60 protein-coding genes and 2 pseudogenes (1 of these 62 only partly in view) are annotated in these 57,498 nt (G+C 30.3%); 51 read left to right on the top strand and 11 right to left on the bottom strand.

Annotated elements, in window-relative coordinates:
- Positions 1-49: 49 nt before the first annotated feature.
- Entirely contained in the window at positions 50-517 is a 468-nt protein-coding gene (locus AJ932_RS03320; RefSeq protein WP_070278879.1) for a hypothetical protein, read from the bottom strand.
- A gap of 85 nt (positions 518-602) precedes the next feature.
- Between AJ932_RS03320 and AJ932_RS03325 the strand changes: the two genes are divergently transcribed.
- From AJ932_RS03325 to AJ932_RS10765, 23 genes and pseudogenes are all read left to right on the top strand, one after another.
- Entirely contained in the window at positions 603-1,229 is a 627-nt protein-coding gene (locus AJ932_RS03325; RefSeq protein ID WP_070278877.1) for a hypothetical protein, read from the top strand.
- Positions 1,230-1,319: 90 nt separating this feature from the next.
- Positions 1,320-2,354: a DUF5309 family protein gene (locus tag AJ932_RS03330; RefSeq protein WP_070278875.1), complete on the top strand. Its 1,035-nt coding sequence runs from the start codon at positions 1,320-1,322 to the stop codon at positions 2,352-2,354.
- On the top strand, positions 2,354-2,758 hold the full coding sequence (locus AJ932_RS03335) for a hypothetical protein (RefSeq protein WP_070278873.1): 405 nt from the start codon (positions 2,354-2,356) through the stop codon (positions 2,756-2,758). The genes AJ932_RS03330 and AJ932_RS03335 overlap by 1 nt, the downstream gene beginning before the upstream one ends.
- On the top strand, positions 2,739-2,933 hold the full coding sequence (locus AJ932_RS03340; RefSeq protein ID WP_070278871.1) for a hypothetical protein: 195 nt from the start codon (positions 2,739-2,741) through the stop codon (positions 2,931-2,933). Before AJ932_RS03335 ends, AJ932_RS03340 begins: the two co-directional genes overlap by 20 nt.
- Before the next feature lie 2 nt (positions 2,934-2,935).
- Positions 2,936-4,597 carry a hypothetical protein gene (locus AJ932_RS03345; RefSeq protein ID WP_070278869.1) on the top strand — a complete coding sequence of 554 codons (1,662 nt, stop codon included), beginning with the start codon at positions 2,936-2,938 and terminating at the stop codon, positions 4,595-4,597.
- 3 nt (positions 4,598-4,600) lie between these two features.
- Positions 4,601-5,959 carry a coiled-coil domain-containing protein gene (locus AJ932_RS10760; protein WP_070278867.1) on the top strand — a complete coding sequence of 453 codons (1,359 nt, stop codon included), beginning with the start codon at positions 4,601-4,603 and terminating at the stop codon, positions 5,957-5,959.
- A gap of 9 nt (positions 5,960-5,968) precedes the next feature.
- Positions 5,969-6,625: a DUF4376 domain-containing protein gene (locus AJ932_RS03355; protein ID WP_070278865.1), complete on the top strand. Its 657-nt coding sequence runs from the start codon at positions 5,969-5,971 to the stop codon at positions 6,623-6,625.
- On the top strand, positions 6,625-6,852 hold the full coding sequence (locus tag AJ932_RS03360) for a hypothetical protein (RefSeq protein WP_052798802.1): 228 nt from the start codon (positions 6,625-6,627) through the stop codon (positions 6,850-6,852). The genes AJ932_RS03355 and AJ932_RS03360 overlap by 1 nt, the downstream gene beginning before the upstream one ends.
- A complete protein-coding gene (locus AJ932_RS03365) occupies positions 6,849-7,241 on the top strand; it encodes a hypothetical protein (protein WP_044778781.1) in 393 nt (130 codons plus the stop codon). The genes AJ932_RS03360 and AJ932_RS03365 overlap by 4 nt, the downstream gene beginning before the upstream one ends.
- Positions 7,241-7,705, top strand: a complete 465-nt coding sequence (locus AJ932_RS03370) for a hypothetical protein (protein WP_070278863.1) — start codon at positions 7,241-7,243, stop codon at positions 7,703-7,705. Before AJ932_RS03365 ends, AJ932_RS03370 begins: the two co-directional genes overlap by 1 nt.
- Positions 7,705-8,163, top strand: a complete 459-nt coding sequence (locus AJ932_RS03375) for a DUF5675 family protein (RefSeq protein WP_070278861.1) — start codon at positions 7,705-7,707, stop codon at positions 8,161-8,163. The genes AJ932_RS03370 and AJ932_RS03375 overlap by 1 nt, the downstream gene beginning before the upstream one ends.
- Before the next feature lie 230 nt (positions 8,164-8,393).
- Positions 8,394-8,813, top strand: a complete 420-nt coding sequence (locus AJ932_RS03380) for a DUF1374 domain-containing protein (protein ID WP_070278859.1) — start codon at positions 8,394-8,396, stop codon at positions 8,811-8,813.
- Positions 8,731-8,928, top strand: a complete 198-nt coding sequence (locus tag AJ932_RS10075) for a hypothetical protein (RefSeq protein ID WP_002796174.1) — start codon at positions 8,731-8,733, stop codon at positions 8,926-8,928. The genes AJ932_RS03380 and AJ932_RS10075 overlap by 83 nt, the downstream gene beginning before the upstream one ends.
- On the top strand, positions 8,921-9,412 hold the full coding sequence (locus AJ932_RS03385) for a hypothetical protein (RefSeq protein ID WP_002861686.1): 492 nt from the start codon (positions 8,921-8,923) through the stop codon (positions 9,410-9,412). The genes AJ932_RS10075 and AJ932_RS03385 overlap by 8 nt, the downstream gene beginning before the upstream one ends.
- Entirely contained in the window at positions 9,412-11,136 is a 1,725-nt protein-coding gene (locus tag AJ932_RS03390; protein WP_070278857.1) for a hypothetical protein, read from the top strand. Before AJ932_RS03385 ends, AJ932_RS03390 begins: the two co-directional genes overlap by 1 nt.
- Positions 11,137-11,252: 116 nt before the next feature.
- The gene (locus AJ932_RS03395) at positions 11,253-11,402 is read left to right on the top strand and encodes a hypothetical protein (protein WP_002857548.1); all 150 of its coding nucleotides are present in this window, start codon (positions 11,253-11,255) and stop codon (positions 11,400-11,402) included.
- 5 nt (positions 11,403-11,407) lie between these two features.
- A complete protein-coding gene (locus AJ932_RS03400; protein WP_002861225.1) occupies positions 11,408-12,109 on the top strand; it encodes a tRNA1(Val) (adenine(37)-N6)-methyltransferase in 702 nt (233 codons plus the stop codon).
- The gene (locus AJ932_RS03405; protein WP_002933038.1) at positions 12,099-12,473 is read left to right on the top strand and encodes a YkgJ family cysteine cluster protein; all 375 of its coding nucleotides are present in this window, start codon (positions 12,099-12,101) and stop codon (positions 12,471-12,473) included. Before AJ932_RS03400 ends, AJ932_RS03405 begins: the two co-directional genes overlap by 11 nt.
- Positions 12,446-13,723, top strand: a complete 1,278-nt coding sequence (locus AJ932_RS03410) for a tetratricopeptide repeat protein (protein ID WP_044779941.1) — start codon at positions 12,446-12,448, stop codon at positions 13,721-13,723. Before AJ932_RS03405 ends, AJ932_RS03410 begins: the two co-directional genes overlap by 28 nt.
- The gene (gene trpC / locus AJ932_RS03415) at positions 13,720-14,496 is read left to right on the top strand and encodes an indole-3-glycerol phosphate synthase TrpC (protein WP_070278855.1); all 777 of its coding nucleotides are present in this window, start codon (positions 13,720-13,722) and stop codon (positions 14,494-14,496) included. The genes AJ932_RS03410 and trpC overlap by 4 nt, the downstream gene beginning before the upstream one ends.
- A 9-nt stretch (positions 14,497-14,505) precedes the next feature.
- Positions 14,506-14,991 carry an HIT family protein gene (locus tag AJ932_RS03420; RefSeq protein WP_002861229.1) on the top strand — a complete coding sequence of 162 codons (486 nt, stop codon included), beginning with the start codon at positions 14,506-14,508 and terminating at the stop codon, positions 14,989-14,991.
- A complete protein-coding gene (gene mnmH, locus AJ932_RS03425; RefSeq protein WP_002861230.1) occupies positions 14,981-15,979 on the top strand; it encodes a tRNA 2-selenouridine(34) synthase MnmH in 999 nt (332 codons plus the stop codon). The genes AJ932_RS03420 and mnmH overlap by 11 nt, the downstream gene beginning before the upstream one ends.
- A 337-nt stretch (positions 15,980-16,316) precedes the next feature.
- Positions 16,317-17,484: pseudogene (locus AJ932_RS10765) on the top strand (ammonium transporter).
- Positions 17,485-17,550: 66 nt separating this feature from the next.
- Here AJ932_RS10765 and hemH read toward each other — a convergent pair.
- Genes hemH through AJ932_RS03450 form a run of 3 tightly spaced genes read right to left on the bottom strand, consistent with a single transcriptional unit; the run spans position 17,551 to position 20,409 of the window.
- On the bottom strand, positions 17,551-18,468 hold the full coding sequence (hemH, locus tag AJ932_RS03440) for a ferrochelatase (protein ID WP_002861236.1): 918 nt from the start codon (positions 18,466-18,468) through the stop codon (positions 17,551-17,553).
- Positions 18,465-19,331 (bottom strand): Gfo/Idh/MocA family protein, encoded by an 867-nt coding sequence (locus AJ932_RS03445; protein WP_002861237.1) that lies wholly within the window; start codon positions 19,329-19,331, stop codon positions 18,465-18,467. Before AJ932_RS03445 ends, hemH begins: the two co-directional genes overlap by 4 nt.
- A gap of 4 nt (positions 19,332-19,335) precedes the next feature.
- The gene (locus tag AJ932_RS03450) at positions 19,336-20,409 is read right to left on the bottom strand and encodes a DegT/DnrJ/EryC1/StrS family aminotransferase (RefSeq protein ID WP_044779940.1); all 1,074 of its coding nucleotides are present in this window, start codon (positions 20,407-20,409) and stop codon (positions 19,336-19,338) included.
- 115 nt (positions 20,410-20,524) lie between these two features.
- Between AJ932_RS03450 and alaS the strand changes: the two genes are divergently transcribed.
- Genes alaS through AJ932_RS03465 form a run of 3 tightly spaced genes read left to right on the top strand, consistent with a single transcriptional unit; the run spans position 20,525 to position 25,532 of the window.
- Positions 20,525-23,053, top strand: coding sequence for an alanine--tRNA ligase (gene alaS, locus AJ932_RS03455; RefSeq protein WP_070278853.1), 2,529 nt, complete (start codon positions 20,525-20,527; stop codon positions 23,051-23,053).
- Positions 23,053-23,604: a septum formation inhibitor Maf gene (maf, locus tag AJ932_RS03460; RefSeq protein ID WP_044779938.1), complete on the top strand. Its 552-nt coding sequence runs from the start codon at positions 23,053-23,055 to the stop codon at positions 23,602-23,604. The genes alaS and maf overlap by 1 nt, the downstream gene beginning before the upstream one ends.
- Positions 23,601-25,532 (top strand): penicillin-binding protein 1A, encoded by a 1,932-nt coding sequence (locus tag AJ932_RS03465; RefSeq protein ID WP_020837006.1) that lies wholly within the window; start codon positions 23,601-23,603, stop codon positions 25,530-25,532. Before maf ends, AJ932_RS03465 begins: the two co-directional genes overlap by 4 nt.
- A 27-nt stretch (positions 25,533-25,559) precedes the next feature.
- Here the strand turns inward: AJ932_RS03465 and AJ932_RS03470 are convergent, their stop codons facing one another.
- Positions 25,560-28,133, bottom strand: coding sequence for an ATP-dependent Clp protease ATP-binding subunit (locus AJ932_RS03470; RefSeq protein WP_070278851.1), 2,574 nt, complete (start codon positions 28,131-28,133; stop codon positions 25,560-25,562).
- 111 nt (positions 28,134-28,244) lie between these two features.
- Positions 28,245-28,535: a metal-sensing transcriptional repressor gene (locus AJ932_RS03475; RefSeq protein WP_002855280.1), complete on the bottom strand. Its 291-nt coding sequence runs from the start codon at positions 28,533-28,535 to the stop codon at positions 28,245-28,247.
- A 117-nt stretch (positions 28,536-28,652) separates the two neighbouring features.
- Between AJ932_RS03475 and AJ932_RS03480 the strand changes: the two genes are divergently transcribed.
- The 11 genes and pseudogenes from AJ932_RS03480 to AJ932_RS03530 all read left to right on the top strand — a co-directional run bounded on the left by AJ932_RS03480 (position 28,653) and on the right by AJ932_RS03530 (position 38,250).
- A complete protein-coding gene (locus AJ932_RS03480; RefSeq protein ID WP_074487233.1) occupies positions 28,653-29,987 on the top strand; it encodes a S41 family peptidase in 1,335 nt (444 codons plus the stop codon).
- A 1-nt stretch (position 29,988) separates the two neighbouring features.
- Complete coding sequence (gene purC / locus AJ932_RS03485; protein WP_002880951.1) at positions 29,989-30,699, top strand: phosphoribosylaminoimidazolesuccinocarboxamide synthase; 711 nt, start codon at positions 29,989-29,991, stop codon at positions 30,697-30,699.
- 8 nt (positions 30,700-30,707) lie between these two features.
- On the top strand, positions 30,708-30,953 hold the full coding sequence (purS, locus tag AJ932_RS03490; RefSeq protein ID WP_070278850.1) for a phosphoribosylformylglycinamidine synthase subunit PurS: 246 nt from the start codon (positions 30,708-30,710) through the stop codon (positions 30,951-30,953).
- Position 30,954: 1 nt separating this feature from the next.
- A pseudogene (purQ, locus tag AJ932_RS03495) lies at positions 30,955-31,627 on the top strand (phosphoribosylformylglycinamidine synthase I).
- Positions 31,599-32,795 carry an SH3 domain-containing protein gene (locus AJ932_RS03500; RefSeq protein ID WP_044779934.1) on the top strand — a complete coding sequence of 399 codons (1,197 nt, stop codon included), beginning with the start codon at positions 31,599-31,601 and terminating at the stop codon, positions 32,793-32,795. Before purQ ends, AJ932_RS03500 begins: the two are co-directional and overlap by 29 nt.
- Entirely contained in the window at positions 32,776-33,468 is a 693-nt protein-coding gene (locus tag AJ932_RS03505; RefSeq protein ID WP_044778765.1) for a lysophospholipid acyltransferase family protein, read from the top strand. Before AJ932_RS03500 ends, AJ932_RS03505 begins: the two co-directional genes overlap by 20 nt.
- Positions 33,462-33,830, top strand: a complete 369-nt coding sequence (gene crcB, locus AJ932_RS03510) for a fluoride efflux transporter CrcB (protein WP_002855143.1) — start codon at positions 33,462-33,464, stop codon at positions 33,828-33,830. The genes AJ932_RS03505 and crcB overlap by 7 nt, the downstream gene beginning before the upstream one ends.
- Positions 33,831-33,902: 72 nt before the next feature.
- Positions 33,903-35,729 (top strand): molecular chaperone HtpG, encoded by a 1,827-nt coding sequence (htpG, locus tag AJ932_RS03515; RefSeq protein WP_002921604.1) that lies wholly within the window; start codon positions 33,903-33,905, stop codon positions 35,727-35,729.
- Entirely contained in the window at positions 35,726-36,043 is a 318-nt protein-coding gene (locus AJ932_RS03520) for a rhodanese-like domain-containing protein (protein WP_002861250.1), read from the top strand. Before htpG ends, AJ932_RS03520 begins: the two co-directional genes overlap by 4 nt.
- Positions 36,043-36,477, top strand: coding sequence for a hypothetical protein (locus AJ932_RS03525; protein ID WP_070233415.1), 435 nt, complete (start codon positions 36,043-36,045; stop codon positions 36,475-36,477). The genes AJ932_RS03520 and AJ932_RS03525 overlap by 1 nt, the downstream gene beginning before the upstream one ends.
- Before the next feature lie 3 nt (positions 36,478-36,480).
- Positions 36,481-38,250 (top strand): Na/Pi cotransporter family protein, encoded by a 1,770-nt coding sequence (locus AJ932_RS03530; protein WP_070233416.1) that lies wholly within the window; start codon positions 36,481-36,483, stop codon positions 38,248-38,250.
- On the opposite strand, the gene AJ932_RS03535 is transcribed toward AJ932_RS03530, so the two are convergent.
- The 5 genes from AJ932_RS03535 to mltG form a co-directional block, all read right to left on the bottom strand.
- Positions 38,247-40,055, bottom strand: a complete 1,809-nt coding sequence (locus AJ932_RS03535; RefSeq protein WP_044794220.1) for a peptidoglycan D,D-transpeptidase FtsI family protein — start codon at positions 40,053-40,055, stop codon at positions 38,247-38,249. The genes AJ932_RS03530 and AJ932_RS03535 overlap by 4 nt on opposite strands.
- A gap of 6 nt (positions 40,056-40,061) precedes the next feature.
- Positions 40,062-40,358 carry a flagellar hook-basal body complex protein FliE gene (gene fliE / locus AJ932_RS03540; RefSeq protein WP_002856884.1) on the bottom strand — a complete coding sequence of 99 codons (297 nt, stop codon included), beginning with the start codon at positions 40,356-40,358 and terminating at the stop codon, positions 40,062-40,064.
- A 6-nt stretch (positions 40,359-40,364) separates the two neighbouring features.
- Positions 40,365-40,859, bottom strand: coding sequence for a flagellar basal body rod protein FlgC (gene flgC, locus AJ932_RS03545; RefSeq protein ID WP_002855235.1), 495 nt, complete (start codon positions 40,857-40,859; stop codon positions 40,365-40,367).
- 9 nt (positions 40,860-40,868) lie between these two features.
- A complete protein-coding gene (gene flgB / locus AJ932_RS03550) occupies positions 40,869-41,300 on the bottom strand; it encodes a flagellar basal body rod protein FlgB (RefSeq protein ID WP_002854879.1) in 432 nt (143 codons plus the stop codon).
- Between the two features lie 79 nt (positions 41,301-41,379).
- Positions 41,380-42,381 (bottom strand): endolytic transglycosylase MltG, encoded by a 1,002-nt coding sequence (gene mltG / locus AJ932_RS03555; protein ID WP_044778761.1) that lies wholly within the window; start codon positions 42,379-42,381, stop codon positions 41,380-41,382.
- On the opposite strand from mltG, the gene AJ932_RS03560 reads away from it, so the two are divergent.
- From AJ932_RS03560 to AJ932_RS03625, 14 genes are all read left to right on the top strand, one after another.
- Positions 42,296-44,866, top strand: a complete 2,571-nt coding sequence (locus AJ932_RS03560; protein ID WP_070276572.1) for a DUF3971 domain-containing protein — start codon at positions 42,296-42,298, stop codon at positions 44,864-44,866. The two genes, mltG and AJ932_RS03560, sit on opposite strands and share 86 nt — an antisense overlap.
- A gap of 115 nt (positions 44,867-44,981) precedes the next feature.
- Positions 44,982-47,186, top strand: coding sequence for an NADP-dependent isocitrate dehydrogenase (locus tag AJ932_RS03565; RefSeq protein ID WP_070278848.1), 2,205 nt, complete (start codon positions 44,982-44,984; stop codon positions 47,184-47,186).
- Positions 47,183-48,085 (top strand): malate dehydrogenase, encoded by a 903-nt coding sequence (locus AJ932_RS03570; RefSeq protein WP_070278847.1) that lies wholly within the window; start codon positions 47,183-47,185, stop codon positions 48,083-48,085. The genes AJ932_RS03565 and AJ932_RS03570 overlap by 4 nt, the downstream gene beginning before the upstream one ends.
- Positions 48,086-49,249: an ADP-forming succinate--CoA ligase subunit beta gene (gene sucC / locus AJ932_RS03575; RefSeq protein WP_002855069.1), complete on the top strand. Its 1,164-nt coding sequence runs from the start codon at positions 48,086-48,088 to the stop codon at positions 49,247-49,249.
- A gap of 9 nt (positions 49,250-49,258) precedes the next feature.
- The gene (gene sucD / locus AJ932_RS03580) at positions 49,259-50,128 is read left to right on the top strand and encodes a succinate--CoA ligase subunit alpha (RefSeq protein WP_044779927.1); all 870 of its coding nucleotides are present in this window, start codon (positions 49,259-49,261) and stop codon (positions 50,126-50,128) included.
- 12 nt (positions 50,129-50,140) lie between these two features.
- Positions 50,141-50,452 (top strand): 4Fe-4S binding protein, encoded by a 312-nt coding sequence (locus AJ932_RS03585; RefSeq protein ID WP_002854819.1) that lies wholly within the window; start codon positions 50,141-50,143, stop codon positions 50,450-50,452.
- A gap of 8 nt (positions 50,453-50,460) precedes the next feature.
- A complete protein-coding gene (locus AJ932_RS03590) occupies positions 50,461-51,585 on the top strand; it encodes a 2-oxoglutarate synthase subunit alpha (protein ID WP_070233418.1) in 1,125 nt (374 codons plus the stop codon).
- Entirely contained in the window at positions 51,586-52,431 is an 846-nt protein-coding gene (locus AJ932_RS03595) for a 2-oxoglutarate ferredoxin oxidoreductase subunit beta (RefSeq protein WP_002854895.1), read from the top strand. It begins immediately after the preceding gene.
- Positions 52,428-52,985, top strand: coding sequence for a 2-oxoacid:acceptor oxidoreductase family protein (locus tag AJ932_RS03600; RefSeq protein ID WP_002870949.1), 558 nt, complete (start codon positions 52,428-52,430; stop codon positions 52,983-52,985). The genes AJ932_RS03595 and AJ932_RS03600 overlap by 4 nt, the downstream gene beginning before the upstream one ends.
- A 138-nt stretch (positions 52,986-53,123) precedes the next feature.
- The gene (locus AJ932_RS03605; RefSeq protein WP_070233419.1) at positions 53,124-53,387 is read left to right on the top strand and encodes a DUF2018 family protein; all 264 of its coding nucleotides are present in this window, start codon (positions 53,124-53,126) and stop codon (positions 53,385-53,387) included.
- Between the two features lie 2 nt (positions 53,388-53,389).
- Positions 53,390-53,926, top strand: a complete 537-nt coding sequence (locus AJ932_RS03610; protein WP_002870948.1) for a hypothetical protein — start codon at positions 53,390-53,392, stop codon at positions 53,924-53,926.
- Between the two features lie 13 nt (positions 53,927-53,939).
- A complete protein-coding gene (locus tag AJ932_RS03615; protein ID WP_070233420.1) occupies positions 53,940-54,833 on the top strand; it encodes a hexaprenyl-diphosphate synthase in 894 nt (297 codons plus the stop codon).
- The gene (hemA, locus tag AJ932_RS03620) at positions 54,833-56,131 is read left to right on the top strand and encodes a glutamyl-tRNA reductase (RefSeq protein ID WP_053872533.1); all 1,299 of its coding nucleotides are present in this window, start codon (positions 54,833-54,835) and stop codon (positions 56,129-56,131) included. Before AJ932_RS03615 ends, hemA begins: the two co-directional genes overlap by 1 nt.
- Positions 56,115-57,498: the 5' portion of a proline--tRNA ligase gene (locus AJ932_RS03625; protein WP_079860126.1), read on the top strand. Its footprint extends 326 nt past the window's final position; only the first 1,384 of its 1,710 coding nucleotides appear in the window; it begins with the start codon at positions 56,115-56,117; the stop codon falls past the right edge of the window. The genes hemA and AJ932_RS03625 overlap by 17 nt, the downstream gene beginning before the upstream one ends.

Raw genomic sequence — 57,498 nt, forward strand, 5'->3', positions numbered from 1 at the left:
GCCCCTAGCTTAGCCGATACGCACTAAAGCTAGGCTTAATACTGACACTTTAAGCGTGAGTAGCACCAATGGAGATGATTAAATTATCAACAAAATTAAAAACAATTTTTTTATATTTAACAAGTAATATCAAAATTAAAACCACCCCATAAAAATATAATATAGTCTTAGAAAATCCAACAATAAATAATTTTTTAAATGTAAATTTTCCATTAATTTCAAAAACAAAATGACTCTGCATAGATTGTTTCAAATTGGCACTATTGTTAAATTGTCTTACTTTTATATTATACAAGTCTCTAAATTCTCTCTCTATATATAAATAATATGAATCTAGAAACCAAAAACTAAAAAGTGGGATTATGGGTATAAGATTATCAACCCCTTGTTGAAAAAGCATGGTAACTACTACTACTGTTAAGCACCAATTTTTAAGCTTAAAAGAATTATCAGCCATTCTTTTAATAATATCTTGTATCATTTTGAGCTCTTCAATAATGATTTTTTCTTTTTCCATAAATCTATCCTTGTAATATTTTTATATTTTACTTAATATTAATTAGTATTATAATATAATTAGGCGTTAAAATAAGGAGTAAAATATGCAATGTTTTTTGATTGATGAACTAAACATTAAAGAATCTGTATACGACCGCAAAAGTTCAAATAATTATAACTATGAAGCAATAAAAATATTTAGCGATAATAACACTATTGATGGCGATAAACTACAAGAATATTTTTTTGGAACAGAAAAAAAATATGATGTTTTTATATCACATTTTAGTCAAGAAAAAGACAAGGCAATACAACTTAAGAATTTTTTGAAGGAAAAATGTAAAGTTAATGCTTTTGTAGATTCTTATGTTTGGGGTAATTATAGGGAAATATTAAGATATATTAAAAAAGAACTTAAAGCCGATAATGAAGAATACTTACTTGCTAATTTACATATCATGCTACAATCCTCGCTAAGAAATATTATAGAATCTGCTAGGTATTTTATATTTATTGATAACAAAGAGCATTGCAATAACAATACCATATATTCTCCATGGGTTTATTATGAGCTACAAGAAGCAAATAGAAAACATAGTGATGAAATAAATTTAAGTATGGAAAACCTATGTGAAAGCTTATATATGTCTATAAAGAGAGATATTCGTCCTTTTCTTAAATTTTTTAAAACAGTTAATGATATATCCGATTTTAAAAGTCTCATAAAATAAATTTTTATTTAAAATCATTTCAAAACACACTATATTTGAAATAGTCATTTTTGGAAAAATCCTTAAAACTAAACTAAGGAGAATTCAAAAATGGCTTTACCTTCAATGGGACATACCTCACCCGCAACTGAAAATGTTAAATTAAAACAATCAATATATGAAACGATTATTAAAATTGGAGCTACTGAAACACCAATTTTAAATAAAATAGGTACTTCAAAGGTTACAAATCCTTTAACTCATAGTTGGATTACTGATACTTTTGAAGAACCAAAAAAGAATGCAAATTTAGAGTTAAGTAAATTTGTAGGTGAAACAAAAAACACAGCTCAAAAAACCACAAATGCTACTCAAATATTCATTACCGAAGCCATGGTATCAAAAGCTTTGTTAAAAGCAAATCAATATGGTGGCAATGAAATGGAGTATCAAATAGGCAAAAAAACCAAAGAACATAAAATGGATATGGAATATGCTTTATTTGGTCTAGGCAGAGATAGTGATGTAAAAAAATCAGTTTTCAAAGATTATGTTCAAGCACAAGAAGCAACAAGTGGAGAAATGGCTGGACTTTTTCATTATATCGCTAAAGGAAAAGATAGCTTTGCTGATGGAAAGCGTGGAAATGTGTTAGCTTTTGATGAAACAGGAGATTGGAGCGGAACTGCAACAGAACTAACAGAAGATAAACTTAATCAAATTTTGCAAACCATTTGGAATAGCGGAGTTACGCCTAAAGATGTCTTTTTAGGAGCTGACTTAAAAGGAACTATTAACAAATTTGCTACAAGAATTTTAGGCAATGAAACAAAACTAGCAGGACAAGTAGTAAGCCTTGAAACAGATTTTGGAACGGTAAATTTCCATATGCATAGATTATTAAGCCCTAAATATGGTTTGGGTGATGTTTTAATTGCTGGAGATTTTGAGTATATGAAACATGGGCTTTATATTCCTACTATGATTGAAGATGTTCCAACTGATATTACTGCAAAAGCAAAAAGATTTTATACGCAAAGCACTTTAGAAGTAAGAAATGCTGATGCTTTTGCTATAGGAGTGGGATTAACTAGTGGAAATAATGCAAAGGCTAAAGCGGTTTTAAAAGCAGCAAAAGGTGCATAATGCTTTGTATTATGGCTAAAAAACTCATTATCGCTAAAGTTAAAAATTCTTACAAAATGATAGAAGATGATGAAGTTTTGAAAGCCTATTTTATGGAAGCATTTTATTATATTTTATCAAAATGTGTTCCTAGTGTTCTTTTAAAAAATGTAGAGCAAGGCGAAAAAGTTTTTAGGCAAGTTAGAAATAATCATTTTTTGATTATTCCTGATGAGCCTGATTTTGACAATGAAAAAGAACATTTAATGATAGATGAAACACTTAGTTTTGCTGTGATTAATTATGTTTGTTATTTGATTACAAGATGCGAAGAAAAAGACTTTCTGGCATTATGTGACAAGATAATTTATGAGTATATAGCTAATGATGGCAAGGAGCTTGATGATGAAAGAATATGGTTGTGAGTGTAATTTCACAAAAAAATTTAATAGAGCTTTGAGTTATAAAGACTATGTGCAAAGTATAAATAGTGCTGATTTTATAGCTTATTTAGATGATAAAAAATGGCTTTTAGCCATGGATGATCTGCTTTTCTTTTGTGAAAAGAGAATTAAAGATAGTGATTATTATGAAGGTTAAAAATGGGAACAAGCTTAAATGAATTAAAAACAGGTAGAGAAAAACTTGAAATTATAAATCAAGTTTTAGCAAGAATTTCAGATGTTGCTACTGCTTTGGATAATACTAGAATAGAAGAAATTATAGGCTTAAAAGAACAAGTTAATAACTTTTATACTCAAACTTTAGAGCTTAAAAATTTAGTTATAGAAAATAGCGAACTTACACAAAGTAATGCTGATTTTGTTAAAAACAAAAAAGATGAAATAGAAAAAATAAGCAATAAAATAAACGATACTTTAAATAATATAGAAAATATCTATAATAACATTATAGAGTCGGAAAAAAACATAAATAATGGCGTTAATATTGTTAAAGAAAAATATCCTGAACTTAACGAGTTTAATAAAAATTTTGAAATCATAAAAATAAAACTCGAAGAATATTATGATATAGCTGTTGATTTTAATGCAGGACTTGAAAAAGTAGAAGAAAACAAAAATCTTACTAAATCCTATTTAGATTTATCCATAGAGCTTAAAGAGCAAATTTTACAAGAATTAGAACACGCACAAAGTATTAAAGATGATTTGCATTCTAATATAGAGCTTGTAAATAAGCTTGTTTCAAATATTATAGCAACAAAGAATGAGATTATATCCATAACCAATGATTTTAAAAATGTAAAATCAGAAGTACAAGATATAGTCAATGATGCTGAAGCAACAATAAAGCTTAAAATAAACACTATTCTTTTTGAAAATCAAAGATTAAATCAAAATATGATTAATCTACTAAAGCGTTGCGAAAAATTAGAAGATGAAATAGTAGGAAAATATGAAGATGTCTTAGAAGCTATTGAAATTGTTAATAAAGCTGATGAAACGATAAACGATTTAAATAATGCAATTTTAGCTTCTAAAGAATTTGCAAATGATTTAAAAAGTTATACACAGATTATTAAAGATTTTAAAATTCAAATTGATAATTTAAAGCTTGATTTACAAAGTTATAATGATAGATTAAAAGGTGAGCTTGATTTAAAAGCCAATGAAATAGATATTAGCATTCAAGCAAAACTTAGCGATATAAATCTTTTAAAAGAGCAAATGCAAACTCTTTATGAAAATACTAAAAATACAACAGATACAGCTTTGGCTAATTTTATAGAAAGAGCAAAAATAGCTAATGAAGATTTAGGAAGATTAACAGAAGTAGCAAGAACTGAACTTTCTAACGACAAAACAGCTATTGAAAGCTATTTATTAGAGCTTAAACAAAGTATTATCGATGAGATGAAGAAAGTATCAAGTGATATTACAGATGAAACAAGCGGAATATTAGCTCAAAAAAATCAAATAGAACTTATCATAGCACAAGGAAAATCAGCTTTAGATACTTTAATAAATGAGTTTAATTCAAATTATCAAAACAAACTTAATGATTTTAATTCTAATGCTAATGAAAAATTAAGAGCAATTAATTCGCTTAGCGAAGAAAGTATAGCAAACATACAAAGTAAAACAGATGAAAATATAGGTAAGTTAAATACTGCTAGCGAAGAAAAACTAGCTAAATTTGATGAAATTATAAAAGACAATTTGGGCGGAATTTATTCTCACATTTTTTCAATAGAAAATGTCTTACTTGATAAAAAAATAATTAAATTAAGTTATAAGGAGTAAATAATGGCAGACTTAGAACAAGTTGCAAGTGATTTAAATTCAGCATCACAAAGCTTACAAGAGTTAAGAGAAAAGTACGATGGTGCTTTGGATTTATTAGATAATAAAAACACAGAAATAACAGCTGCATTAGAGAGCGCAAAATCTAATGCCTTGCAAGAAGTGCAAACAGCAAGAAATACAGCTACAAGTCAAATTTCACAATTAAAAGATACATCGTTAAACGCTGTTAATGAAGCTAAAAATACAGCTACATCTGAAATATCAAGTAAAAAAGAAGAAGCACTTGGAGAATTCAGTCAAGCAACTTCAGAATTTAATAGCACTAAAGAAGAAGCATTATTTCAAATAGAACAAGCTAAAACAGAGCAAGGAGAAAAAATAACAGCTTTAGAACAAGCTAAAGAAAGCATAACAGCTGATCTTAATAAAAAACCTAAACTTTTAACTGAAAATTTAGAATGGACAGTGGGTAGCGGCAAGGAAACTGATACGCATTTTAATACTTTAGAAAAGGCAATAATTGAATCAAGCAAGTATCATCCAGCAAATGGTTATAATTTCATTAGTATCACTTTAAAAACTGGATGGGTTTGGGATAAGCCAATTTCAATTCCGACGGGTTCAGATTTGTCTTTTGTTAAAATATTTTCAGAATCCGAAAATGAATGTGTTGTTAATAATGTATTTTTAAGAGGTAGTGAATGTACTACACCATACATAGGAGTGAAGTTAAATTGTTCGCAAAAAGACGCAAAAATACAATTTTCTAGATCTAAAATAAAATTTTTAAATGTTATTAAAATTGATAATATAAGAAGAATTGATTTTAGTGTATGTGAATTAGAAATAGATGGCGGAGAGATTAATTTTATCAATAATGATGAAGATCCAGCCACCTTCGTTTTTGAAAGATGCTTTGGCTATATATTTAGTAGAATTAAAATCGACTATGATTACACTGCAAAAGATGTTTTTGGATTTTTAATTCATAATTCATCAGGTAAAATTTTAATGAACGCTGATTTAAGTATTAATATTAACGCTACTAGCAATTCTAATATATCTGGATTTGGATTTTCTCGAACAACTTTAGATATTGATGCTGCAATCAATTCTACTACAAATTTTACAACTAATTGTCTAGGTGTATTATATAGTTTAGTTTTTGGAACAATTTTAAATACTCACCAAAAAATAGTTATGAATGGTAGCGAAAAAAATATTGTATTTCTTATTGATAAAGGGTTTAATGTTGCTAATATTTACGACCCTGAAAAAATTACACTTAATCAAAGTAGATATACAAATATTACACCTGGTCAATTATCAAATACCGGTCAATTTATAACACCAAAATAAGGAGTAAAGATGATTATACTAAATAAAACAGGTAGTGAAACTAATATTTCTGTAGCATCTATCAAGAATGCTATAAAAAATAATGATTTATTAGCTAAAGTTAATAGAAAACTAAATTATAAAATTGAAAATACTCAACCTTATGCCAATGATAAATCTATATTTCAAGTAAAAGATTTTATCAATGATTTAACTCAAGATGAGCTTAACGCAGGATTAGAAGCGGTTAAAGAAGTTCTTATTAATTCAAATGAAACTGAACTTTTAAAAGAGTATTTTTCAATGTTTTGTCAAGCTTCAAGCGAAGATGCAAAGCTTAAATACGCTAAAGAATTTAAAAAAGATGAAATTGATAAAGCTAAAAATAACGCTATCGAAGGCGGAGTATCTTATAAAGATAAAATCTTTCAAAGTGCGGAAAAAGATAGAAACTTGCTTACAAGCACTGTTAGTCTTTTTGCAATTACAAAACAACTTCCTGAAGGCTTTGTTTGGATTTCAAAAGATAATGAAGCTGTGCCTTTTACTCTAGAAGAATTAATCGAGCTTGGCGGTATTATGGCAAATTCTGTTAATACAAACACAATTAAAGCTAGAACTATTAAAGATAAAGTCGAGCAAGCTCAAACATTAGAAGAAATTCAAAGTATTAAATGGGATGAGTGATGGATTTTAACACAACTATGATTACAAGCTTTGCCAAAGATGTAGAAGGACTTACACCCTTTGGCACTTTATTTGTAATTTTTTTATTAAGTTTAATTATAAATTATAAGCTTTTTAAAGGTCGCATGGAAGATTGTAGATTTGATAAAGAAAGAATTTTAGAAAAATTAGAGCACATCAAAGATAGATTAGATGATTTAAATTTTGAGCTAAGGGGTAAAAAATGAATGAGTTATTCAATGTTTTAAAAGATGGTGGAATAGTTGCTTTTTTATTCTTTTGCCTTTGTGCTGTTTCTTATTTTGCTTATATTTTATTTCAAAAAACAGATAAAACACAAGGTATTTTAGTAGAAATTAAAAATATTGAAAGAAAAAATAATGAAAACAATAACAATATATTAAAAGAAATTCAAATCAGCAATAAAATAGCTGAAGCACACTTAGACACATCAAAAGCGCAATTAGAAAGCTCAAATAAAATCATTGATTTGCACTCTAAAATTTTAGGAGATAAACTTGATAAGCTTGATAAAAATATTGATGAATTGAAATTTGAAATCAAAAGATATGAAAACACAGAATTAGCAACATTGATAAAAAGAAAGGAAAATTAATGAAAATTGCATTTTATAGAGTTAAAGGAAATGATAAAGCTACTTTTCTTGATAAAACAATAGCTTTTTTTACTTCATCTTGGAAAGAAAGATTAAATGGAGATTTTTTAAAATCCTATTCTCATTGTGAAATAATCTTAGATAATTTAATGATTAGCTCAAGTCCTAGAGATAAAGGCGTAAGAATAAAAGAATTTAAAGACACTGGTAGATGGGATTTTATAGAAATTAATAATGCAAATGAAGCAAAAATAAAAGAATTTCTCTACTCTCAAATAGGGAAAAAATATGATTTTTTAGGAATTCTAGGATTTTTCACATTTACAAAAGATAGTGAAGATAGATGGTTTTGCTCTGAAATCATAGTTAGGGCTTTACAAATAGGTGGTTTGGTTAAGCTAGGAGATATGAATGCAGGAAGCTCAAATCCAAATAAATTGTATAAAAAATTAAAGGAATTATAGTGAAAGTAACAATTAATAGAAGATATACTGGCAAAACTTGCGTTATTGGTAAATTTAAGGTTTTAGATGATGATAAAATTCTTTTTGAATGCTTTTCTTTGGAAGAAGACAAAGAAGGCTTAGAGAGTGGCAAAGATTTAAGAATACCTGAAGGAAATTATAATTTAAGAAGACACACACCTTCAAGATTTGAAAACACTTTAAGAGAAATAACAGGAAAAAATGATGATGAAATGATAAATGTTTATAATGATGAAGTTCCTTCAAGTCGTGCAATTTTAATACACTGGGGAAACACTGATAAAGACACACAAGGTTGTATTTTGCTAGGACTTACCAAAGATAACAATAACGAAAGCATAGGACAAAGCAGACAAGCTTGTAAAGAATTTTATGATTTGGTGTATGGTAAAAATCTTGAAGACATTAAATTAGAAATAACAAATGAGTTAGCATAGAAAGGAGATAAAAGTTTAAGTAGGTTAAAGTTTACACCCCGCTTTTGCGGGGCAAGGCTAATAAGCCTTGACTATAATTACACAAAGTAGTATAATTATAATTATAAACTTCTGGTATGACATTTATATCACCACCTTTCGCGGGTGGAATTTAGCCATAGGGGGTCAGACCTACGGCTAACCCTTAGGGGTATTATACAAAAACCTTACTTAAACTTCTAAAACAAAATATGATAAATCTTTTATTTGGAAATGCAAAGCTTTATATCGCTTTAGTATTAATGGCAATCTTAGCAGGATATTTTTATCTAAGACTTGATAGCACTCAAGCAAAATTAGAAAAAAGTCGAAGTGATTTAGCCTTAGCTTTAGAGATTAATAAAAACAACGAAGCAAGGCTAAAAGAACTTACGCAAATTCATAAAACAGAATTAAAGGCTTTAAATGAAGCAAACAATCAAAAAAATCAAGTACAAGAAAGGGTGCAATATGTTAAAGAATACATTTATAAAAGCAATGAAAATAATATTACCAAGCTTTTTAACGATGTCGTTGATAGGTTGTGGGATGCAAACTCAACAAGTAGTAACCAAAATAGAAATTCAAAAAGTAAGAATTCCGCAAGAACTACTAACATTAAGCCCCCTTGAAAAGCCAAAGGCAAAAAATGAACTAGATATTTTAAATGCTTATTCTATGCTTTTTTACAAATACAAACAGTGTGAAATTCAGATAAGCAAAATAAAGGAGCTAAATAATGAGTAATACAAATGTTGATTACAACAAAAGACTTGAAGCATTTAAAGAAATTTATCCGCAAATTTTAGAAATGAGTTTAGCAGAAAAATCTCCATTTGGAGAATTTAAAAAGCTTTTAGAACAATTTGGAAACGATAATGTTATAAGAAATGACCAACAATTTCAAAGCTTGGCACAAGCGTTGGTAAGTGTTGGACAAACCATAGTGGCTCAAAGTCAAAATACAGCTTTATCCATGATTTTACAAGGCGATGAAAACGAGCTTAACGCTGAAAAAGCTTTACTTTTAAGAGCTCAAACAGAAACAGAAAAAGCAAAACCTGCATTAATAGCTAGACAAACTTCACAGATAGATGATAATTTAAGAATAGAAGCTGCAAAAGTTACACAGAGTGTTCAATTTGGATATTGTACCGGTGGTCTTGATATACCACAAGAAATTATGAAGCTTGTTAAAGAAAAGATAGAAAATATAGAAAAGTCTTCATAATGCTTATAGATGAAAAAAGGCTTATGAGAAATTATACTCTTAAGCCTGCTTATCCATCAAACATAGGAGAATTAGATACACAAGAAGTATATAAACAATGGTTTACCTATGCTATGATAGGGGTAAATAAATATGTTGAGCTTTTACATAAACAACTTGTAAGAAAAGGTAGAAGTCAAATTCAAAATATAAACCATCCGCTATTTAAAAATTCGTATATAGTGAAAAAATATAACATTAAAAGTTCTAGCACTGCACCTTATAATAAGGAAAACTATAATGATTTAGGACTTAACCAATTTTTCGTAGGGCAAGATCCATACAAACCTTATCAGGGAGATCCTAGTAGTGAAAATGGAATATATCATGATATTTGCGAAATAAGAACTAATTATAATTTAGGAAGTGTGCAGTATTATTATGGTTTTCCAAATAATTTAGCTCTTTTATTTGAAAAAGAAAAAGCTTGGAAATATAATGGAAAAGGATTTTTTTATATTGATGAAAAAATAAATTTCAAAGATATATTAAATAAGGCATTGGAAAATATAAATTATGACATGCTTATAAATGATATAGAAGTAGTTATTTTTTCTCAAACTATTCAAAAAAATAATGAATGGGTATATCCTAGTATTGATGATATTAAAATACCAGAAATTAAGGTAGAAAATGTTGAATTTAAACCAACTTTTGGAAAACCTTATAAAAAATTATGCATTGATGTTGAAAAATTTTTTAGTGATTTTAAGGAGTTAAATGAGAGTATATTTAGAATTGAAAAAGTAGAAATAACCTATAATGTATATGAGAAAGCACAAAAAACTAGGGAAAGTGATCCGAGTAAAATATATTATACTTTAACAAGCAAAAAGATATCTTTTTTTGAAGTATTTAACTCAATAAAAGAAAATTATAAATGCAAATATGCAACTCCTTTATGTTTTTATAATAGTTTTAATTTAGTTTGTTATGAAGAGCCTTATATAGCTTATTCATATCCAAGTAATAAAAGCTTTGGTAAAAAAGATACAAGTGTTACGCCAAGCGTATATCCACTATATAGAAAAAGTTCAAATTTGCCTTATGGGCGTAGAGATAGATGGTTTGCATTATGGGATAGTTTTTATTATCTTTATGTATACGAAAAATCAAGCAAAGGAATTTTAAGCTTTTTAGTACCTATTGTTACTATCGTTTTGGCTGTAGCTACTTGGTGGATTGGCGGGCAAGGTGCATGGCTAGGAACATTGATAGGGGTTAGCGAAGGTGTAGCTGCGGGTATCACACTAGGAATTAGTTTAGGTTTAGCCGTGGGTTCACTTACTGGAAATAAAATATTTTCAATTCTTAATGCTGTTTGGGGTTTGGTTAATTTTTTAGGTGCTTGGGGTGCTAATAATTGGAATTTAGCTGCAGATTTTACAAAAAATACAGCACAAGCAGCACAAGAAATGTCAACTTTTGAATCAACTTTAAATATTATTGGAAATTTACTAAGTGGAGCTAGTAAGATTTTTGATGTTGTTCAAAGCATTACAGCAGATACTCCTGATATGATAAATGAGCAAAGCGATGATTCTGATAATGAAGGTGGAAATGGAAGTGAAGCTGAAGAATTAGCAAAAGATGCAATTAATCCAACTTTATGGTATAATTTTGAAACTGCAGATATATTAAATGAAAAAATAGAAAAGAAAGAAAAACCTATTTTTATATTTTAATTTTTGTAGCCATTTTGTAGCCAAATTAAATTTGAAATATTTAAAATTTATATTTTATGGTATTTTATAGTTATTGTTAGGTGTTCGCCGTGGACACCATTTTATGAGGTGTTATTATGATAAAAATTGCTTTTTTTATAACTTTTGTAATTTCTTTTTTGACAGCACAAAGCCCAGTAAATTTTAAAGAAGATAATAATATAACAAAAGAACAAAATATATTTAAAGAACAACCTCCAAAACGCATTAAAATTCCAACGCATTAAAATATATGTCAGATTTGATTACGCTAGCACAATTATCACAAGGGTATCGTTACAATAGTGATTCTTTAATTTTAGCTGATTTTATTTTAAAACAAGGAATTAAAGGCGCTGTTTTTGATGTAGGTGCAGGCTGTGGTATCATAGGTATTTTACTTAAAAAAAATATTGCAAATTTAAGTTTATCTTTGATTGATATTCAAAAAGAAAATATAAAATTGATTGAAAAAAATTTAAAATCCAACCAAATACAAGGCGATATTTTTCATGATGATTTCAATCAATTTCAAAGCATAAAAAAATTTGACTTCATAGTTTGCAATCCTCCATTTTATAGACAAGGAGCTTACAAGAGTGAAGATCAGCATAAAGCTATAAGTAAATTTCAGGAATTTTTACCCTTGCATAGCTTTTTAACTAAAGCAAATTCTATGCTTAAGCCAAATGGTACTTTGTATTTTTGCTATGAAGCTTTAGCTTTAGATGAAATTTGTTTTATTTTAAAAGATATGAAAATAAAAATAACAAAGCTTTGCTTTGTACATACACATCAAAACAAAAAAGCAAGACTTGTTTTGATACAGGTAAAAAAAGGTTCAAAATCGCCTTGTGAGATTTTACCTCCTTTTTTTGTATATGAAAATGAAATTTTAAGCAAACAAATGCAAGAAATTCACTTAAGATTTAGGTTAAAAAGTTATGATATTTGATAAAAATTTTTCTTATGCTTTTGATGAAAATGCTTGTGAGAAATGCGGTGGAAAGTGTTGCACTGGAGAAAGTGGCAATATTTTTGCGAGCAAGGAAGAATTAGAAGCATTAAGAAAGCATTTAAATTTAGAAAGCAAAGAATTTGCTGAAAAATACTTGAGAAAAGTGGGCTTTAAAATGAGTTTTAAGGAAGTCGAATTTGAAGATGGCTTTGCTTGCATTTTTTTTGATACTCAAAAAAGAAATTGCAGTATCTACGATTTTCGTCCAAAACAATGCAGAACTTTTCCATTTTGGGAATATTTTAAAACACATCAAAAGGAATTAGAAAAAGAATGTATAGGTATTTGTTATTTGTCTTAGTAGCCTTTTTTTTGGCAGCTTGTGGAAGTTCAAAAATCAATGTTGTTTATCCTGATTATACAAAATATAAAAGCAATGATTTTGATTTAAGGGTTATGAAGGCTTATAATTATGAGTATTATAAACAATACAAAGAAGCCAGAGATGAATTTTTAAGTCTTTATCAAGATTATAATAATGCTAATTTTTTAGAAAATGCATTTTTACTTACTTTGGCAAACAATCTTGACAAGCAAGCAGAGTTAAATAATCTAGCAAAGCCTTATTTAAATCAAAATGACAATCTTAAGCGACTTAGTGCTCTTTATGCTTTAAATTCAAATGATATCAATAATGCTCAAAAACTTATGAAAGAGCTTTTAACAAAAAAGGATAGTGATCCTAGAAATTTAGAGCTTTACGGAGATATTTTGGTTAAAAAAAATGATTTAAAAAATGCCACAAAGTACTATAGATCTGCTTATAATCAAGTGCAAAACGAAGAAATTTTATTTAAACTCATAGGAATTTATGCGATTTTAAATGATACTTTAAATATTGAAAATGTTTTAGAATTTTCAAGAAAAACCAATGGTTGCACTCTCAAAACTTGCGTTTTGCTTGCTAAAATTTATTTTGATGAAAAAAATATCGAAGCTTTAAAAAGTATATATAAAGAGCTTTATCAACTTACCAAAAATAAAAGTTTTGCATTGGCTTTGGTTGAGCTTTTAAATTCTCAAGGCAAAACAGAAGAAGCTTTAAAAATTTCTTTGAAGTATGATTTAGATGATGATATTAAACTTGCTTTGTATCAGAATTTAAAACGCTTTGATGATGCTAAAAAAATGAGTTTAGCTCTTTATCATAAAACAAAAAATAAAGAATATCTTCTACGAGCGGCAGTTTTTGAATTTGAAGCTGCAAATGAAGCTAAAAAAATCACTCCAAAAGTAATTGATTCTGTAAAAGAAAAATTCGAACAGGCTATCGATAAAGATAGCAATGCTTTGTATTTAAACTACTATGGATATTTGCTTATAGATTATGATTTAGATGTTAAAAAAGGTATAGAGCTTGTGAAACTTGCCTTAGAAAAAGATCCACAGAATTTGTATTATTTAGATTCTTTAGCTTGGGGGTATTATAAACTAGGCAATTGTAAGCAAGCATGGGAAATTTTAAAACAAACATTAGATGATAAAGAATTTGCAAATTCTGATGAGAGTAAAGCTCATATAAAAGCGATAAAGGCGTGTGTAAAACCATGATATTGGATAAAATTTTTGAAAAAACAAAAGAAGATTTAAAAGAACGCAAACTAAAACTTCCTTATGATATGTTAGGGCGTTCTTTAGCTTCAAATCCTTTCTTTCCAAAAGATGTGATTAAAGCTTTAAAAAGAGTAGAAAAAGAAGTTAAAATCATAGCAGAAGTAAAAAAAGCAAGTCCTAGCAAGGGAATCATTAGAGAAGACTTTGATCCTTTGAGTATCGCTTTAAATTATGAGAAGAACAAAGCTGCGGCGATTTCTGTTTTGACTGAGCCACATTTTTTTAAAGGTTCTTTAGAATACTTAAGTCTTATACGCCGTTATACACAAATTCCTTTACTTAGAAAAGATTTTATCTTTGATGAGTATCAAATTTTAGAAGCTTTGGTTTATGGGGCAGATTTTGTATTGTTAATCGCTAAAATGCTAAGCATGAAAGAGCTTAAAAAACTGCTTGAGTTTGCAAGACATTTAGGTCTTGAGGCTTTGGTTGAAATTCATGATAAAGAGGATTTGAGTAAGGCTATTTTTGCTGGAGCGGATATTATCGGTATCAATCATCGTAATTTAGAGGATTTTACTATGGATATGAGTTTGTGCGAAAAACTTATCCCACAAATCCCAAATTCAAAAATCATCATCGCAGAAAGTGGTTTAGAAAATAAAGAATTTTTAGAGCATTTACAAAATTTAGGCGTTGATGCTTTTTTAATCGGCGAATATTTTATGCGTGAGGAAGATGAAGGAAAGGCTTTAAAAGCTTTGCTTTAAGGAGGGAAAATGCAATATTTGTATGCACCATGGCGGAGTGAGTATTTTGAAAAAGAAAAAACTGTTTGTCCATTTTGTGATTGTACTAATAAGATCAAAAGTGATAAAGAATTAGGTGTGATTTTTAGAGCAAAGCATTGTTTTGGAGTGATGAACCGCTATCCTTATTCTGCGGGGCATTTTATGGTGATTCCTTATGTACATGAAGAGCATATAGAAAATTTAAGCGATGAAATTTGGCAAGAAATGAGCCATTTTGTGCGTTTGGGAGTGAAAATTTTAAAAGAGCAAATTCATGCAAATGGGGTCAATATCGGTATGAATTTAAGCAAAGATGCAGGAGCTGGCATAGCTTTTCACTGTCATTATCATCTAGTGCCACGCTGGGCAGGAGATACAAATTTTATCACAACCATAGGAGAAACTAGGGTTTGTGGCACTAATATCGAGCAAGTTTATCAAAAACTTGTTTTGGCTTTTAAAAATGCTCAGTGAAGTTGAATTTACAGAATTTCAAAAAGAAAATTTCTCTCTTTTAATCGATGCAAGAAGCCCTAGAGAATTTTTGCATTCTCATTTGATAGGAGCTTTAAATTTTTATGCACTCAATGATGAAGAATATCAGGAAATAGGAACGATTTATAAGAAAAATCAAGCTTTAGCCAAGGCTAGGGGTGCGAGTTATATTTGTCAAAATACCGCTAAACATATATTAGAAATCACTCAAAATTTTCGCATAGGAGAAAAGGTGGGGATTTATTGTTCTCGTGGGGGTTTGCGTTCAAAATCTATCGCAGTGATTTTAAGTGAGCTTGGTTTTAGAGTGGTGCGTTTAAAAGGTGGCTTTAAAGCTTATAGAACTTTTGTAACGCGTTATTTTGAAAATGAAATAAATTTTGATTTTTTTGCTCTTTGCGGCAATACAGGCTGTGGAAAAACAGAGCTTTTAGAACAACTCCCACAAGCTATAAATTTAGAAAAAATGGCAAATCATTTAGGCTCATCTTTTGGTGATATTTTAGGAAAACAACCTACGCAAAAAGCTTTTGAAGCAGAACTTTTTCACAATATGCAAAATTTAGAAAATTTTGCTTTCATAGAAAGTGAAAGTCGCAAAATAGGGGATATCATCTTACCTTTGAAATTTTATGAAAAAATGCAAAAGGCTTTTAAAATTTATTGTTTTTGTTCTTTGGAAAATCGCGTTAAAAGAATACAAAAAATTTATCAAGAAAAAATGACTCCTTTAAAATTTCAACAATGTGTGCAAAAAATCAGCCCTTATATCAGCTTAAATTTACGCCAAGAATTGCTTCAAAGTTATGAGAAAAAAGAATGGCAAAAGCTTATTGTTATGCTTTTGGAGTATTATGATAAAACTTATAAAAAACCAGACAAGATTGATTTTGAGTTAAATACCGATGATATTTTAAAAGCTCAAGAAGAGCTTTTAGATCATTTTAAAGCGCAATTACTTTTTTAATATTAGATAATTTTATTAAATAATCAAATTTTTTCTTCATCATCTTACAATAATCCTTTTTTATCTTTGTTGTTTTTTAGCTTGGCCCAAATTTGTATTTTAATGCTAGTAAATTTGAATCATAGAGAAGTAAAATATTTTTTAAATCCCTATTTATAGTAATTTAAAATAAAAAAATAAACTTTTATAAAAAAATATATAAAATATTTCTTAAATTTATATTTTTTAAATCATTTTAAATATAATTATCTTGTAATTATATTTTGTAAGAAAGGGTAGGTAAGCGAATGCGGTAAATTCAAGTTTTATTGTATTGTGTACTCTGCTAGTTTTGCTTATGACTCCAGCTTTAGCAATGTTTTATTTGGGTATGGTAAGAAGTAAAAATACATTCAATACCATAATGAATTGCTTTATTGTTTTTAGTGTCATTGCTTTACAATGGGTAGTGCTTGGATTTAGCCTTTCTTTTGGTAAAGATGAAGGACTTTGGCTTGTAGGAAATTTCGAGAATTTTCTCTTAGAGGGTATTAGCGGATACAATGCTTCAGGTGTTCTAAATATTCTTTTTGTGATTTTTTAAATGATGTTTGCACTTATTGCATCTGACATCATAACAGGCTCTTTGGCAGGAAGAATTAAACTGGGTGTTTTGGTGATATTTTTGCTTTTTTGGAGTACTTTATTTTATGATGTGTTAGTGCATATGATTCGGAGTAGCGAGGGGTTTTTGCTTAAAAGAGGAAGTCTTGATTTTACTGGGGATGGTGTTGTGCATATTGGCTCTGGGGTTGCTGGACTTGTAGGAGCTTTGATGGTGGGTGCTGGAAAAAGCGATGATGAGGATAAAAACGCGCATTCTATTCTTATGCTTTCTTAGGTGCGATTTTGCTTTTTATAGGATGGCTGGGTTTTAATGCTGGAAGCGTTGGTGAAATGAATGGTAATACTATCAATGCTTTTATAGTTAAGTATTATATCAGCAGCTTGTGGCTTTTTATCTTAGGTAGTGCTTGAGTGGCTCATCCATGAAAAAACCAACTATTTTAGGTGGACTTAGCGGGCTTGTAGGGATTACTCCAGCTTGCGGTTATGTAGATATTTATGCTTCTCTTGTTATAGGAGCTTTGTCTTTCTGTATTTTGTTATTTTGGTTTGAGTTTTATTAAATACAAACTCAAATGGGATGATTCTTTAGATACTTTTTCTTTACACGGAATCGGAGGTGTTTGGGGAGGAATTGCTACAGGGCTTTTTGCAAGTGCTAAAGTAAATCCTAATGTGATTGCTTAAAATGCGCTTGGCGAGATTTTTTATCAGTGGAAGTTTAGAGCTTTTAAAAGAGCAAATTCTTGCTATTATGATTTGTATGTTTTTCAGCTCTCATAAGCTTTATTATTTTTAAGATCATTTCTTATTTTGTAGACTTAAGAGCGAAAGAAGAAGTAGAACAAAAAGGCTTAGATGTGAGTTTGCGCGGAGAAAAAGCTTATACTTTGGCTTAGTCAACTAAATTTTTACCAAAAAGTCCTTGTTAATCTTTAAAAAAATGATAGACAAGGGTCTCAAATTCATTCTTGGTTAAGATCAGATAAATATTTTAAAATAAATTCCATAAATTCATCACTATCATTAGGACAACTTATTAAATCATAATCACATTTTGCTAAATGTTTATACTCCATACCTAGTTCAAAAATCGTTTCAGAACAATCAATGCAAAAAGAAATAGGATAAATCAAAGCTTTATCGTTTAAATTTGCCAAAATATCGCTTGTATTTGGTTCAAGCCATTTTACAGGGCCTAGTTTGGACTGATAAGCTAAAATAAATTCATCAAAATGATCTTTTAATTTTTCTTTTAAAATTTCTACATGATTATTTACATGCTTTTCGTATAAATCACCCTTATCAATAATGCTTTGTGGTAAAGAATGCGCTGAAAAAATCAAAATTTTGGCATCAAATTTACTTTTTTTATCCAAAATGTGCGAAACTATCATCTCATTATAAAGCTCATTTTTGTAAAAAATATCTATAGTTTTTACTTTTGCTTGAATTTTTTGCTTTGAAATTTCATTTTGCAGAACTTCTAAAGATGAAGTTACTGTGGTGCAAGAATGGTGCGGATAAAGTGGAAAAAGAATAATTTCATCATTTTCATTTAAAGTGTATTTTTGCAAAATTTCTGTGGCAAAAGGAGGCACATAAAGATTTACAAAATCAAATTTAAATTCATCTTGTTTTAAATTAAGTTTATTACACAGGCTTTGAGTAAGTTCGTTTAAAGGGGATTTTCCACCCATTTTTCTATAGTTTTCTTGCATGGCTTTAACGCGAGCCTTTGTTATGATCCATGCTACAAATTTTCTTAAAAATCGATTTTTGATTCCTAAAATATAAGGATCATTAAACATATTTTTTAAAAAAACTTCACAATCTTGTAAATTTGTAGCTCCGCCCATATTTAAAAATAAAACTAATTTCACGCAAACCTTTCTAAAATTTCTTGAACTTTGTAAGCATCGCTCGTGCTGGCTAGATGATTGGGTTGATTATCGATAAGTTTTAACAAAGCTTCGTGTTCTGAAAAAAGTGGACTTTGTTGAGTAAGTTCTATAAAATTTCCATCTTTTAATAAAGAAAAATCATTTAAATTGGCTTCATAAAAATGATTTTTAGTAATAAGATGAATTTTTCTTAGTTTTTGTGTGCTATTCCAACTTTGATGTATGCTAGCAATACATTTTTCAAGCCCACATAGAATAATGCTTTCACTTTCTCTTGTTTGATCTTGGGTGTATTTTTTAAGCAAATTGGTTTTTGTTATTTCTTGTTTGCTTAAAAAACAAAGCAAATCAAGATCATGCACAGCCAAATCTTGCAAAATTCCTACATCGCCGATTCTTTGCGGGTAGGGTGAAAATCTTTGTATGTTAATGCTGATAATTTCTTCATTTTCAAGCTCTTTTTTTAGGGCTAAAACCGCAGGATTAAATCTTTCACAAAAACCTACGCCTACTTTTACGCTGTATTCTTTAGCTAAATTTGAAATTTCGTCTATTTCTTTTAAATTTAGAGCTAAAGGCTTTTCGATTAAAACGCATTTGCATTGTTTAAAAATTTTTTTTGCTATTGCTAAATGTGAATTTGTAGGTGTTGCTATGATGATAATATCATTATTTTGATTTAAAAATTTATCCAAATCATCATAAAAAATATCATCAAAAATATTTAGATTTGGATTTTTGCAAAGATCAAAAAGTGCATTAAGTTTAAAATGAGAATTTTTACTAAGTTCATTTAAGTGGTTTTGCCCCATTTTTCCAAGGCCTATGATACCTATTTTCATGGAATTAATCTTTAAAAATACAAATAACTTGCTCTTGCTCTTCTTCACTTAAAAAAGGTGAAAAAGGCAAAGATAAGATGTGTTTGCTTGCATATTCTGAATTTTTAAGTTCTAAATTTGAAAACTCACTAAAGCAAGGTTGTTTATGCAAAGGGGTTGGATAGTGTATAGCATAAGGTATATTAGTTTTTTCGAATTTTTGCAATACACTAGCTCTATCTTCAACTAAAACGCTGTATTGCGCATAAGCGCTAAAAGCATTTGGATCAATTTGTGGAATTTGGCAGTTTTTTAAATTTGCATTATAAGTTTGTGCTAATTTTTGTCTTTTGTCTAATTCTTTTTCTAGGTATTTTAACTTAACATTTAAAATCGCCGCTTGCAAGGTGTCAAGGCGTCCATTTATACCTATAAATTCATGTTTATAACGCTGAGTTTGTCCGTGATTGAGTAAAATTCTTATTTTTTTAGCAATTTCATCATCATGGCAAAAAATAGCCCCACCATCGCCATAAGCTCCCAAAGGTTTTGAAGGAAAAAAGCTTGTGCATGAAATTTTAGCTATAGAGCAGGATTTTTCTCCTTTGAAACTTGCACCAAAACTTTGTGCACCATCTTCGATCAAAGTGATATTTTTATCTTTTAAAATTTCTTCTAAAGCCCTTAAATCACTCATTTGTCCAAACATACTTACTGCTATAACAGCTTTAGTTTTTGGGGTTATTGCTTTTTGCACTGCTTCAAAATCAAGATTGTAATTTGATAAATTTATATCTACAAAAACAGGTTTTGCGCCTGTTAAGGCCACAACTTCAGCTGTTGCTATGAAAGTAAAACTAGGCACTATAACTTCATCATCTTTGCCAATATCTAAGGCTCTTAAGGCAAGATATAAAGCACTGGTTCCACTTGAACAACCTATAGCGTGTTTAACACCTAAAAAATGAGCTAAATTTTGCTCAAATTCGTTAAGCTTTGCACCGCCTATAAAAGAAGAGCTTGATAAAACACTTTCAATTTCAGTATTGATTTCATCTTTGTATGCGAGATATTGGGCTTGAAGATTGATAAAATTCATTAAAAAACCTTAGAGAAATAAAATTAAATAAAAATGTTTATTGTATTTTAGTTTTACTTAATTTAAAGTAATTTTGGTATGATATGTTTTTATAAAAATTTCTTTAGGAAAATTCATGGATATTAGAAAAGCTTATTTGGATTTTTTTGCATCAAAAGGACATGAGATAACCCCGTCAAGTCCTTTAGTTCCTGATGATGCAACTTTACTTTTTACTAATGCGGGTATGGTGCCTTTTAAAAGTATATTTACAGGAGAAATTCCACGCCCAAACCCTCCACGCAAAACAAGCTGTCAAACTTGTATAAGAGCAGGTGGAAAACACAATGACTTAGATAATGTAGGATATACCGCACGCCATCATACTTTTTTTGAAATGCTTGGAAATTTTAGCTTTGGAGATTATTTTAAAGAACAAGCCATAGCTTATGCTTGGGAATTTGTAACTGAAGTTTTAAAACTACCTAAAGATAGACTTTATGTAACCGTGCATGAAAACGATGATGAAGCTTTTAATCTATGGCAAAAACACATCCAAAAAGAAAGAATTTACAAATTTGGCGATAAAGATAATTTCTGGCAAATGGGCGATACTGGTCCTTGTGGTCCTTGTAGTGAGATTTTTTATGACCAAGGACAAGAGCATTTTAACTCAAGCGAAGATTATATGGGTGGAGATGGAGATAGATTTTTAGAAATCTGGAATCTTGTTTTTATGCAATACGAAAGAAGCGCTGATGGAGTGCTTAGCTCACTGCCAAAGCCAAGTATTGATACAGGAATGGGGCTTGAAAGGGTAACAGCGATTAAAGAAGGTAAATTTAGTAATTTTGATAGCTCGCTTTTTATGCCAATCATCAATGAAATTTCAAAACTTTGTAATAAAACTTATGTTTATGAAAGTGGAGCAAGTTTTAGAGTAATAGCCGATCATATAAGATCAAGTGTATTTTTACTTGCGCAAGGGGTAAGTTTTGACAAAGAAGGCAGAGGCTATGTTTTGCGTCGTATTTTGCGTCGTGCTTTAAGGCATGGATATTTGCTAGGTTTTAAACAAGCTTTTATGTATAAACTAGTTGATGTTGTATGCGATTTAATGGGTGGACATTATACCTATCTTAATGAGAAAAAAGACTTTATAAAAGAACAAATTCGCCTTGAAGAGGAAAGATTTTTAAGCACTATAGAAAATGGAATTGAAATTTTTAATGAAGAGCTTAAAAACACCAAAGAAATTTTTAGCGGAGAAGTAGCCTTTAAGCTTTATGATACTTATGGTTTTCCGCTTGATTTAACGGCTGATATGCTAAGGGAAAAAAACCTCAAAGTTGATGAAGAAAAATTTGAACTTTTAATGAATGAGCAAAAAGCACGCGCTAAGGCTTCTTGGAAAGGAAGTGGAGATAAAACTGCAAGCGGAGATTTTAAAAACTTGCTTGAAAAATTTGGAGAAAATCATTTCATAGGTTATGAAAAAGCAGAATGCGAAAGTAAAATTTTAGCCCTTTTAGATGAAGATTTTAAAGAAGTTTCTACCCTTAAAGATGCGGGTTGGGTGATGCTTGAAAACACACCTTTTTATGCGACAAGTGGGGGGCAAAGTGCTGATAGTGGGTTTATAGCTAAGTGTGAAGTTTTAGATACGCAAAAGTTTTTTAATCTCAATCTTAGCTTTGTAAAAGCAGGTGAAGAACTAAAAGTTGGCGATACGGTTCATGCAAAAATCGATACAGAAAAAAGAGAGCAAATCGCACGCCACCACTCAGCTACTCATCTTTTGCACCATGCTTTAAGAGAAATTTTAGGTTCTCATGTAAGCCAAGCAGGATCTTTGGTTGAAAGCAATAAACTAAGATTTGATTTTACTCATCATAAAGCTTTAAGCAAAGAAGAGCTAGAAAGCATTGAAAAAAGAGTGAATGAAATGATTATAAACTCAAGTGAAGCTATATTAGAAAATATGCCTTTAGAAGAAGCTAAAAAAAGCGGTGCCATAGCATTGTTTAATGAAAAATATCAAGGCAATGTGCGTGTTTTAACTCTAGGTGAAAGCAAGGAACTTTGCGGAGGAACTCATGTTAAAAATACTGCTCAAATAGGAAGTTTTTACATAGTTAAAGAAAGTGGTGTGAGTGCTGGAGTTAGACGCATTGAAGCTGTGGTTTCTAAAGCGGCTTTAGAATTTGTAAAAAATCAACTTGAAGAACTTTCTAAAGCAAAAAATGAGCTTAAAAATAATGATATTTTAAGCGGGATTAAGAAACTTAAAAATGAAATTTTAAGTTTAAAAAATGAGCTTAAAAACTCAAGTAAAACCGAGCTTGATTCTAAAAATATCCAAGGTGTTGAAATTTGCGTAAAGCGTATAGATAATGGCGATATTAAAGCTATGATTGATGATTTTAAAAACAAATTTGCTAAAGCGGTGATTTTACTTATCCAAGTAAAAGATGAAAAAATCACTTTAGCAGCTGGTATTAAAGATGCGCCTTTAAAAGCAGGAGCTTTAGTTAAAGAAGCGGCGCAAATTTTAGGTGGAAATGGTGGCGGAAGAGATGATTTTGCTACTGCAGGTGGAAAAGATTTAAACAAAATTGATGAAGCTTTAAAACAAAGCTTAGAAACGATAGAAAAAGCACTTTAATGTTAATTCTTGCTTCAAGTTCCATTTCAAGGGTTAACTTGCTTAAAACCGCAAAGATTGATTTTAGGCAAGTTAGTTTTGATTATGATGAAAATTTAAATAAAAATATTTCACCTTTTTTATATGTTCAAAAAATAGTTCTTGAAAAAGAAAAACAATTTTTAAGTGCTTTAGGCAAAGATTTTCAAAACCAAAATTTACTTTTTGCAGATAGTATAGTTTGTATAGATGAAAAAATTCTTACCAAAGCAAAGGATAAAAAAGAAGCCTATGAAATGCTTGCCTTGCAAAATGGCAAGTATGCAAGTATTTTATCGGCTTTTTTGCTTGTAAAACCTGAAAAAAGAGTTTTTTCTCTTTCAAAAACTACGCTTTATTTTAAAAATTTTGATGAAAATGCTTTAAGAGATTATGTAGAAAATGATCTTTATAAAGGCAAGGCGGGTTGTATTATGTGTGAGGGTTTTCATCAAAATTTCATCACCCAACAAGTAGGAAATCTAAGCACTGCTTTAGGGCTTGATATCCAAACTTTAAAGGCTTATTTATGAAAATATTAAAATATATTTTTTCATTTTTTACTCTTTTGTTTATAGCTGGATTTATTTATGTGGCTTATCTTTTCACAAGTGCTGATACTGAGGGTTATACTTTTAAAGAATACAAACCTCCTCTTACAACACAAATTTACGATAGAAATGGCAAGCTCGTGGCTAATATTTTTGAACAACATCGTTTTTACGCTCCTTATGAAGAGCTTCCTCCACGCCTTATAGAAGCTTTGGTTGCTATAGAAGATACAAGCTTTTTTGAACATAATGGAGTTAATATCGATGCCATTTTTAGAGCTGCTGTAAAAATCATAAAAAGCGGTGGAAAAACCATGGAAGGAGCTTCCACTCTTACCCAGCAATTTATTAAAAATACGGAATTAACCCCAGAAAGAACTATTACGCGTAAAATTCGCGAAGCTTTGCTTGCTTATAAGATGGAAACCATTTTAACTAAAGAGCAAATTTTAGAAAGGTATTTAAATTTTATCTTTTTTGGACATGGGTATTATGGAGTAAAAACCGCAGCTTTGGGGTATTTTCATAAAAATTTAAATGAATTAAGCCTTAAAGAGATTGCTATGTTAGTAGGTATGCCAAAAGCACCTAGCAGTTATGATCCTACAAAGCATTTAGATCTTTCCATCTCAAGAGCAAATAATGTTATTTCAAGAATGTATAATCTAGGTTGGATTTCAAAAGCAGATTATGATACAGCCATTAAAGAAATTCCGCAAGTTTATGATGATACGCTTACTCAAAATGCTGCTCCTTATGTTGTAGATGAAGTGATTAAACAATTAAGCCCTAATATCAAAGACTTAAAAACAGGTGGATATAAAATCATTTTAAATATAGACTTAGATGTTCAAAATATGGCGCAGAATGCTTTGAAATTTGGTTATGATGAGATAGTAAAACGCGATAAAGATGCAAATTTAAGCACTTTAAACGGAGCTATGGTCGTGGTAAATCATCAAAGTGGCGATGTTTTAGCTTTGGTAGGTGGGGTTGATTATGAAAAAAGTAATTATAACCGTGCTACTCAAAGTATGCGTCAACCTGGAAGCTCTTTTAAACCTTTTGTGTATCAAGTGGCGATTAATTTAGGATATTCGCCTATGAGTGAAATTGCTGATATTTCTAGAATTTTTGAAGGTGGAGCGGGTAATAATGAGGATTGGAAACCTAAAAATGAAGGGGGTAAATTTTTAGGTTTAATTACCTTAAAAGAAGCTTTAACAAGATCAAGAAATTTAGCTACCATTAATCTCGCACTTGATATGGGGCTTGATGTTCTTTACTCTAAACTAATGGAATTTGGATTTAAAGATATACCGCCTAATTTATCAATCGTATTGGGAAGTTTTGGTATTTCTCCTTTGGAGTATTCGAAATTTTATACCATGTTTGGGAACTATGGTACGATTAAAGATCCTCAAATTATCAGACAAGTTCAGGATAAAACCGGTAAAACCATCATGGAATTTAACTCAAATGAGCGTAAAGTCAGCGATGAAGTGCAAAGTTTTCTGGTTTTAGATATGATGAGAAATGTTGTTGAAAAAGGCACAGGACGCAATGCAAGAGTAAAAGATATAGAAATAGCAGGAAAAACAGGAACAACGAATAAAAGTGTTGATGCTTGGTTTTGTGGACTTACGCCTGAAATAGAAGCAATCATTTGGTATGGAAATGATAACAACAAGCCTATGCGTTATACAGAAGGTGGGGCTAGAACAGCTGCTCCTGTGTTTAGAGAATTTTTAACTCAATATATAGAAAAATTCCCTGATACAACTAGAAAATTTAGCATTCCTAATGGAGTTTATCGTGGAAATTATAAAGGAGAAAGTGCTTATTATACCACCAAATCACCATTACCAAAAGCAAATATGAAATTTAATGAAAGCGAGATTATATTTTGAAAGTAGAAAAATCTACTTTCAAAATGATTAAGCTTTTTTGATGATTATTTCATCATCTTTTGCATCAATGATAATGCTATCATTTTCATGAAGTTCATTGGCAAGTATCATATCGCTTAATTTATCTTCTATAAGATCATAAATAGCTCTTCTTAAAGGTCTAGCACCAAAATCAGGGTCAAAACCATCTTTAGCGATTAAAAGAGCTGCATTTTCGCTTAAACTTGCTTTTATCCCCTTGTTTTCTAAGCTCATTTGTAAATCTTTAAATAAAAGCTTAACTATTTCATAAGCTTCATCTTTTCCAAGTGGATTAAAGGTGATAATATCATCTAAGCGGTTTAAAAACTCAGGTTTAAAGAAATTTTTTAACTCATTTTTTACCGCATCTTCTTGTTCTTTTCCGCTTAAATTCATAATAGCGCTTGAGGCAATATTAGAAGTTAAAATAATAATGGTATTTTTAAAATCCACTGTTACACCTTTGCTATCGGTTGCTCTACCATCATCTAAAATCCCTAAAAGCACATTAAATACATCTTTATGTGCTTTTTCAACTTCATCAAACAAAAGCACGCTATAAGGTTTTCTTCGTACAGCTTCAGTAAGCTCTCCACCTTCTTCATGTCCTATGTATCCTGGAGGCGCACCTAAGAGTCTTGAAACACTATGTTTTTCCATAAATTCACTCATATCAAAGCGAATCATTGCTTTTTCATCATCAAATAAAAATTTTGCCAAAGCTTTAGCTGATTGTGTTTTTCCTACCCCTGTTGGCCCTAAAAATAAAAAGCTTCCTATAGGTTTATTGTCCGCATTAAGCCCTGCTTTGTTACGTTTAATGGCTCTAGCTAAAGCACTTAAGGCCTTATCTTGTCCTATGACACTTTCTTTTAAATGTTTTTCCACTTCTAAGAATTTTTGTTTTTCAGAAGTTAGCATTTTTTGCACGCTAATACCCGTCCATTTGCTTAAAATTCCAGCAACCAAATCCTCATCCACTTGATTTTTAAGTAAAACTCCATTTTCACTCATTTTTTTCCATTTATCTTCTAAAATTTCTACTTCTTTTTCAAGACTTGGAATTTTTCCATACTCTAGCTCGGCTGCTTTTTGAAATTCACCTCTAGCTTTAGCCAAAGAAGCTTCATTTTTAAGCAGATCAATTTCTTTTTTCTTAGCACTTATGCCATCAAAAACACTTTTTTCATTTTCAAACTGTGAATTTAGGGCATTTTGTTTTTCTTTTAAATTGGCTAGTTCTTTTGCGATTTCATCGAGTCTTTTTTGATTTTTTTCATCATTTTCCATTTTTAAAGCTTCATTTTCAACTTCTAAAGTTTCTATATCTTTGCGTACTTTTCTTAAAGAACTTGGTTCGCTTTCAATTTGCATTTTCAGTTCAGCTGCAGCTTCATCGATTAAATCAATGGCCTTATCAGGTAAAAAACGATCCGCTATATAACGCTTTGAAAGTTTAGCTGCAGCTACTAAAGCGCTATCATTTATAGTTACATTATGATGAATTTCAAGCTTTTCTTTTATACCCCTTAACATAGCCAAAGCCTCATTAACGCTTGGCTCACCTACATTTACAGGTTGAAAACGGCGTTGCAAGGCTGCATCTTTTTCAAAATATTTACGATATTCTTTTAAAGTAGTTGCGCCTATAGTATGGAGTTCACCTCTTGCAAGAGCGGGTTTTAAAATATTTGCCGCATCCATACTGCCTTCACTCGCTCCAGCTCCTACTATAGTGTGAATTTCATCGATAAAAAGAATGATATTTTCACTTTTTATCACTTCATTAACCACAGCTTTTAATCTATCTTCAAATTCTCCTCTGTATTTTGCACCTGCAATTAAAGCACTCATATCAAGAGCGATAACTTTTTTATTTTGCAAAGATTTTGGAACATCTTTTTTAATAATTCTTTGTGCTAAAGCTTCTACTATAGCTGTTTTTCCTACGCCTGGTTCACCTAAAAGTATAGGGTTATTTTTGGTTTTGCGTATTAAAATTTGCATTAAACGTTCGATTTCTTCTTCTCTGCCTATAACAGGATCAAGTTTACCTTCGCTTGCTTTTAAGGTTAAATCTATACCAAATTTATTTAAGCTGTCTAAGGTTTCATCGCTTGTTTTGCTATCTATTTTGCGTCCCGCTCTTAGACTTTCAAGCTCTTTTTGAAATTCTCTTAAATCTAAAAATTGCGCCAAAATTTCTTTAATAGGACTTTTTTGACTTTCACTTATAAGCCAAGTATCCACACTTAAATAACTATCTCCATTAGCACTCATTAATCCTTTAGCATTTTCTAATGAATTTATAAGTTCATTGGAAAAGCGTATATTTTCACGGTTTACATTTGAACTCATTGCAAGTTTTGAAATTCTGCTTTTAATTTCAAGTTCTAAAGCTTCTTTAGAAATATTTAATTTATTTAAAATTTGATTTAAAATACTTGCATTATCTACGCTTAAAGCCCATAAAAGATGTAAAGGTACAACTTCATTATTTTTAGAATGTATAGCTAAAGATGCTGCACTTTCAAGGTTTGAAAGCATATTATCAGTTAAAAAATCTTGTATATTTGCCATGTTTTATCCTTTATTTAGTTTATATACTTGCTATTATATAACTTTAGTCATATAATGTCAAGTTAATTGAGTAAAATTTTTTAAATAATAGGACAAATAACTAATTTTAGATTATTTCATAAACATATCTATAGCCTTGTTTAATTCTTCTATACTTTGAATATCATTTTCTTCTACAGCATGTACCATACAATGAGCTAAATGTTCTTTTAAAACTACTTTTGCAGTATTGTTAACTTCGGCTTTTACAGCAGCAAGCTGGATTAAAATTTCACTACAGTCTTTGTCATTTTCAACCATTCTTTTAATAGCGCTTAAATGCCCTATGGTTCTACTTAGACGATTGCAAACTGCTTTAAGATGTTTTTGAGAATGTGTATGAGTATGTTTTTCTTGGCACATTGTATTAACTTTCTTTTTGGAATTTTTAGTCTATTTTAACATATTTTTAAGAATTTAAATTTATTTACGAAGTTTTAAGCAATTTTTATTAAAATTTACTCTTTAAACTAAAACTCAATAATGGAGCTTATTTTGAAAACAAAACGATTTTTTGCAGGTCTTGCAGGCTTTGCCACTACTTTTATTTTATGTCTATTTTTAACGAGTCATTTACAAGCTAAAGTTGATCAAAAAGAAGAGCAGGTTCAAAAACGCCTAGAAGCTTTAGATAAGCTTACAAAAACTCTTGCCATAGTAGAGCAATATTATGTGGATGATCAAAATATCAGCGATTTGGTGGATAAATCTTTATCAGGGCTTTTAAGCAATCTTGATGCGCATTCTTCTTTTTTAAATGAAAAAGATTTTAATGATATGAAAATTCAAACCAATGGTGAATTTGGTGGCCTTGGTATAACCGTAGGTATGAAAGATGGTGCTTTAACAGTTGTTTCTCCTATAGAAGGAACACCAGCAGATAAAGCAGGGATAAAATCAGGAGATATTATTTTAAAAATTAATGATGAGGCCACTTTGGGAATTAATCTCAATGATGCTGTGGATAAAATGCGTGGTAAGCCAAAAACTCAAATCACTTTAACCATCTTTAGAAAAGGTGCAACAAAACCTTTTGATGTTACGCTTACAAGAGAAATTATTAAGATAGAAAGTGTTTATACAAAAATGATAGAAAATGAAAACATTCTTTATCTTAGAGTTACAAATTTTGATAAAAATGTTGTAGATGTGGCAAGTAAAGAACTTAAAAAATATCCTAATGTTAAAGGGGTTATTTTAGATCTTAGAAATAATCCTGGTGGACTTTTAAATCAAGCTATAGGACTTGTAAATTTATTTGTAGATAAAGGTGTTATTGTTTCTCAAAAAGGACGCATCGCAAGTGAAAATCAAGAATATAAAGCCGATCCTAAAAACAAAATTTCTAATGCTTCTTTGGTTGTGCTTGTAAATGGTGGAAGTGCTAGTGCAAGTGAAATCGTAAGTGGAGCTTTGCAAGATCTTAAACGCGGTGTTATTGTGGGTGAAAATACTTTTGGAAAAGGTAGTGTTCAACAAATCATACCTATTAATAAAACTGAAGCTTTAAGGCTTACTATTGCAAGATATTATCTTCCAAGCGGCCGTACTATTCAAGCAGTGGGTGTAAAACCTGATATTGAAGTTTTTCCAGGTAAAGTAAATACTCAAGAAGATGGTTTTTCTATAAAAGAAAGCGACTTAAAACAACATTTAGAAAGTGAGCTTGAAAAAATAGATAAAAATAAAAAAGAAGATAAACAAGAAAATAAAGACAATAAAAATCTAATCAGTCAAAAACAAATCAATGATGACGCACAGTTAAAATCAGCTATTGATACTATTAAAATTTTAAATATCAAACAAGGACAATAAAATGACAAAAAAAGAAATGCTCTACGAAGGAAAAGGTAAAAAACTTTTCAAAACTGATGATGAAAATTTACTAATTAGTGAGTTTAAAGATGATTTAACTGCTTTTAATGCAGAAAAAAGAGGCAATGAAAGTGGAAAAGGCGCATTAAACTGTAAAATCAGTACCGAAATTTTTCATTTGCTTGAAAAAAATGGGATTAAAACCCATTTGGTAGAAACTATAAGCGATACAGAACAAGTGGTTAAAAAATGTAAAATTGTTCCTATTGAAGTTATAGTACGCAATGTTGCAACAGGTTCTCTTACAAAAAGACTGGGCATTAAAGATGGCACTGTACTACCTTTTGCTTTGGTGGAATTTTGTCTTAAAGATGATGCCTTAGGCGATCCTTTTATCAATGATGAGCATTGTTTGATTTTAAATTTAGTGCAAAATGAAGCTCAAATTAGTGAAATTAAAAATATAGCTAGAAAGATTAACTCTATTTTAACTCCATTTTTTGACAATAAGAATTTAAGGCTGATTGACTTTAAAATCGAACTGGGTTTAACTAAAGATAATGAGCTTGTTTTAGCTGATGAAATAAGTCCTGATAGTTGTAGATTTTGGGATAAATTTAGTAATGAAAAATTAGACAAAGATAGATTTCGTCAAGATCTAGGTAATGTAAAAATGGCTTATGAAGAAGTTTTAAAAAGAATATTAAATTAAGGAAAAATATGGAAGTTATTGTAAATATTTCTTTAAAAAATGGGGTTTTAGATCCACAGGGCAAAGCGGTGGAAAAAGCTTTGCATTCTTTAAATTTTAATAGCGTAAAAGAAGTAAAAATAGCAAAACAAATCAAAATTTCTCTTGATGAGAAAGATGAAAAATTATCCAAAGAACAAGTAAAAAAAATGTGTGAAGAGTTGTTGGTAAATAGCGTCATTGAAGATTATGAGCTTGTAATTGAGAAAGAGTAAAATGAAAGTTGCTATTATTAGATTTCCAGGGACAAATTGTGAATTTGATACAGCTTATGCCTTTGAAAAACTTGGAGTAAAAACGCAGATTGTTTGGCATGAAGAAAAAGAATTTGATGCAGATTTAGTTGTTTTGCCAGGCGGATTTTCTTATGGAGATTATCTAAGATGTGCAGCTATTGCAAAACTTGCTCCTGTTATGCAAGGTGTTTTTAATCATGCAAAAAAGGGAGGATATATCTTAGGTATTTGCAATGGTTTTCAAATTTTACTTGAAAGCGGTCTTTTAAAAGGTGCAATGAAGCATAACAACAATCTTAGCTTTATCTCAAAAAACCAAAATTTAAGAGTAGTTTCTAATGATAATGCCTTTTTGAAAAATTTCAAAAAAGATGAAATTATTAATTTGCCAATTGCCCATGGAGAGGGAAATTATTACGCTGATGAGGCTACTTTAAAAGAATTGCAAGATAAAGATCTTATTACTCTAAAATACGAGTCAAATCCAAATGGTTCTGTATTTGATATCGCAGGAATTTGTGATGAAAACAAAAAAATCTTTGGACTCATGCCACATCCTGAGCGTGCTTGTGAAAAAGTTCTAGGTAATGATCTAGGTTTGAAAATGCTTAAAGGCTTTTTATTTTGAAAATTTTATTAACTTTAGTTTTTAGTGTTGTTGTATTGTTCGGCAGAGGTGAAATTTCTGTATTTAGCGGCCAAGATGAAAATATGCAAAAAGAATTACAAAAATTACCCCAAGAAGAACAAAAAATTTATCAAAATATTCCGCCAAGCGATGAAAATAATGACTTTGAAAGCAATGTAGATGATCCTTTTATAGCTAAAGGGAGTTTGGTTCTTACAAATGATGAATATCCAAGTAGGGTATATGTTGGAGAAGTTTTTCCTATTACGATCTATGCTCGCACTACGGAAAATACAAAATTTGATTTTAACATAAGCGTAGAAAAAACTAATTTATCTTTTTTAAATCCAGATGCAAAATGGGAATTTATCAATAACGAATATAAAACAACTTTATGGTTTGAAGCTAAAAATTCAAATGCTAGTTTGAGTAAAATTTCTATCAAACTTCTTAGAAATAATGAAGCTTTTCAAGAGGCTGATATCAATCTTAATCCTATCAAATTTGAAAATACTTTATCCAATAAAGATTTTTCACACCTTGTGGCAAGTTCTTTGGAAATTAAAAAAGTTAAAGCGAGTTATTTTGATGATGCTAATATCATTATGATGGTAGAACTAAACGCAACCAATACAAATCTTAAAAGCTTTTTTATAGAAGGAATTCAAAAGCAAGGCATTGAAAATTTAAAAGGGGATTTTAATGCTTCTAGTGCTTTTTATTATGCTATTTTGCCATTAAGTAAAACAAATTTTGAATTTTCGTATTTCAATAAGGACAGTAAAAAGCTTGAAAATATAAATTTAAAACTAAAAATTAGTGACGATGAGATCAGCACTCAGAGTGATTTAAATCCTGTAAATAAAGACTTAAATATTTATAAACAATATACCTTATGGTTTTTAGCGGTTTTATTTGGAGCTTTATTTGTATGGAGAAAAAATTACATTATTCTGGCTTTGGCAGTTGTTTGTTTTGCGCTTAGTTTTCTTGTGGATACCAATACTCAAAATGCAATTATCAAGGCTGGTTCTAGGGCTAAAATTTTACCTACAGAGCCTTCAACTTATTTTTATACGGCAAATGCAGATGAAAAAGTAGAAGTTTTAGGCAAAAGACAAAATTATATTAAAGTACTGTTTTCTGATGGAAAAATAGGTTGGGTTAATAAAGATGATTTACAAAAAAATTAAAGCTCTTTATTTTTGGATTTTTTTTGTTTTAAGCGTTGCTTTGGTGGTTTTTTGTTTTTACTTTACAAAATCTCAAAACACACTTTGGAAAATCCGCAAAATTTGGGCTAAATTTCAAAGATATACCATCTCTTATAAACAAGAAATCATTGGTACTTTTAATCCACAAGCTCAGATGATTTTAATGAATCATCAAAGTGCTTTAGATATCATTGCTTTAGAAGAATTATATCCTAAAAATTTATGCTGGATTGCCAAAAAAGAATTAGGAGAAATTCCTATTTTCAAAGTCGCTATGAAAAAACCAAAACTTCTTTGTATAGATAGAAAAAATCCGCGTGATTTGGTACGAGTTTTAAAAGAAGCAAAAGAAAGAATTAGCGAAGATAGGGTTTTGGCTATTTTTCCAGAAGGAACTAGATCTAAAAATGAAAAAATGCTTAAATTTCAAAGTGGAGCAAAAATTTTAAGTGAAAAATTAAATCTTAAAGTTCAGCCTATTTTAATTGTGGATTCTGCAAAAATTTTAGACACAAAAAGTTTTAGTGCAAGCAGTGGAGTACTTAAAATCATTTGTATGGATTTAGTCGATACAAATGATGAAAAATGGCTTGAAAACACCAGAAAAAAAATGCAAGAATTGCTCGAGCAAGAAAGAGCTAAGCTTTGCTAAATACCCTTTTAGTTGTTGGTTTTGGGGGATTTATAGGGGCAATCTTAAGAATGCTTTCTATAAATTTAGTGAATAAATTTTTTCCTTATTCTATCAGCCTTGGAACTCTTTTTGTTAATGTTTTGGGTTCTTTTATCATAGGACTTTTGTTTTCTTATGCCCAAAATAAAGGTTTATCTCCTTTGCTTAAAAGCTTTATAAGTACAGGTTTTTTAGGAGCTTTTACAACTTTTTCTACTTTTTCTTATCAAAATTTACTTCTTTTGCAAAGTGGAAATTATCTTCATTTTGCGTTAAATATTATCTTAAATGTCTTTCTTTGCTTATTTGCCGCATGGCTTGGTTTTATAATTTTCAAATAAATCTTTAAATTTACTTTAGAATTTGTATTTTTTGCTAAAATACCACTTTAAAAAATTACAAAGGAGATTAAAATGCAATTTCAAACCGAAGTAAATCAGCTTTTACAGCTTATGATACACTCTTTATATTCTAATAAAGAAATTTTTTTAAGAGAACTTATTTCAAACGCAAGCGACGCTTTAGATAAGCTTAATTTTTTGAGTGTAAGTGATGATAAATATAAAAGCTTAAAATTCGAACCTAAAATTGAAATCAAAATTGACAAAGATAAAAAAACTTTAAGCATTAGTGATAATGGTATAGGTATGGATAAAGATGATCTTATCAACAACCTTGGAACCATAGCAAAAAGCGGTACTAAAAGCTTTTTAGAAAATTTGAGCGGTGATGCTAAAAAAGATTCTCAACTCATAGGACAATTCGGAGTAGGTTTTTATTCTGCTTTTATGGTGGCTAGTAAAATCGAAGTTTTAAGTAAAAAAGCTTTAGATGATAAAGCTTATCTTTGGAGTTCTGATGCAAATGGTTATGAGATTGATGACGCAAACAAAGAAGAACAAGGAACAAGCATTACTTTATATTTAAAAGATGATGAGTTTGCTAATACTTATAAAATCGAAAGCATTATTGAAAAATATTCTAATCATATTCAATTTCCAATTTTCATGGAAAAAGAAGAATTTACTCCTGCTAAAGAAGGCGAAGAAGAAGGGAAAACTGAACTTAAAATTTCTCAAATCAATAAAGCCAATGCTTTATGGAGAATGCAAAAATCAAGCCTTAAAGCAGAAGATTATGAAAGATTTTATGAGCAAAATTTTCATGATTCAAACAAACCTTTACTTTATCTTCACACTAAAAGCGAAGGAAAATTAGAATACAATTCTTTATTTTTCATACCACAAAATGCACCTTTTGATTTATTCCGTGTGGATTATCAAAGTGGCTTAAAACTTTATGTAAAACGCGTATTTATCAGTGATGACGATAAAGAACTTTTACCAACTTATTTGCGTTTTGTGCGTGGGATTATCGATGTAGAAGATTTGCCGCTTAATGTAAGCCGTGAAATTTTACAAGAAAATCAAATTTTAAAAGGTGTTAAAGAAGCTAGCGTTAAAAAGATTTTAGGTGAACTTGAAAAACTAAAAAACAATGATAAAGAAAAATACTTATCTTTCTTTAAAACCTTTGGCAAGGTATTAAAAGAAGGACTTTATGGTTTTGGTGGAGAAAAAGACGGTCTTTTAAAACTCATGCTTTATAAAAGCACTAAAGGTGAAAATTTACGCTCTTTAGAGGAGTATAAAAATGACCTTCAAGGCGAACAAAAGGAAATTTTTTATATAGCAGGAAATAATGAAAGTTTATTAAGAACCTCTCCTTTGCTTGAAGAGTATAAACAAAAAAATATAGAAGTTTTACTCATGGACGATGAGATTGATTCTTTAGTAACTCCTATGCTAGAATTTGAAGGTTTGAAATTTGTAGCCATCAATCAAGTAGAAGATAAAAATGAACTAAGTGATGAAGAAAAAAATACTTTTGCTCCACTTGTAGCTAAATTTAAAGAACTTCTAAAAGATCAAGTTGAAGATGTAAGACTAACCAGTCGTTTAAAAGATAGCCCAAGTTGTATAGTTTATGATAAAAATAAACCTGATTTTGCTATGCAGCAACTCTTAAAACAAATGGGTCAAGAGCAAAATTTCAAACCTATTTTAGAAATCAATCCAAAACACGCTATTTTTACAGGTCTTAAAAACAACGAAACTTTTAGCGCAGATATAGCAACCCTAGTTTTAAATATGGCAAAACTAAGCGAAGGTATGGGCGTGGATAATCCTGCTGAATTTAATGCAAGCCTTACAAAAATCATCAACAAGGCTTTTTCATGATAGAGAATATCCCTGCAAGTCTTTGGACAAAGCAAGATTTAAACGCATATCAAATTTTTGATGTGCGCACTCCTTTAGAATGGGAAGAAGGTATTTTACCTAATGCGCAATGTGTGGCTTTATATGATAATAAAGGGCTTTTAAATGCTAAATTTTTAGATGAATTTCAAAGTAAAAGAGATGAAAATAAAAAACTTGCTTTTATTTGTCGTAGTGGTCATAGAAGCATGGTTGCAGCTGAATTTATAGCCGAAAAATTGGGACTTGAAAGCATTAATTTAGATGGCGGCATGCTAGCCCTTAAGGGTTATTAATGCTAGGAATTTATTTACTCATAGCAGCTTTGTCTTTTTTAGCTCTTTATTTTGCTGTTAAAAAGCTTACTTTAAATATAGATGAGCGAACTCTTTTAGAGCCTATTAAAATGGATATTTATCCGAAATTTTGTGATTTAATCGATGAAAAAATCAGAGAATTTAAAGAAAATATCCAAAATACTAATTTAGCATTAAAAATTTCTTATCAAAAAGATGAATTTTTAGAAAAACTTGGGGATTTAAGCAGGGAGCTGACTTTCATACAAACCATGAATTTGAGTAATAAAAACGATAGTATTTGGCAAAACGAACTTTTTTCTTTTTTAAAAGAATTAGAAAATTTATTGCTTGAGTATCTAGAAAAAGGGGAAGAAGAAGCTGAAAATTTAAGAGAATTTCTGATGAATGAATTTGAAAAACTAAAAGGTTAGGCATTGCAAGAGGAAAGAAATTCTTTAAAATATTTTAAATTTATTTCATGGAGCATTTTTACTTTAGTTCTGATTTTTATTTTAATTCGTTATGATGGGCTTGCCAATCTTTTAGCAGGAGTGGCAATACTTCTTATTGGAATGACTAATTTAGGTATAGGTTTTAAAGCTTTTAGTGGTGGTTTGCTTGAAAAAATTTTAGCAAAGTCAACTGATACAAAGATAAAAAGTATACTTTTTGGTACTTTAAGTACTTTAATTATGCAATCTTCAACTTTAGTTTCTATTATTACGATTTCTTTTTTGAGTGCAGGGCTTATTTCTTTAGGTGCGGGCATAGGGATTATTTTTGGAGCAAATTTAGGAAATACGGCAAGTTCTTGGCTGATTGTTGGTTTGACAAATATTAAAATTTCAATGTTAGCTATCCCACTTTTGATTATTGGAGTATTATTTTTCTTTCAAAAAGATAGTGTTTTAAAGGGTTTGGGTAATATTTTTATTGGTATAGGATTTTTCTTTTTGGGTGTGGATTATATTAAAAGTGGTTTTGAAAATTTTAAACATATAATTGATCTTTCTCGCTTTGATTTTGCTGGTTTTAAAGGAGTTTTTGTTTTTTTAGGATTGGGTGCTTTGCTTACAGGAGTTATACAATCAAGCACAGCTACAATGGCTATTATTGTTGCTGCTTTACTTGCTGGACAAATCAGTTTGGAAAATTCCTTAGCAGCAACTTTAGGTACTAGTGTTGGAGGGGTTGTAACGGCTGCTTTAGCTTCTTTAAGTACCAATATTGAAGGAAAGAAATTAGCGTTTGCAAATTGTATTTTTAATTTTGGTATAGCTTTTTTAATAGTGCTTATTTTTCCTTATTTTATACATTTTCTTAATTTTTTATCCATTGTATTAAACATAGAAGATATAGCTTTGAAAGTAGCATTATTTCACACTTTGTTCAATTTAATTGGTGTTGTGCTTTTTTCATTCTTTACTCCTCAAATTGTTCTTTTTTTAAATAAGTTGGTAAAAGCTCCTAAAGATAAGAATAAAGACAAACCTTTATATCTTGATAGTAGTTTGGTTAAGTTTAGCGACACAGCCATCGAAGCTTTAAGGAAAGAAAGCGAGCATCTTTATAACAATACCTATGCAATTGTTGCTCATGCTATAGGTTTTAGTCGTAAAGATATACAAAGTGATAAAAGTTTTAAAGAAATTTTAGAAAATAAAAGGTGGTTTAGTAAAAATGTGGATTTGGACTATTTGTATCAAACTAGGATAAAGGTTCTTTTTGAAGCTATTATTGATTTTTCAACTAAAGCACAAGTTTATATTAACGATGAAGCAAAGAATCATAAAATTTTTACCTTTAAGATGGCAGCTAAAAATTTAGCCGAAACAACTAAAAATTTAAAAATTATCCAAGCAAATATTAAGAAATATTCTAGTTCTTCTAATGAATTTTTGGCTTTAGAGTATAATAAAATTAGATCGAATTTAGGAGAGCTTTTAAGAAGTATCGAAGAGCTTAGAGTGGTTGAAGATCGTGAAAAGCTTTATTTGATTATTAAAAATCTTCAAAAAGGAAAAGAAATTTTAAAAGAAATCGATACTTTAACCTTGAGCAATGTTGAACATCTTATTTCGGTAAGAAAAATCACAACAGCTGAAGGAATTTCAATACTTAATGATACAACTTTTGCTGCTAAGATTGCTGAAGAACTTATAGGTGCTGTTGAGGTGATATTTTCTAAAGATATATCAAACTAGTTGTTTGTGCTAGTTTGGTTATTGTCTTGTATAGGCGTTAGAAATTCTTCATTGATTAAAATATCAACAACATCTTTAAACATAGGCAAAGCGCTTTGTGCAGCATAATAACTATAAGGTTTAGTAGGATGTCTTACGAGAACTCCTATGGTATAGGCGTGATTTAAATCATTTGCAAAACCAAAAAAGGATGCATTGTAGCGATTTGAGGTGTAACCTTGTCTTTCGGCTATTCTTGCCGTTCCTGTTTTACCTCCTGCAATAATACCTTGTGTAATTGCTTTTTTTCCTGTTCCTTTTTCTATAACATTTATAAGAACATTTTGCATCGTTTTAGCAGCTTCGCTAGAAAGAATTTTTTCTTTTTTTACATCATTATCAAGATTTGTAAAGCGTCCATTTTGATAGAATTTTTCAGCTAAACGCGGTGTGATATAAAACCCATCATTGTTGAAAACATTATAAGCCGCAAGGAGTTGTATAAAGGTTGTTTTAAGTCCATAACCATAACTTAAAACAGATTTTTCTATATCTCTTAAGCGCTTAGGATTTGGAATTTCTCCTTTTTGTTCATAGGGTAGGTCAATACCACTTTTTTCGCCAAATTTAAATATTTTAAGTCCTGATACGATTTCTATATTGTTAAGTCTTTTAGCAATTTGTATCATGCCTATATTTGAAGAATATCTTATAACTTCCTCCATAGTCATTTTGTCCATTTTGTGATCGTCTTTGATGGTGAAACGTCCTAGCTTATAAGAACCGCCATAAGTATTAATTACTTCATCCATTTTTATTTTACCAAGTCTTAAGGCTGTTGTAAAGATAAAAGGTTTGATAACAGAACCTGCTTCATAGCCGTATTCTATAGCGCTTGCATTAAGAACTGATAGATCTTTTCCACGATTTTGCGGGTCATAGCGCCTTGAGCTTGCTAAAGCTAAAATTCTTCCTGTTTTGCTTTCCATTACCCCAACGATGATTTCATTGGCTTTTAAATCCTCATTTCTTTGATCTATGGCTTTTTCTATGCTTTTTTGTAGTTTTAAAGAAAGATTTAAATATAAATCACAACCATTGATCTTTTTTTGTTGTAGTGAATTTAGATTTAAAATAATATTTCCACCTATATCTTTAAGTCCTTGAATTTTTTCATTTTGAACAGGACTTAGACATTCATCGTAGTATTTTTCTAAACCTTTAACTCCTATATTTTTTAAAATTCCACTTTCTGGATCTAATATCATTTTAGTATAACCGATAATAGGAGTAAAAGAATCTTTTGACATGTAAATTCTATCTTCTTCATGTTCGATGATATTTAATCCTCTTGTTTCAACTCTTCCAGAATTATTTGTAAAAGCTTTGAAAAAGCCTTGTATATAAAGTTTTTTAGCAAGGTCTTTAAGGTAGCTTGCTTGCTTGGAATCTAAGTTTTGTAAAAGAACAAAATTATAAGAGCGTTTTTTTTGATTTTGCATTCTTTTTTTAATATCTGCTATTTGATCGTTACTTATCCCACTATAAATTTGAAAAAGCTTTAAAAATAGATCAAATTTATCTTTGTTGATACTTCTAAGATCAATTTCAGCGCGATAAATTTGTTTAGAACTTGTGATAGTAAAATTATCTTTAGTTATAATCGATCCTCTTAGAGCAAGAGCATATTGATCTTTTTCAGTGTTAGGTATATGACGTTTTGATGTAAGAAAAAAAGTAGAGCTGATAAAAATAATCATAAACAAAAGTGCCATGCAGTAGGCAAAGGCAACTTTTGAAACCCTATTTTTTTTATATTCTTGCATTAGGGTTTAAATTTGAGTTCTTGTGATTTCTTTATAAGCACTGATCGCTTTATTTCTTACTTCTAGCATAAATTTCATACTGCTTTCAGCTTTAGTGATAGCTATAGCTGCTTGATGTAAATCTTTTACTTGTCCTGTGGCAATGTCTGTCATTGCAGCTTCTCCACTTTCTTGTGCTTTATTTAAATCATCGATTTCATTTTTAAGCATCTTGGCAAATTCATCACCAATTCCTGTGGAATTTTGACTTTTGTTGGTATTTGAAATATTATTATTTAATCTTAAATCATTAATATTGTTCATTTTTTATTATCCTCTTAATAAATCAATCGCACTTTGAGCTATAGTTTTTGCACTTGTAAAAGCACTTACATTGGCTTGATAAGCTCTTGTAGCTTCAATCAAATCTGCCATTTCAATAACAGGATTTACATTTGGATACGCTACATAACCTTCAGCATTTGCATCAGGATGGCTCGGATCATACTTCATGCGAAAATCTTTGTCATCTCTGACCACTTTATCCACTACAACACTTTGAATAGCAGGTTTAGCTTCTTCTGGCGAACTTGGATCATTTAAAGGATTTTCATATTTTAAAAAATTATTATCTTTGTTAATTTGCTCATTTAAAAGCTTATCAAAATCTGTTGCTTTAAAGATCACTTCGCGTCTTCTATAAGGCCCACCCTCAGCTGTTCTTGTAGTGTTTGCATTAGCTATATTAGAGCTAATAACATTCATTCTAAAACGTTGAGCACTTAAACCATAACCACTAATATCAAAATCACTTAAGTATGCCATAATTTACCTTTAACTTAATTTAGAGCTTGCGTCAAGTATAGAACTAAAGATATTGCTTTGTCTTCTTAAAACTCCATCAAGAGCTGTTATCATAACTGTATTTTTGCTCATTTCTGTGGTTTCTACATCTAGATCAACAGTATTTGCATCATTTCTTGCTAAATGTCCGTCTCTTAAGTAAATAGTAGATTTACTAGGATCTGGAAATTTCCAAGGTTTTTGATGTCCTTCTTCAGTTACGGCTAATTGCAATTCTTTATTATCATTTTTTTTAAAAATTTCATTTGCACGATTTACCAAAGCTGTTTCAAATTCAATATCTCTTGCTTTATAAAAAGGAGTATCAACATTTGCAAGATTGGCATTGATGAGTTGATTTCTTAGATTTCTACCCGCTAAAGCACCAGTGACTAGTTCTTTTGACTTAAATGGGTTAATCATTTTTTATCCTTTTTATAATTTTTAATATTAGCAAGCAAATACTGTTCCAATTTAATTATTTTGTATAAAAATATCAAAATTATTTTCCTTTTTGTAAATTTATAGCTTTATTGTGATCATCTATATTTGTGTTAAAAATATGAACTCCAGTATTTTTATCACGCACAAAATATAAATAATCTGTTTTTAAAGGAAAAATAGCTGCACGAATAGCAGCTAAAGAAACATTACAAACCGCTTCTTTAGGCAATCCCGTAAATTTATAGGTATTATAAGAGCTATTATCTTGTCTTATTCTTTGTGGGGTAACTTTTACATGGGAGTAAATTCCATAATTTAAAGTTCCATCCATTTGAAGCTTCATACCTTTTTTAAGTCGATTGTAAATTACGCTTGCAACTATAGGCATTTCATTTTCATTGGCAGCTTCTTTTTGTATTACAGAAGCGATGATGATATATTGGTGCCATTTTTTTGGATTATAATCCCCAAAAATTTTCTCAGAAGTTTTTTTATTGGAAATTTCAGCATGATTTAAAAGCATTTGAATGAGTAGATTTTCTGTAATGCCTTTTGGGATTTTATAAGTTTCTGGTAAAAAAACTCCTTCATCATAAGGAGCTTGAGCTTGAAATTCTTTTAAAAGTATATCTTTATCAAGTCCAAGTTGTTTGGCTGCTTGTTCTAAAAAGATTACACTTGTTTCCCCTGGGATAAGAGTAATGGTTTGAAGTGCTGCTTTAGCAATAGTGAGTTTATGTAGAAATTCAGCTCTATTTAAATCTTTTGTACCTATGTTGATCCAGCCTGATTGAGGGTGTCCTAAAAAAAATAAAATATATTTATCAATACTACTCATCTGATATTTATTTTGCTTTAAATATGTTATAATTTGAGAAATTGAACCTTGGGGAATAAATACCACAGAATTGCTTTTTAAAGGCTGAGTTAGATAATAAAAAATCCCCAAAATAAATATCAAAAAGAAGTTGCGTATGAAAAAGAAAATTTTATATATTGTTGTATTTTTTGTTGTGCTTATATTAGCTTTGTTTATAGTGCTTAAAAATGGGATTGTCATCTCTAGTATCCAATTTGATTTTTTAAAATTAGAACAATTATATATTAAATTAGATAAAAAATTAATTGTACGAGCAAAAAATATCACTATAAATGAGACTCAAAATTCCGAAATTTCATCACAAACTCACTCTTCTGATAATGCTTCAACAGAGATTTTAAAAATAACAAAAAATTTAAAATATCTATATACTTTTGTTGAAGAGATTGATATACAAAATTTAAATATAAAAGATAATCATGTGCGTATTTTATTTAAAGATAATGAATTTTTTATAGATAATGATTTATTGTTTTTAAAATTAACATTACAGCGTCAAAATAAAGAACTTATAGCTGGTATTAAAAAACTTTTATTAAAAGATTATGATTTAAATATTGATGGAAATTTAAGTATCAATACTAAGAGCGAGTTTTATTATTTTCAAGGTAGAGCAACTGGAGAATTGCTTGACTTTAACGCAAGTATCTCTTACAAAGATAAAAATTTAGCTTATAAAATAGAAGATTTAAATATTAGAAATATTACGGAAATTTTTAAAAGAGTTAATAAAAGAATAGAACTTCCACAGAGTTTAAATCTTTGGATGGCATATAGGGCTAAGGGAGAATTTTATCATTTAGATTATTTGCAGGGCTTTATAGATTTTACTAAAAATAATTATTATTTAGACAATATTAGCGCATCAGGTTATGTTAATAATGTCAAAGTTCGTTTGGATGATAAAATGAATGCTATTGAAATTCCAAAACTCGATTTAAATTTAAACAAACAAAAGCTTGATTTTGTCTTTAATAAAGCTTTCTATAATGGTGCTGATTTAAGTTCTAGTAAGGTTTATCTATATGATTTATTTGATGAAAAAAAAGCTGGGATTTATTTGCGTATTAAGTCTAATAATCTAAAATTTGACGAAAAACTTGCTAAAGCTTTGGAAGATTATCATTTTTCATTACCTTTTTATCAAAAAAGCGGAAAAATTAAAAGTGATTTAGAGCTTAAAATTGATTTTCATGATAAGGGTGAAATTTTTTATAGTGGTATTTTAGCTTTAGAGAATGCTAGTATTTCTTTGGCTGATTTTAATATTGCAAAAGCATTTGTCAAATTAAATCAAAATAATTTAAATATAGAAAATGCTAGTGTTGAAAATGGCTTTTTAAAAGCTGATTTTAATGCTAAATTTGACTTGCAAAAACAGCAAGGAAATTTCAATACTCAGATTTCAAGGCTTTATTTTGACAATGGGGAGCTTTTAGATTTAAAAAATCAAAATGTAGAAGTAAAATTAGATTATTCGCAAAATGTTAACATTAGCATTCCTCAGTGGAATTTGATTTTAAATTTTAAAGATGGACTTGAGGCTAATCTTAGTAATCCTAAGATTTTATTTTCATTTTCTCCATTGCTTAAAAAGTTTGGGTTTATCGATGCTAAAAATGTTTATTATAAAACTTTAAATTTCGAAGATTTTAATGCAAGCGTTAATGATGCTTATTTTAAAAATAATTTACTTATCAACGGTCAAACTCCTTATGAAAATGATAGCTTTGATATTGTAAAAAATAAAGGCATTATAGAAATTCATACTCAAAGTGATACAGCAAGTGCTAAAATAAGTTCTGATAATAAAGAAATTCATTTGAAAAATTTAAGTTATATTTATAGAAAAGATTCCAACTCTTCAAATTCAACATTTGATATTTCTACTAATACCCAAAATATTAGTTTTGGTGGAGCAAATGTAGCTTTAATTTTGCCAGATTCTAATAAAACTTTGGCTTTTGATAGGGTAGAGGCTGATTTAAAAGGCAATGCTTTGGATCTTAAAGGTTCTAGAGGAAATGCAAAATTTGATCTTTATTATTCTTCTAATGATTTAAATTTAAACGTTAGCAATATTGATGATAATTATTTAAATGAGTTTTTACAAAAACAAGCTGTTCAAGATGGAGTGTTTAACTTAAGTATAAAAGGAAGTGGATTGGAGTATTTTGACGGACAGATCGATTTTAAAAACACTTATGTGAAGGATTTAAAAGGTGTAAATCAGCTTATTTCCTTTATTGATACTGTACCAAGTTTATTGATGTTTAAATCTCCAACTTTTAATCAAAAAGGTTTAAGCTTGCATGATGGAAAGATTATTTTTAATAGGAAAAAAGATCTTTTAAGTGTTTCAGCTATTAATTTAAATGGCGATAGTGTAGATATATATGGTTTAGGATCAGCAAATTTAAGATTAAATACAGTGGATTTTAGTTTAGAGCTTAAAACTTTAAAATCAGCTTCAGAAGCTATATCCAAGGTTCCAATTTTAAATTATGTAATTTTAGGTAAAAATCAAGAAATTAGCACAAACTTAAAAATAGATGGAAGTATAGATGACCCTAAATTTCATACCGAAATTTTAACAGATACCCTAAAAACCCCTTTTAATCTTATTAAAAATATCATACAACTTCCTGCTAATTTGCTTAATTAAAAATATTTAAAGTTTGTTTGAAAACTAAAACAAACTTTAAACTTACTCTTGCATTTTTTTTTATTTGTAATATACTTAAAAATGAAAATAAAAATAAGTTTTTAAAGGACTAAAAATGCAAATTACTTATACCTTAACAGATGAGTCCCCAGCTCTTGCGACTTATTCGTTTTTGCCTATAGTGAAAGCTTTTTTAAGTAGAGCGCATATAGAAGTAAAAACCTCGGATATTTCTTTATCTGGAAGGATTTTAGCTACTTTTAGTGAGTATTTAAAAGAGGAACAAAGATGTGAAGATGCTTTAGGGCTTTTAGGCGAGCTTGTCAAAAGATCGGATGCAAATCTTATTAAAACCCCAAATATTTCAGCTTCTATTCCTCAGCTTAAGGCGGCGATTAAAGAATTGCAAGTTAAGGGTTATATGTTACCAAATTACCCAGATGAGCCAAAAAATAATGAAGAATTGCAAATTAAAACAAAATATCAAAAAGTTTTAGGTTCAGCGGTTAATCCTGTATTAAGACAAGGAAATTCAGATCGTCGTTCAACAAAAGCAGTAAAAGACTATGCAAAAAACAATCCTTATCGTGCGGTTGAGTTTAATCCAAACTCAAAAACTCGTGTTTCTTACATGAAAGAAGGGGATTTTTTCTCTAATGAAAAAGCGGTTTTAATCGATCAAGATTGTGTGGCTAATATAGAATTTACAAGTATTGATGGTAAAAATGAAATTTTAAAAGAGGACTTAAAACTTGAAAAAAATGAAATTTTAGACGCTACTTTTATGGATGTGCAAAAACTTCAGGAATTTTATGCAAAAGAAATTAAAGCAAGCAAAGATGATGATGTGCTTTTTTCTTTGCATTTAAAAGCTACAATGATGAAAGTAAGTGATCCTATACTTTTTGGTTATGCGGTAAAAGTATTTTTTAAAGAATTATTTATCGAATTTCAAGATGAATTTGAAAAATTAGGTATTAATCCAAATAATGGTTTAAGTGAGCTTTTAAGTAAGATCGAAAATTCAAGTAAAAAAGATGAAATTTTAAAAAAATACAATGAAATTTTAGCTAAATCTGCAGATATTTCTATGGTAAATTCAGATAAAGGCATTACAAATCTTCATATTCCAAGCGATGTTATTGTTGATGCTTCTATGCCTGCAATGCTTAAAAATGGCGCAAGATTGTGGGATAAGGAAGGTAAGGAAAAGGACACAAATGCCGTAATTCCTGATCAAACTTACGCAACTATTTATGAAGCAGTTATTGAAGATTTGCATAAAAATGGTACTTTAAATCCTTCAAAACTTGGCAGTGTATCTAATGTAGGTTTAATGGCTAAAAAGGCCCAAGAATATGGCTCGCACGATAAAACCTTTGTGGCTAAAGAAGAAGGAGCTTTTAAAATAGTTTCTAACGGTAAAGTTTTATTAGAACATAAGGTTAGAAAAGGTGATATTTATAGAGTTAATCAGGCTAAATTTGATGCGGTGCTAAATTGGATTGATTTAGGTATAGAAAGATCAGAACTTAGTGGAGTCGAAGCTATTTTTTGGTTAGATAGCAAAAGAGCTAGTAATAAAATCATGATAACTTTGGTACAAAATCGTTTAAAAGAAAAGGGTAGAAATATAGCCATTTTAGCTCCAAAAGAAGCTTGTTTAAGAAGTTTAGAGTTAATCCGAGAAGGTAAAGATGTTATTTCTATCACGGGTAATGTTTTAAGGGATTATTTAACCGATCTTTTTCCTATTTTAGAGCTTGGAACAAGTGCAAAAATGCTTTCTGTTGTGCCTATGTTAAAGGGTGGAGCTATGTTTGAAACAGGAGCAGGGGGTTCAGCACCTAAACAAGTAGAACAATTAGTCGAAGAAAATCATCTGCGTTGGGATAGTTTGGGTGAATTTTTGGCTTTGCAAGCAAGTTTGGAATTTTATGCAAATAAGTGTAGTCATCATAAAGCTAAGGTTTTAGCAGAATGTCTTGATGAGGCTATAGGCGAATGGCTTGAAAATAATAAAGCTCCATCAAGAAAAGTTAAAGAAGATGACAATAGAACAAGTCATTTTTACTTAGCAATGTATTTTGCAAATCATTTAGCAAGACAAGCAAGTGATATGGAGCTTCAAAGCTTTTTTAAAGATATTGCCCTAGAGCTTTCTTCTAATGAAGAAAAAATCAGAGCCGAATTTAATGATGCACAAGGTGTGAAAGTGGATTTGGGTGGATATTATAAATTTGATGATGAAAAAGCAAATAAAATCATGCGTCCAAGTGCAACTTTTAACGCTATTTTAGAAAAAATAGGACAAAGATGAAAATTACTGTTATAGGGGCTGGTAATGTGGGCTCAAGCGTAGCTTATGCTTTGATTTTAAGAGAAATAGCAAATGAAATTGTTTTAGTAGATATCAATGAGGATTTACTTTATGCAAAAGAACTAGAACTTACTCAAAGCATAGCTGCTTTAAATTTAAATATAGATTTACTTTGCACTAAAGATTATACTCATACCAAAAATTCAGATATAGTGCTTTTTAGTGCAGGTTTTGCTAGAAAAGATGGGCAAAGTAGAGAAGAATTGCTTCAGTTGAATACAAGCATTATGCTTGATTGCGCTAAAAAAATTAAAGATTTTACAGAAGATCCGCTTTTTATTATTTTAACTAATCCTGTGGATTTTCTACTTAATACTCTTTATGAAAGCGGAATTTTTTCATCAAAGAAAATTATAGCCATGGCGGGAGTTTTAGACAATGCAAGATTTAAGTATGAGCTTGCCAAAAAACTTAATGTCAAAATGTCAAGCGTGGATACAAGACTTATTGGTTTTCATAATGATGATATGGTTTTGGTAAAATCTTACGCAAGTGTTAAAAATAAAAATATAAGCGAATTTTTAAATGAAGAAGAATTTGATGATTTGGAAAATGAAGTTAAAACAGGTGGAGCTAAAGTAATCAAACATCTTAAAACTTCAGCTTATTTAGCCCCTGCTAGTGCTTGCATAAGAATGCTTGAGTCCATAAGAAGTGGCGAGTTTTTACCCATGAGTGTGATTTTACATGGAGAATTTGGAGTGCAAAACAAAGCCTTGGGAGTTATGGCAAGATTAGGACTTGAAGGTGTGATTGAAATGATGAGATTAGATCTTAGTTCACAAGAAAAAGACAAATTGGAAAAATCTTTAATCAAATATCAATATAAAGGAGAATAAATGAACATACATGAGTATCAAGCAAAAGCAATTTTTGCGGATAATGGTATCCCTACCTTAAAGGGAAAAGTTGCATTTAGCGTAGATGAAGCTGTGGCTAATGCTAAAGAATTAGGCGGTAGTGTTTGGGCGGTTAAAGCTCAAATTCATGCAGGAGGCCGTGGTCTTGGTGGTGGTGTTAAAATCGCTAAAAATTTAGATGAGGTAAAAGATTATGCAAGTAAAATTTTAGGAATGAATTTAGTAACTCATCAAACAGGACCTGAAGGTAAGCTCGTGCAAAAACTTTATATAGAAAGTGGCGCTAATATAGTAAAAGAGTATTATTTGGCTATTTTATTTAATAGAATGGCAGAGCAAATTACCATTATCGCTTCAAGTGAAGGAGGGATGGATATAGAAAAAGTAGCCAAAGAAAGTCCTGAAAAAATTGCAAAAGTAGGCATTGATCCACAAATTGGTTTTAAAATGTTTCATGGACTTGAAGTAGCGAGAGTTTTAGGACTTGATAAAGATGAAGGCAAAAAACTTATTTCTATGATAGCTAAACTTTATAAGCTTTACATGGATAAAGATATGAATATGCTTGAAATCAATCCTTTAATTAAAACTGCAGAAGGGGATTTTTATGCCCTTGATGCAAAATGCAGTTTTGATGATAGTGCGCTTTATCGTCATCCTGAAATTGCTGAACTTAGAGATATTACTGAAGAAAATCCTGCTGAAAGAGAAGCGGCTGAATTTGGCTTAAGCTATGTGAAATTAGATGGAGATGTAGCTTGTATGGTAAATGGTGCGGGTCTAGCAATGGCAACTATGGATATTATTAATTATAGTGGTGCAAAACCTGCAAATTTCTTAGATGTAGGCGGGGGAGCTTCTCCTGAAACTGTTGCAAAGGCTTTTGAAATCATTTTAAGAGATAAGAATGTAAAAGTTATATTTATCAATATCTTTGGTGGTATTGTTCGTTGTGATAGGATAGCAAATGGAATTTTAGAAGCTACTAAGAATGTTGAGGTAAATATTCCAATTGTAGTGCGTCTTGATGGCACTAACGCAGCAGAAGCAAAGACAATTTTAGATAATTCAAATCTTAAAAATATCAAAGCAGCAACCAATCTTAAAAACGGTGCAGAGCTTGTAAAAAGTTTAGTAGGATAAGGATAGAAAATGAGTATATTGGTTAATAAAAATACAAAAGTAATAGTTCAAGGTTTTACAGGTAAAGAAGCAACTTTTCACGCTGAGCAATGCATGGCTTATGGTACAAATATAGTTGGAGGTGTCACCCCTCATAAAGGCGGACAAACTCATTTAGGTAAACCAGTTTTTGATACCGTTGTAGATGCGGTTAAAGCAACAAAGGCTGATGTGAGCTTGATCTTTGTACCTGCTTTTGCTGTGGGTGATAGCGTGATTGAAGCAGCTGATGCGGGTATTAAGCTTGCAGTTGTAATCACCGAGCATACGCCTGTAAAAGATATGATGTTTGCTAAGCAATATGCCAATAAAAAGGGTATGAAAATCATTGGACCAAATTGTCCAGGTATTATCACTTCTGAAGAATGCAAATTAGGTATTATGCCAGGTTTTATTTTTAAAAAAGGTTGCGTGGGGCTTATTTCAAAAAGTGGAACTTTAACTTATGAAGCTGCTAATCAGGTAGTTCAAGGTGGTTATGGAATTTCTACTGCAGTAGGAATTGGTGGTGATCCTATCATAGGTCTTGCTTATAAAGAACTTTTAAGTGAATTCCAAAAAGATGATGAAACTAAAGCTATTGTAATGATAGGTGAAATTGGTGGTAGTTTGGAAGTGGAAGCGGCTAAATTTATTAAAGAAAATATTAGCAAACCTGTGGTAGCATTCATTGCAGGTGCAACTGCTCCTAAAGGCAAAAGAATGGGACATGCAGGTGCCATAGTAGGAAGTGCTGATGAAAGCGCTGCAGCTAAAAAAGAAGCTTTGAAAAGTTATGGAATTCATGTGGTGGATTCTCCGGCTTTAATTGGTGAAGAAATTCAAAAAATATTAGGTTGATAAAGGAAAAACATGAGTATGACAGCTCCAAAAGATACCCCTGTTTGGGTAGATGAGCATAGATGTAAAGCATGTAATATTTGTGTTAGCTATTGCCCCGCTGGGGTTTTAGCTATGCGTGATGATGTGCATGCGGTTTTGGGACAAATGATAGAGGTGGTACACCCTGAATCCTGTATAGGCTGTACTGAGTGTGAGACACATTGCCCTGATTTTGCTATTATGGTGGCAAAAAGAGATGAATTTAAATTTGCCAAACTTACTGCTGAGGCTAAAGATAGAGCTGTAGCCGTAAAAAATAACAAATACAAAAAATTAGCATAGGAAAAATAATGAGAGAAGTTATAGCAACAGGTAATGTTTTAATCGCCAAAGCTGCGATTGATTGTGGATGTAAATTTTTTGGAGGTTATCCTATTACTCCTAGTAGTGAGATAGCTCATGAATTAAGCCATATGCTTCCTGCAAATGATGGAACTTTTATACAAATGGAAGATGAAATTTCAGGTATTAGCGTGGCTATTGGTGCGGCAATGAGTGGAGTAAAATCCATGACTGCAAGTAGCGGTCCAGGAATTTCTTTAAAAGCGGAGCAAATAGGACTTGCATTTATTGCTGAAATTCCACTTGTGATTGTAAATGTTATGAGAGGTGGTCCTTCGACAGGTCTTCCAACTCGTGTAGCACAAGGAGATTTGTTTCAAGCTAAAGCACCAACTCATGGGGATTTTGCAAGCATTGCTATTGCTCCTGCAAGTCTTGAAGAAGCTTATATAGAAACCATTAGAGCGTTTAATTTAGCTGAAAAATATATGACTCCAGTATTTTTACTTATGGATGAAACTGTAGGGCACATGAATGGTAAAGCGGTTTTACCTGATTTAAAAGATATTAAAGTGTATAACCGTAAAAAATTTGAAGGAGACAAAAAGGATTATAAACCTTATGCAGCAGGAGAAAATGAGCCTGCAACTTTAAATCCTTTCTTTACAGGTTATCGTTATCATGTTACAGGACTTCATCATGGAGATATAGGTTTTCCAACTGAAGATGGAGTTATAGTGAAAAAAAATATGGAAAGACTCATAGGTAAAATAAAAAACAATCAAGAAGATATTTGTGCTTATGAAGAGTATATGCTTAATGATGCTGAATTTTTAATCATTGCTTATGGAAGCGTAAGTCGTTCAGCAAAAGAAGCTATACAAAGATTAAGAGAGCAAGGGATTAAAGTGGGACTTTTCCGTCCAATTACTCTTTATCCAGTGGCTGAGAAAAAAATCGCTGAAGTTGTAAGCAAATTTAAAAAAGTAATGGTAAGCGAGCTTAATATGGGACAATATCTTGAAGAGATTGAAAGAGTAACTTCGCGTCGCGATTTTATTAGCTTGCACCGTGCAAATGGTCGTCCTATCACTCCAAGTGAAATTATTGCTAAGGTAAAGGAGAATATATAAATGGCTTTTAATTATGATGAATATCTAAGAGTAGATAAAATGCCTACTCAGTGGTGCTGGGGATGTGGTGATGGCGTTGTTTTAAAATGTATTATCCGTGCAATAGAAAAACTTGGTTGGAATATGGATGATGTTTGTCTTGTTTCGGGTATAGGTTGTAGTGGTAGAATGAGTTCTTATGTAAATTGCAATACAGTTCATACAACTCATGGTAGGGCAATAGCCTATGCAACAGGTATTAAATTAGCCAATCCTAGTAAACATGTTATTGTAGTAAGTGGAGATGGGGATACTTTGGCAATTGGTGGAAATCATACCATACATGGTTGTCGTAGAAATATTGATTTAACCCACATTGTGATCAATAATTTTATCTATGGACTTACGAATTCACAAACAAGCCCAACCACTCCAAAAGGTTTTTATACAGTAACAGCTCAATTTGGAAATATTGACCCTAATTTTGATGCGTGTGAATTAACTAAAGCTGCAGGAGCTTCTTTTGTGGCAAGGGGTAATGTGATTGAAGCTAATAAGCTTGAAAATTTAATTTATAAGGCTCTAGCGCATAAGGGTTATAGTTTTGTAGATGTTTTTTCAAATTGTCATATCAATCTAGGTAGAAAAAATAAAATGGGCGAAGCTGTAGCTATGCTTGATTGGATTAAAAATCGCGTTGTGGATAAAGCTAAATTTGAAAGCATGGATTTTGAAGAAAGAAAAGATAAATTTCCAACAGGAATTTTACATGAAGATAATTCTCAGCCAGAATACTGCCACGCTTATGAAGAAGTACGTCGTGCAGCCAAAGAAAAAAGAATGGTGGATTTAGGAGCTTTAAAATGAAATATCAATTAAGATTTGGTGGTGAAGGCGGACAAGGTGTTATCACCGCAGGAGAAATTTTAGCAGAAGCAGCCATTAAAGAAGGTCGCCAAGCTTTTAAGGCTTCAACTTATACTTCACAAGTGCGTGGTGGCCCTACTAAGGTGGATATTATCATTGATGATAAAGAAATTTTATTTCCTTATGCTGTAGAAGGGGAGATAGACTTTATGCTTTCGACTGCAGATAAGGGCTATAAAGGTTTTCGTGGCGGTGTAAAAGAAGGAGGCATCATAGTTGTAGAGCCAAATTTGGTACATCCTGAAAGTGAAGATTATAAAAAATGGCAAATTTTTGAAATTCCTATTATTACCATAGCTAAAGATGAGGTAGGAAATGTGGCTACTCAATCAGTTGTAGCACTTGCAATTGCTGCTTATATGAGCAAATGTATAGATTTAGATGTTTTAAAGGAAACTATGCTTCATATGGTTCCTGCAAAAACTCGTGACGCAAATGCTAAAGCTTTTGATTTGGGTGTAAAATACGCCACTCAAGCAAAACCACATTCATAATAAATTCCGCACCATGCGGAATTTAACTTCTAAAATTTTACATATTGCAAATAAAATTTAAATTTTAATTATTTTAATTTAGCTACTTTTAACGATTAAAATTTTATAATCAAAAACTTATATTTTCAAGGAAAATTAATGGATTTTTTTGATGAATTGTTTAATAAAACTCCAAAAGAAAAATTTATAGAAATTATACAAAATGGAAATTTAGGAGCCTTAGAAAAAGTTTTTGAGGAATTTTTTGCTGATCATATTGCCATGGTAGAACTTTTAGAAAAACAAGGTTTAACAGAAATGGATGTAAAAAATTTCATATTAGAAAATGGTGATTTTATAGAAGAAAGGCAAAATGATATTTATATAGAATTAGGCGCAAAAATTTTAGGACACGAAGGCTAAAATTGTTTAAAATAAGCCCTTGTTTAATTTGTATTTTTTTTATTTTTAGCAATGTTTTAGCATCTGAACCAACTTTTGATTATACTTATAAATTTATACTTAAAAAAGATGAGAGAGCTAGTGTGCAGATTAAAGAAATAGGCTATGAAGATAAGGTGCAAAATTTTGATTTTTATTGGACTTTGTTTGATAATACTAATATCATCGTACATTCGAAATTTCGCAAATATCCGCGTCAATTTGTGATGAGTTTAAGAAGAAATTTAGATTGGGTAACTCAAACTTTAATACCTGATTATACCAATCCACATATTGATAGAGCAAGACTGATTTTAGAATTTAGTGCTTATAATAAAGGTTTGGCAACTTTTACAGTTTATATAGAAGATAAGGAATCTCGTTTAATGGTAGAATTTTTAGATCCGAGAAAAAAAGCTTTACAAAATCCACCGCAAAACAATCAGGTTGTTCCTATGATTAATTTTAACGAACCTCAGGTAAAACCATTAACAAACAAAGAAAATAATAATAGCAATTAACAAGGAAAAGATAGTGCAAAAAATAGATGAATTAATAAAACAGTTTTTACAAGAACTTGGCTATGAACCTATTTTAAATATGCTTTCAAATGTAAAATCAGGAAAGAAATTACGCTCTAAATTATTATTAGCTATCGCAGATGAGAGTGAGATTGCTTTTAAAATTTGCGCAGCTATAGAATTGATACATCTTGCTAGTTTGTTGCATGATGATATTATCGATGAGAGTGAATTAAGGCGTGGAGCAAGATCTGTTAATGCTGAATTTGGCACAAAAAATGCTCTTATGTTGGGCGATATTTTGTATTCAAAAGCCTTTTATGAATTAAGCAAAATGGATACTAGATTTGCAAGTATTATTTCAGATGCTGTTGTAAAGCTTGCTATAGGCGAACTTATGGATGTTGATTTGGGAGAGAAATTTAATATCAATAAAGAAGCTTATTTGAAAATGATCTATAATAAAACAGCTGTTTTGATCGAAGCAAGTGCGAGATGCGGAGCTATTTTGGCTGGATTATATGAAAAAGATTTTGCAGAATATGGAAAAAATTTAGGACTCGCTTTTCAGATGATTGATGATATTTTAGATATTAAGAGTGATGAAAAAATTCTTGGAAAACCTGCTATGAATGATTTTAAAGAGGGTAAGACTACCTTACCTTATATTTATCTTTATGAAAATTTACAAGAACAAGATAGGATATATTTGCAGACTTTATTTAAAAAAGATTTAAATAAAAATGAAAAAGAGTGGCTAAAAACTAAATTTGAAGAACAAAAAGCTTTGGAAAAAGCTATTTTAGAAGCTAAAACTTATGCAAAAAAGGCTAGTAAAGCGATTGAAAAATATGATAATAACAAGCTTAATGATATTATTAAAGCTATGATAGATAGGGAATTTTAATGTATTATTGTATATCTTTTACTCATAAAAATACAGATATTGCCTTAAGGGAAAAGTTAAGCTTTTCCAATGAAGCTAAAAAAAGTGAGTTTTTAAAAATCATTAGCACTCATGAAAATATTGAAGAATGTTTGGTTATAAGTACTTGCAATCGTGTTGAAATTGTTGCTTTTGTAAAAATGGCCTGTGCGGAGTTTATTGTTAAATCTTTGGCTTTGCTTTGTGATGTGGATAAAGATATTTTACTTGAAAAAGCTGATATTTTTGAAGATAGTGGAGCAATCCATCATCTTTTTTCCGTAGCAAGTTCTTTGGATAGTTTGGTGGTTGGAGAAACTCAGATAGCAGGACAATTAAAAGATGCCTTTGCTTTTGCCGTAAAAAATAATTTTTGCGGAGTGCACCTTTCACGAGCAGTACATAGTGCTTTTAAATGTGCTGCTAAGGTACGCAATGAAACTCAAATTTCTAAAAATCCTATTTCTGTGTCCAGTGTTGCTGTGGCAAAAGCAAAAGAACTTGCAGATTTAACACAGAAAAAAGCTGTTGTTATTGGAGCTGGAGAGATGGGGGAACTTGCAGCAAAACATTTAATTGCTGCGGGTGCTAAAGTGATTATTTTAAATCGTGATTTACAAAAAGCCAAAGATTTGTGCGAGAGACTTGGTGTTTTAAGCGAATATGATAGTTTAGAAAATTTAAAAAAATATTTAAATCAATACGAGTTTTTTTTCTCAGCTACCAATGCACCAAATGCTATTATTACAAATGCTTTAATAGAAGAACTTCCTTATAAAAGGTATTTTTTTGATATTGCAGTTCCAAGGGATATTGATATCAATGAAAATGAAAATATATCTGTTTTTGCCGTAGATGATCTTGAGATTGTGGTTCAAAAAAATTTAGCACTAAGAGAACAAGAAGCTCGTATGGCTTATGGGATAATAGGTCGTGAAACAAGTGAATTTTTTAGATATTTAAACGATTTGGCTTTGATGCCTATTATCAAAGCTATACGCTTGCAAGCTAAAGAATATGCAGATAAACAACTTGAAATTGCGTTAAAAAAAGGATACTTGAAAAAATCCGACAAAGAAGAGGCTAGAAAGTTGATTCATCAAGTTTTTAAGGCTTTTTTACACACACCTACTGTAAATTTGAAGCATTTACAAGGTAAAATGCAAAGCGATACAGTGATTAATGCTATGCGTTATGTTTTTGATTTGCAAAATAATCTTGAAGGTTTAAATCAATATAAATGTGAATTTGATATGGAGAATAATGATGAGATTTACTAAATTTTATGCACCAAGCTTAAAAGAAGCGCCAAAAGATGCGAGTTTACCTAGTCATATTTTTTTAACGCGTGCAGGTTTTGTAGAACAAATTGGTAGTGGACTTTATAATTTCTTGCCTTTGGGAAAAAGAGTTTTAGACAAGATTAAAAATATAGTTAAAGAAGAAATGGATAAGGCTGGAGCACAAGAAGTAAATCTTAGTTTTATCACTCCTGCAAGTTTGTGGCAAGAAAGTGGGCGTTATAATGTTTTTGGAAAAGAACTTCTGCGTTTTAAAGACAGAAAAGAAAATGAATTTGTTTTAGGTCCAACACATGAAGAAGCTATGCTTTCTTTGGTAAAAAACAAAATCACAAGCTATAAACAACTTCCTTTGCATTTATATCAAATTGGACTTAAATTTCGTGATGAAGCAAGACCTAGATTTGGGCTTTTAAGATGTCGTGAATTTTTAATGAAAGATGGATACAGTTTTCATGCTAATGAAGAAGATTTAGGGCGTGAGTTTGAGCTTATGTATAAAACTTATTCTCAAATTTTACAAAGAATGGGACTTGATTTTAGAGCAGTTGAAGCTGATAGTGGGGCTATTGGTGGAAGTGGTTCTAAGGAATTTATGGTTTTAGCAAAAAATGGGGAAGATGATATTTTAATTTGTGAAAATTGTGATTATGCAGCTAATGTTGAAGCTGCAAAAAGAGCTAAAAAAACTTGTCAAGATGAGCGTCCTGAAGCAAATTATGCAAGTAAATTTCACACTCCAAATATTAAAACTATAGATTCTTTAGCACAATTTTTTAAAATCAATGCTTTTTATACGATTAAAGCAGTGGTAAAAAAAGCTATTTACGAAAATGAAAGCAAATTAGTTGTGTTTTTTATAAGAGGAAGTGATGATTTGCAAGAAATCAAGGCTCAAAATGCTTGCAATGCCCTTGAACTAGTCGATGCAAGCGAAGAAGAATTAGAAAAAGCTGGTTTAGTAGCTGGTTTTATAGGTTTTGTGGGATTAAAAGATATAGATTTTTATATAGATTTTGAGCTTGAAAACGAAAAACAAATGATTATGGGTGCGAATGAAAAAGATTATCATTTAATCGGCATTGATGTTGTAAATTTAAACAAAGATCGTTTTAAAGATTTGATTGAAGTTAAAGAAGGGGATTGCTGTGCTAAATGTGGAGCAAAATTAAAACAAAGCAAAGGTATAGAAGTAGGGCATATTTTTAAACTAGGACAAAAATATTCCAAAGCGATGAATGCAAATTTTTTAGATGAAAATGGCAAAAGTCAACCTTTTTATATGGGATGTTACGGCATAGGTGTTTCACGCTTGTTGGCTGTAGCTATTGAAGCAAGTCATGATG

This window comes from Campylobacter sp. BCW_6873, from assembly GCF_001762365.1.
Taxonomy (GTDB): Bacteria; Campylobacterota; Campylobacteria; order Campylobacterales; family Campylobacteraceae; genus Campylobacter_D; species Campylobacter_D jejuni.

Excerpts from the sequence above, each read along its gene's own strand:
- AJ932_RS03560 (WP_070276572.1), top strand. The coding sequence starts at position 42,296 with ATGAAAAAGAAAATTTTATATATTGTTGTATTTTTTGTTGTGCTTATA.
- AJ932_RS03465 (WP_020837006.1), top strand. The coding sequence starts at position 23,601 with ATGAAAATATTAAAATATATTTTTTCATTTTTTACTCTTTTGTTTATA.
- AJ932_RS03320 (WP_070278879.1), bottom strand. The coding sequence starts at position 517 with ATGGAAAAAGAAAAAATCATTATTGAAGAGCTCAAAATGATACAAGAT.
- AJ932_RS03450 (WP_044779940.1), bottom strand. The coding sequence starts at position 20,409 with ATGAATTTTATCAATCTTCAAGCCCAATATCTCGCATACAAAGATGAA.
- AJ932_RS03570 (WP_070278847.1), top strand. The coding sequence starts at position 47,183 with ATGAAAATTACTGTTATAGGGGCTGGTAATGTGGGCTCAAGCGTAGCT.
- hemA (WP_053872533.1), top strand. The coding sequence starts at position 54,833 with ATGTATTATTGTATATCTTTTACTCATAAAAATACAGATATTGCCTTA.
- sucC (WP_002855069.1), top strand. The coding sequence starts at position 48,086 with ATGAACATACATGAGTATCAAGCAAAAGCAATTTTTGCGGATAATGGT.
- AJ932_RS03390 (WP_070278857.1), top strand. The coding sequence starts at position 9,412 with ATGCTTATAGATGAAAAAAGGCTTATGAGAAATTATACTCTTAAGCCT.
- purS (WP_070278850.1), top strand. The coding sequence starts at position 30,708 with ATGGAAGTTATTGTAAATATTTCTTTAAAAAATGGGGTTTTAGATCCA.
- AJ932_RS03605 (WP_070233419.1), top strand. The coding sequence starts at position 53,124 with ATGGATTTTTTTGATGAATTGTTTAATAAAACTCCAAAAGAAAAATTT.
- AJ932_RS03600 (WP_002870949.1), top strand. The coding sequence starts at position 52,428 with ATGAAATATCAATTAAGATTTGGTGGTGAAGGCGGACAAGGTGTTATC.
- AJ932_RS03405 (WP_002933038.1), top strand. The coding sequence starts at position 12,099 with ATGATATTTGATAAAAATTTTTCTTATGCTTTTGATGAAAATGCTTGT.
- AJ932_RS03590 (WP_070233418.1), top strand. The coding sequence starts at position 50,461 with ATGAGAGAAGTTATAGCAACAGGTAATGTTTTAATCGCCAAAGCTGCG.
- AJ932_RS03525 (WP_070233415.1), top strand. The coding sequence starts at position 36,043 with ATGCTAGGAATTTATTTACTCATAGCAGCTTTGTCTTTTTTAGCTCTT.
- AJ932_RS03445 (WP_002861237.1), bottom strand. The coding sequence starts at position 19,331 with ATGAAAATAGGTATCATAGGCCTTGGAAAAATGGGGCAAAACCACTTA.
- AJ932_RS03395 (WP_002857548.1), top strand. The coding sequence starts at position 11,253 with ATGATAAAAATTGCTTTTTTTATAACTTTTGTAATTTCTTTTTTGACA.
- flgC (WP_002855235.1), bottom strand. The coding sequence starts at position 40,859 with ATGGCATACTTAAGTGATTTTGATATTAGTGGTTATGGTTTAAGTGCT.
- AJ932_RS03355 (WP_070278865.1), top strand. The coding sequence starts at position 5,969 with ATGATTATACTAAATAAAACAGGTAGTGAAACTAATATTTCTGTAGCA.
- mnmH (WP_002861230.1), top strand. The coding sequence starts at position 14,981 with ATGCTCAGTGAAGTTGAATTTACAGAATTTCAAAAAGAAAATTTCTCT.
- AJ932_RS03505 (WP_044778765.1), top strand. The coding sequence starts at position 32,776 with ATGATTTACAAAAAAATTAAAGCTCTTTATTTTTGGATTTTTTTTGTT.
- AJ932_RS03565 (WP_070278848.1), top strand. The coding sequence starts at position 44,982 with ATGCAAATTACTTATACCTTAACAGATGAGTCCCCAGCTCTTGCGACT.
- AJ932_RS03585 (WP_002854819.1), top strand. The coding sequence starts at position 50,141 with ATGAGTATGACAGCTCCAAAAGATACCCCTGTTTGGGTAGATGAGCAT.
- flgB (WP_002854879.1), bottom strand. The coding sequence starts at position 41,300 with ATGATTAACCCATTTAAGTCAAAAGAACTAGTCACTGGTGCTTTAGCG.
- sucD (WP_044779927.1), top strand. The coding sequence starts at position 49,259 with ATGAGTATATTGGTTAATAAAAATACAAAAGTAATAGTTCAAGGTTTT.
- trpC (WP_070278855.1), top strand. The coding sequence starts at position 13,720 with ATGATATTGGATAAAATTTTTGAAAAAACAAAAGAAGATTTAAAAGAA.
- AJ932_RS10760 (WP_070278867.1), top strand. The coding sequence starts at position 4,601 with ATGGCAGACTTAGAACAAGTTGCAAGTGATTTAAATTCAGCATCACAA.
- AJ932_RS03520 (WP_002861250.1), top strand. The coding sequence starts at position 35,726 with ATGATAGAGAATATCCCTGCAAGTCTTTGGACAAAGCAAGATTTAAAC.
- purC (WP_002880951.1), top strand. The coding sequence starts at position 29,989 with ATGACAAAAAAAGAAATGCTCTACGAAGGAAAAGGTAAAAAACTTTTC.
- AJ932_RS03420 (WP_002861229.1), top strand. The coding sequence starts at position 14,506 with ATGCAATATTTGTATGCACCATGGCGGAGTGAGTATTTTGAAAAAGAA.
- AJ932_RS03335 (WP_070278873.1), top strand. The coding sequence starts at position 2,354 with ATGCTTTGTATTATGGCTAAAAAACTCATTATCGCTAAAGTTAAAAAT.
- AJ932_RS03360 (WP_052798802.1), top strand. The coding sequence starts at position 6,625 with ATGGATTTTAACACAACTATGATTACAAGCTTTGCCAAAGATGTAGAA.
- AJ932_RS03475 (WP_002855280.1), bottom strand. The coding sequence starts at position 28,535 with ATGTGCCAAGAAAAACATACTCATACACATTCTCAAAAACATCTTAAA.
- AJ932_RS03410 (WP_044779941.1), top strand. The coding sequence starts at position 12,446 with ATGTATAGGTATTTGTTATTTGTCTTAGTAGCCTTTTTTTTGGCAGCT.
- AJ932_RS03400 (WP_002861225.1), top strand. The coding sequence starts at position 11,408 with ATGTCAGATTTGATTACGCTAGCACAATTATCACAAGGGTATCGTTAC.
- htpG (WP_002921604.1), top strand. The coding sequence starts at position 33,903 with ATGCAATTTCAAACCGAAGTAAATCAGCTTTTACAGCTTATGATACAC.
- AJ932_RS03380 (WP_070278859.1), top strand. The coding sequence starts at position 8,394 with ATGATAAATCTTTTATTTGGAAATGCAAAGCTTTATATCGCTTTAGTA.
- AJ932_RS10075 (WP_002796174.1), top strand. The coding sequence starts at position 8,731 with ATGCAAACTCAACAAGTAGTAACCAAAATAGAAATTCAAAAAGTAAGA.
- alaS (WP_070278853.1), top strand. The coding sequence starts at position 20,525 with ATGGATATTAGAAAAGCTTATTTGGATTTTTTTGCATCAAAAGGACAT.
- AJ932_RS03325 (WP_070278877.1), top strand. The coding sequence starts at position 603 with ATGCAATGTTTTTTGATTGATGAACTAAACATTAAAGAATCTGTATAC.
- AJ932_RS03470 (WP_070278851.1), bottom strand. The coding sequence starts at position 28,133 with ATGGCAAATATACAAGATTTTTTAACTGATAATATGCTTTCAAACCTT.
- AJ932_RS03595 (WP_002854895.1), top strand. The coding sequence starts at position 51,586 with ATGGCTTTTAATTATGATGAATATCTAAGAGTAGATAAAATGCCTACT.
- AJ932_RS03330 (WP_070278875.1), top strand. The coding sequence starts at position 1,320 with ATGGCTTTACCTTCAATGGGACATACCTCACCCGCAACTGAAAATGTT.
- AJ932_RS03370 (WP_070278863.1), top strand. The coding sequence starts at position 7,241 with ATGAAAATTGCATTTTATAGAGTTAAAGGAAATGATAAAGCTACTTTT.
- AJ932_RS03535 (WP_044794220.1), bottom strand. The coding sequence starts at position 40,055 with ATGCAAGAATATAAAAAAAATAGGGTTTCAAAAGTTGCCTTTGCCTAC.
- mltG (WP_044778761.1), bottom strand. The coding sequence starts at position 42,381 with ATGACAATCCCATTTTTAAGCACTATAAACAAAGCTAATATAAGCACA.
- AJ932_RS03385 (WP_002861686.1), top strand. The coding sequence starts at position 8,921 with ATGAGTAATACAAATGTTGATTACAACAAAAGACTTGAAGCATTTAAA.
- fliE (WP_002856884.1), bottom strand. The coding sequence starts at position 40,358 with ATGAACAATATTAATGATTTAAGATTAAATAATAATATTTCAAATACC.
- AJ932_RS03340 (WP_070278871.1), top strand. The coding sequence starts at position 2,739 with ATGAAAGAATATGGTTGTGAGTGTAATTTCACAAAAAAATTTAATAGA.
- AJ932_RS03365 (WP_044778781.1), top strand. The coding sequence starts at position 6,849 with ATGAATGAGTTATTCAATGTTTTAAAAGATGGTGGAATAGTTGCTTTT.
- maf (WP_044779938.1), top strand. The coding sequence starts at position 23,053 with ATGTTAATTCTTGCTTCAAGTTCCATTTCAAGGGTTAACTTGCTTAAA.
- AJ932_RS03345 (WP_070278869.1), top strand. The coding sequence starts at position 2,936 with ATGGGAACAAGCTTAAATGAATTAAAAACAGGTAGAGAAAAACTTGAA.